This is a genomic window from Corallococcus sp. AS-1-12 (assembly GCF_020036995.1).
Classification (GTDB): domain Bacteria; phylum Myxococcota; class Myxococcia; order Myxococcales; family Myxococcaceae; genus Corallococcus.
The window spans coordinates 57,672-115,342 of record NZ_JAIQDD010000020.1; the positions used below are offsets into that span (position 1 = coordinate 57,672).

At 71.8% G+C, this 57,671-nt stretch carries 29 protein-coding genes and 1 pseudogene (2 of these 30 cut by a window edge); 8 read left to right on the top strand and 22 right to left on the bottom strand.

Annotation, left to right across the window (positions count from 1 at the left end):
* The 7 genes from K8556_RS26645 to K8556_RS26675 all read right to left on the bottom strand — a co-directional run.
* Positions 1-1,293 carry the 5' portion of a penicillin acylase family protein gene (locus K8556_RS26645; protein WP_223742914.1) on the bottom strand. The gene continues 1,143 nt to the left of window position 1, outside the view, so 1,293 of the gene's 2,436 nt are visible here — the first part of the coding sequence; it begins with the start codon at positions 1,291-1,293; its stop codon lies beyond the left edge, outside the window.
* Positions 1,290-2,693, bottom strand: coding sequence for an MFS transporter (locus tag K8556_RS26650; protein WP_223742915.1), 1,404 nt, complete (start codon positions 2,691-2,693; stop codon positions 1,290-1,292). The genes K8556_RS26645 and K8556_RS26650 overlap by 4 nt, the downstream gene beginning before the upstream one ends.
* A 93-nt stretch (positions 2,694-2,786) precedes the next feature.
* The gene (locus K8556_RS26655) at positions 2,787-7,367 is read right to left on the bottom strand and encodes a type I polyketide synthase (protein ID WP_223742916.1); all 4,581 of its coding nucleotides are present in this window, start codon (positions 7,365-7,367) and stop codon (positions 2,787-2,789) included.
* Positions 7,360-10,683, bottom strand: a complete 3,324-nt coding sequence (locus K8556_RS26660) for a non-ribosomal peptide synthetase (protein WP_223742917.1) — start codon at positions 10,681-10,683, stop codon at positions 7,360-7,362. The genes K8556_RS26655 and K8556_RS26660 overlap by 8 nt, the downstream gene beginning before the upstream one ends.
* 2 nt (positions 10,684-10,685) lie before the next feature.
* Complete coding sequence (locus K8556_RS26665; RefSeq protein ID WP_223742918.1) at positions 10,686-16,646, bottom strand: type I polyketide synthase; 5,961 nt, start codon at positions 16,644-16,646, stop codon at positions 10,686-10,688.
* Positions 16,647-16,685: 39 nt separating this feature from the next.
* Positions 16,686-21,344 (bottom strand): type I polyketide synthase, encoded by a 4,659-nt coding sequence (locus K8556_RS26670; RefSeq protein WP_223742919.1) that lies wholly within the window; start codon positions 21,342-21,344, stop codon positions 16,686-16,688.
* A gap of 42 nt (positions 21,345-21,386) precedes the next feature.
* Positions 21,387-26,759, bottom strand: a complete 5,373-nt coding sequence (locus tag K8556_RS26675; protein ID WP_223742920.1) for a non-ribosomal peptide synthetase — start codon at positions 26,757-26,759, stop codon at positions 21,387-21,389.
* A 721-nt stretch (positions 26,760-27,480) separates the two neighbouring features.
* On the opposite strand from K8556_RS26675, the gene K8556_RS26680 reads away from it, so the two are divergent.
* The 3 genes from K8556_RS26680 to K8556_RS26690 all read left to right on the top strand — a co-directional run bounded on the left by K8556_RS26680 (position 27,481) and on the right by K8556_RS26690 (position 29,070).
* Entirely contained in the window at positions 27,481-28,053 is a 573-nt protein-coding gene (locus K8556_RS26680; protein ID WP_223742921.1) for a hypothetical protein, read from the top strand.
* Between the two features lie 94 nt (positions 28,054-28,147).
* Positions 28,148-28,867, top strand: coding sequence for a YcnI family protein (locus tag K8556_RS26685; RefSeq protein ID WP_223742922.1), 720 nt, complete (start codon positions 28,148-28,150; stop codon positions 28,865-28,867).
* 23 nt (positions 28,868-28,890) lie between these two features.
* Positions 28,891-29,070, top strand: a complete 180-nt coding sequence (locus K8556_RS26690) for a hypothetical protein (protein ID WP_223742923.1) — start codon at positions 28,891-28,893, stop codon at positions 29,068-29,070.
* 6 nt (positions 29,071-29,076) lie between these two features.
* Here K8556_RS26690 and K8556_RS26695 read toward each other — a convergent pair whose 3' ends face one another.
* The 6 genes and pseudogenes from K8556_RS26695 to xdhC all read right to left on the bottom strand — a co-directional run bounded on the left by K8556_RS26695 (position 29,077) and on the right by xdhC (position 38,080).
* Positions 29,077-30,036 carry a hypothetical protein gene (locus K8556_RS26695; RefSeq protein ID WP_370639970.1) on the bottom strand — a complete coding sequence of 320 codons (960 nt, stop codon included), beginning with the start codon at positions 30,034-30,036 and terminating at the stop codon, positions 29,077-29,079.
* 703 nt (positions 30,037-30,739) lie between these two features.
* A pseudogene (locus K8556_RS39870) lies at positions 30,740-31,252 on the bottom strand (hypothetical protein); the annotation flags it as partial.
* Between the two features lie 70 nt (positions 31,253-31,322).
* Entirely contained in the window at positions 31,323-32,471 is a 1,149-nt protein-coding gene (locus K8556_RS26705) for a methanobactin export MATE transporter MbnM (RefSeq protein ID WP_223742925.1), read from the bottom strand.
* A gap of 16 nt (positions 32,472-32,487) precedes the next feature.
* Positions 32,488-33,345 (bottom strand): MbnP family copper-binding protein, encoded by an 858-nt coding sequence (locus K8556_RS26710; protein ID WP_223742926.1) that lies wholly within the window; start codon positions 33,343-33,345, stop codon positions 32,488-32,490.
* A gap of 86 nt (positions 33,346-33,431) precedes the next feature.
* The gene (gene xdhB, locus K8556_RS26715; protein ID WP_223742927.1) at positions 33,432-37,265 is read right to left on the bottom strand and encodes a xanthine dehydrogenase molybdopterin binding subunit; all 3,834 of its coding nucleotides are present in this window, start codon (positions 37,263-37,265) and stop codon (positions 33,432-33,434) included.
* The gene (gene xdhC / locus K8556_RS26720) at positions 37,262-38,080 is read right to left on the bottom strand and encodes a xanthine dehydrogenase accessory protein XdhC (protein WP_223742928.1); all 819 of its coding nucleotides are present in this window, start codon (positions 38,078-38,080) and stop codon (positions 37,262-37,264) included. The genes xdhB and xdhC overlap by 4 nt, the downstream gene beginning before the upstream one ends.
* 155 nt (positions 38,081-38,235) lie before the next feature.
* Between xdhC and K8556_RS26725 the strand changes: the two genes are divergently transcribed.
* On the top strand, positions 38,236-38,679 hold the full coding sequence (locus tag K8556_RS26725) for a DUF2383 domain-containing protein (RefSeq protein ID WP_206791443.1): 444 nt from the start codon (positions 38,236-38,238) through the stop codon (positions 38,677-38,679).
* A 168-nt stretch (positions 38,680-38,847) separates the two neighbouring features.
* The gene (locus K8556_RS26730) at positions 38,848-39,687 is read left to right on the top strand and encodes a hypothetical protein (protein ID WP_223742929.1); all 840 of its coding nucleotides are present in this window, start codon (positions 38,848-38,850) and stop codon (positions 39,685-39,687) included.
* A gap of 12 nt (positions 39,688-39,699) precedes the next feature.
* Here K8556_RS26730 and K8556_RS26735 read toward each other — a convergent pair whose 3' ends face one another.
* From K8556_RS26735 to K8556_RS39540, 3 genes are all read right to left on the bottom strand, one after another.
* Positions 39,700-40,794 carry a hypothetical protein gene (locus K8556_RS26735; protein ID WP_223742930.1) on the bottom strand — a complete coding sequence of 365 codons (1,095 nt, stop codon included), beginning with the start codon at positions 40,792-40,794 and terminating at the stop codon, positions 39,700-39,702.
* An 11-nt stretch (positions 40,795-40,805) separates the two neighbouring features.
* Complete coding sequence (locus tag K8556_RS26740; RefSeq protein ID WP_223742931.1) at positions 40,806-41,363, bottom strand: DUF2378 family protein; 558 nt, start codon at positions 41,361-41,363, stop codon at positions 40,806-40,808.
* 129 nt (positions 41,364-41,492) lie between these two features.
* Complete coding sequence (locus tag K8556_RS39540) at positions 41,493-43,382, bottom strand: M4 family metallopeptidase (RefSeq protein WP_304504004.1); 1,890 nt, start codon at positions 43,380-43,382, stop codon at positions 41,493-41,495.
* Positions 43,383-43,641: 259 nt separating this feature from the next.
* Here K8556_RS39540 and purL point away from each other — a divergent pair, with 259 nt between their 5' ends.
* Entirely contained in the window at positions 43,642-47,538 is a 3,897-nt protein-coding gene (gene purL, locus K8556_RS26755; RefSeq protein WP_223742932.1) for a phosphoribosylformylglycinamidine synthase, read from the top strand.
* 15 nt (positions 47,539-47,553) lie between these two features.
* Here the strand turns inward: purL and K8556_RS26760 are convergent, their stop codons facing one another.
* The 3 genes from K8556_RS26760 to msrB all read right to left on the bottom strand — a co-directional run bounded on the left by K8556_RS26760 (position 47,554) and on the right by msrB (position 51,697).
* Positions 47,554-49,443: a glycosyl hydrolase family 18 protein gene (locus K8556_RS26760; RefSeq protein WP_223742933.1), complete on the bottom strand. Its 1,890-nt coding sequence runs from the start codon at positions 49,441-49,443 to the stop codon at positions 47,554-47,556.
* A gap of 136 nt (positions 49,444-49,579) precedes the next feature.
* A complete protein-coding gene (locus K8556_RS26765; RefSeq protein ID WP_223742934.1) occupies positions 49,580-51,226 on the bottom strand; it encodes a glycoside hydrolase family 18 protein in 1,647 nt (548 codons plus the stop codon).
* Between the two features lie 48 nt (positions 51,227-51,274).
* Positions 51,275-51,697, bottom strand: a complete 423-nt coding sequence (gene msrB, locus K8556_RS26770; protein ID WP_223742935.1) for a peptide-methionine (R)-S-oxide reductase MsrB — start codon at positions 51,695-51,697, stop codon at positions 51,275-51,277.
* Between the two features lie 215 nt (positions 51,698-51,912).
* Between msrB and K8556_RS26775 the strand changes: the two genes are divergently transcribed.
* Positions 51,913-52,332 (top strand): CBS domain-containing protein, encoded by a 420-nt coding sequence (locus tag K8556_RS26775; protein ID WP_223742936.1) that lies wholly within the window; start codon positions 51,913-51,915, stop codon positions 52,330-52,332.
* A gap of 73 nt (positions 52,333-52,405) precedes the next feature.
* Here the strand turns inward: K8556_RS26775 and thrS are convergent, their stop codons facing one another.
* Both thrS and K8556_RS26785 read right to left on the bottom strand, forming a co-directional pair.
* Complete coding sequence (gene thrS, locus K8556_RS26780) at positions 52,406-53,608, bottom strand: threonine--tRNA ligase (RefSeq protein ID WP_223742937.1); 1,203 nt, start codon at positions 53,606-53,608, stop codon at positions 52,406-52,408.
* A 255-nt stretch (positions 53,609-53,863) separates the two neighbouring features.
* On the bottom strand, positions 53,864-55,711 hold the full coding sequence (locus tag K8556_RS26785) for an OPT/YSL family transporter (protein ID WP_223742938.1): 1,848 nt from the start codon (positions 55,709-55,711) through the stop codon (positions 53,864-53,866).
* A 127-nt stretch (positions 55,712-55,838) separates the two neighbouring features.
* On the opposite strand from K8556_RS26785, the gene K8556_RS26790 reads away from it, so the two are divergent.
* Positions 55,839-57,431, top strand: a complete 1,593-nt coding sequence (locus K8556_RS26790; RefSeq protein ID WP_223742939.1) for an MBL fold metallo-hydrolase — start codon at positions 55,839-55,841, stop codon at positions 57,429-57,431.
* On the opposite strand, the gene K8556_RS26795 is transcribed toward K8556_RS26790, so the two are convergent.
* Positions 57,386-57,671: the final stretch of a PspA/IM30 family protein gene (locus K8556_RS26795; RefSeq protein WP_223742940.1), read on the bottom strand. 752 nt of this gene lie beyond the right edge of the window; 286 of the gene's 1,038 nt are visible here — the last part of the coding sequence; its start codon lies off the right edge, out of view; the stop codon is at positions 57,386-57,388. The genes K8556_RS26790 and K8556_RS26795 overlap by 46 nt on opposite strands.

A 57,671-nucleotide genomic window follows, 5' to 3' on the forward strand; every position in this document is an offset into this window, starting at 1 on the left:
CCCCTCCCAGCACTTCATGGCGGCGCGGAAGGACTCCCAGTCCGTGGCCAGGTTGAGCTTCAGCACGGCGTTGATGAGCGGCTGGCATTCGCGGTGCGCCCACCGGAGCGCCAGGGGCTCGCTGTCCTTCAGCTCCTCCGCCATGACGGCGTTCATCAGCGGGCCGTGGCGGGTGCTCTTCACCTCCAGCACCACGGGGGCGCCGCCCTTGACGGGGATCTCCTCGCGGCGCACCTCCAGGTCGTGCCAGACGTCCTGGTAGAGGTACTTCTTCGGCGCCTTCGGGTCGTCCAGCTTCTCGATGTAGAAGTCCTGGGTGTCCGGCCCCAGGTTGGACATGCCCCAGGCCACCTTCCCGTTGTGGCCGACGATCAGCATGGGCACGCCGGGCAGGGAGAAGCCCACGTGCTGGAAGCGGCCGGCGTGCAGGCCGTTCTCGTACCAGGTGGACGGCATGCTCAGGGGGATGTGCACGTCGTTGGCGAGCAGCGGCTGGCCGCTCTTCGTGCGCTGGCCGTGCACCACCCAGTTGTTGCTGCCGGAGACGATGTTGGGGTCGCCCATCACCGCGTCCACGCTGTCCAGGCCGGACATCGCCTTCACGTCCTTCAGGCCCGGCAGGCGCGCCTCCCTGGGGACGATGAGGGGCGTCTCCGGCGCGTTCTGCGGCAGGAGCGCGTTGGCCACCTCCTCACCCACCGCCGCCACCAGCCGCGCGCGGAAGAGCTCGATGCGGTGGTTGCCGCCCAGCATCATCGCCAGCAGGTTGCCGCGCGCGAGCGAGTCCACGGGCGTCCAGGGCGTGGGCGTCGTGGCCATCACGGTGAACTCGTAGGGCAGCGGCTCCGCGGCGATGCGCGCGTTGACGCCCGCGCTGTAGGCCTCCAGGACGGCGCGTGCCTCCGGATCCACCTGCTCCCAGGACTTCTCCGCCATGTGGCGCAGGCCCAGGGTGCGGAAGAACTGATCCGCGGGCACGCCCATGGGGCCCAGCAGGGTCGCGAGCCGGCCGTCCACCAGCCGGCGGCTCATCTCCAACTGCCACAGCCGGTCCTGCCCGTGCACGTAGCCCTGGGCGAAGAAGAGGTCGTGCTCGTCGCTGGCGAAGATGTGGGGCACGCCCCACGTGTCGCGCAGCACCTCCACCTTGCCGTGCAGGCCGGGCAGGGTGAGCGTGCCCTCCTCGCGCGTCCAGCGGCGGCGGGCGAGCCAGGGGCCCACGCCCGGCGTGGCCACGGCCATGGCGGACGGCAACATGCGCAGCATGCGCAGGACCTGGGAGAAGGCACTCATGACGCGGAGGCTCCAGCGGTGGGGGCGTTGGGGGCGGCGGTGTCGTCAGGGGGGGCGGGCGGCGTGTCCGGGAGCGCGTCCGGCAGCTCCTTGTCCAGGTTGCGCAGGCGCGGGTTGAGCCACCCGGCCGCGACGTTCGCGAGCGTCAGCAGGCCCAGGACGATGAAGATGACGGCGATGCCGCGCCCCGGGCCCACGCCCAGCAGGCGGCCCATGCTGCTGGCGAGCGCGCCCCCCTCGCGCATGGCCGGCTCGAAGAGGTCGTCCGCGAGCGGCCCCGCGATGAGGCTCGCGAGCGGCGACACGCACAGGATGATCATCCGCTTCACGGCGGCGGCGCGGCCCTGGAGGTCCGCGGGAATCTTGCGCTGCCAGATGGACTGGATGCCCGCCATCACCGGCGGCATGGTGAACAGGTAGAGCGCGGCGGCGGCGGCGACCAGCGGCACGCTGGGCGCGGGCGCGGCCATGAAGAGCACCACGCCCGAAAACGCATGGAAGCCGAGGATGCCGTACAGCGGGTTCTTGGGGCCGCCCCACACGCCCATGCCGATGCCGCCCAGCAGCGCGCCCACGCCCGCGATGGACGCGATGCGGCCCAGCGTGGAGATGTCCGTGAAGGCGAGCACCAGGGGGGTGATCAACAGCACCACCAGGTCCATGCACAGCACGGCCACGCCGGTGAAGGCCATCAGGGACAGCAGCCCCTTGCGCGCGCTGATGAAGCTCCAGCCCTGCTTCATCTCCGCGAGCAGCGACCCCTTGCCCTGCTGGCCCGCCTCGGAGGCGGTGGGCCTGGGGAAGCGGACCATCAGCAGGGTGGTGACGGCGATGAGGAAGCTGCAGACGTCCACCGTCAGCACGCCCTTCAGGCCCACGCTGTCGATGAGCGCTCCCGCGATGATGGGGGAGAGGATCTGGCTGGCGCCGCTGGCCACCTCCGCCATGGCGTTGGCGCGGCCCAGGTGCTGCTTGGGCACGATGAGCGTCACCGTGGCGAAGAAGGCCGGCCAGCGGAAGGCGCCGAAGCACGCGCCCAGGGAGACGGGCAGGTAGAAGTGCCAGGTCTCGAGCTTGAACAGCCCCCGCTCGCTGGCCAGCAACATGCTGAAGATGAGCAGCGTGGTGAAGCCGTTGCCCAGGTCCGCCAGCAGCATGGCGCGGCGGCGGTCCCAGCGGTCGATGAGCGTCCCCGCGATGGGGGACAGCACCACCATGGGCGCCAGCGCGAAGAAGGACAGCAGCGCGAACTGCGTGGTGGAGCGCGTGTCCAGGAAGACCTTCGCGCCCACGCCGAAGGACGTGAGGCCGGAGCCGAGGATCGAGATGAGCTGGCCGAACCAGGTGATCCAGAAGACCCGCATGGGCTGGGTGATGGTCAGGCGTTGCGCGATGCTCATTCCACGTCTCTTTCTCCTGGGGGGCAGGAGGGTCAAGGGCCCGCGCACCGTACTACGGAAGTGCGCGCGGGCCCGGCGTTCCAAAGGGGGATTTCAGCCCTGCTCCAGCTCCGCGAGCATGGCCTCCAGCGCTTCGGGGTCGAGCTGACTGGCGCTCGCCTCCACGATGGCCACCGTCATGACCTCCACGGTGGGGGACTCGAACAGGGCGCGCATGGACAGCTCGACCTGGAAGGCCTCGCGGATGCGCGACAGCAACTGCACGCCCAGGAGCGAGTGGCCGCCCAGCTCGAAGAAGTTGTCGGTGATGCCCACCGACTCCACGCCCAGCAGGTCCTGCCAGAGCGCGGCGACCTTCTCCTCGGTCTCGTCGCGCGGGGCGACGAAGGCGTTGGCCAGCGGGGGGCGCGGGTGCTTGCCGCTGGCGCTCGTGCTCGCGCGGGCGGTGGAGGCACCGTCGCGCGCCACCTGACGCCGCGCCTCCAGCGACCCGAGCGACGCGAGGAAGCGTCCACCGGTGGGCTGGGTGATCAGCGCGCGCAGGAGGCGGAAGCCCTCGGCGGGCGGGATGACGGCGTCGGGGCGGAAGCCCTCGCCCACGCCCCACACGTCCCAGTCCACGGTGTACCAGCGGGTCCCTCCCAGCCGGGCCTGCCGGACCGCCAGCGCGTCCATGCCGGCGTGCGCCGCCGCGACCGCGCTGACCGCCATGCCGCCCAGCACCACGGTGAGGGAGGACTGCACCACGACGAAGTCCGGCTGCCGCGACGCCAGCGCCTCCGCCAGGTGCATGAGGCCCCCGAAGCGGCCGGACAGCAGCGGCGCGGTGGCCTCCGGCGTGGCCTCGGCCACGGAGATGCGGGTGGCCATGCCGCCGTCACCGGCCGCGTAGAAGACGCCGTCGATGCGGCCGAACTTCGCCTCCGCGACCTGGAGCGCCTTGTCGAGCTGACCCGGAACGCCCGCGTCCGCGCGCAGCGCCAGGACCTGCGCGCCCGCCATCTCCAGCGCGCGCATGCGCTCGATGGCCCTGGACGTCGCGTCCTGCGCGTCATGGCCCGCGCGCCACGCGTCCCATTCACCCGGGGCGGGGAGCGTGCGGCGGGACAGCAGCACGAGCTTCGGCTTCACCGCCTGCGTGAGCTGCTCCGCGAGCGCGAGCCCCACGCGGCCCAGGCCACCGACGATGACGTAGACCCCGCCGTCCTTGAGCCCGGCCTGCGAGGAGCCACCGGCCGTATCTCCGTGCGGCTCCGCCGTGCCCGCGCTCGCGGGGACCGGGACGTCGATGGGCTCGAACGCCTCGACGTGGCGGTACGGGCCGCGCAGCGCGACCACCGGGTCCTTGCCGGTGGCCAGCTCCGTCACCAGCCGCTCCAGCCACGGCCCGGACGCGGACTCGTCCGGCGCGGGCCAGGTGACGTCGACGGCGCGCACGGTGAGGCCGGGGTACTCCTGTGACAGCACGCGGCTGGTGCCGACCGCGGCCGCCTGCCAGGGCAGCAGCGGCTCCTCGCCCGTGACGTCCTGGGCGCCGGTGGTCACCACGTCCAGCGACACGGGCGTCTTCGCCGCGCCCGGGCCCACGGCCTTCGCCAGCGCGAGCAGCCCGTGGAACGACGTCGCGAGCCCCGACTCCAGGTCTCGCGGCTCCTTCACCAGCGGCCACAGGTACGCGACGTGCGCGGGCGTCCAGTCCTCACCGCGCAGGCGCTCCAGGTGTGCTCCCACGGCATCCGGAGACGCGGGGTCCACCGCGAAGCGCTTCGTCACCGGATCCGGCGCGCCCTGGCCCGCGACGAGCGACACCACGTCCGCGCCCGCCTGACGCAGCCGCTCCGACACGCGCGCGGCCACCGGCGTGTCCGCCTCCAGCACCAGCCAGCGCTGGCCGGAGAGCGACGGAACCTGCGGCGAGGCGCGCGTGCGCGGCCACGCAGGGACGGTCAGCTCCACGCCCTGCGCCGTGGCGGGCCGTGGGGACGCGGCGCGAGGCAGCGCGGGCGGCGGACCCTTGAGCAGGTCGTAGCGCTCGCGCTGGAAGGGGTAGGCGGGCAGGGGGATGCGGCGGCGGGCCTCGCCCTTGTAGACGCGGCCGGCAATCGCCTTCGCGCCCGCGAGCCACAGCTTCGCGAACGCGTCCGCGGCGTGCGTGAGCGCGTCCTGCTGGGCGTCGCGCGGCGCGGGCAGCGTCGTGAGGATGGCCGGGAAGGTGCCTTCCTGCGCGTTGCGGCGCACCAGCGTGGCCAGCGCGTTGCCGGGGCCGACCTCCAGGAAGACGTGCTCGGGGTCGTTCAGCAGCAGCGCGGCCGAGTCCTGGAAGCGCACGGCGTCGCGCAGGTGACGCGCCCAGTACGCCGGGCTCACCGCGTCCTCGCGCGTCACCCAGGTGCCGGTGACGTTGGACAGGTAGAGGTCCTTGGGCTCCTTGCGCGCGACCTTCGCCACCGCCTGGCGGAACTCCTCCACGATGGGGTCCATCATGTGGGAGTGGAACGCGTGCGACGTGTGCAGCCGCGACACCTCCACCTTCTGCGCCTCCAGCTTCGCCTGGAGCGCGTCCACCGCGTCCGTGGGGCCCGCCACGACGGTGAAGCCCGGCGCGTTCACGGCCGCCACGGAGATGCGCGCGTCCATCAGCGGCGCCAGCGCCTCCGGCGTCATCCGTACGGAAAGCATGGAGCCTGCCGGCAGCGACTGCATCAGCCGGCCGCGCGTGGCCACCAGCGCCAGCGCGTCGTCCAGGCTGAACACGCCCGACAGGCACGCGGCCACGTACTCGCCGATGCTGTGGCCCACCATCGCCTGCGGCGTCACGCCCCAGGACGCCCACAGCTTCGCGAGCGCGTACTCGATGACGAACAGCGCGGGCTGCGTGAGGGACGTCTGCTTGAGCTGCTCCGTCGCCTTCTCACGCCCGTCCGCGGGCGGGTAGAGCACCGTGCGCAGGTCCAGGCCCAGGTGCGGCTTGAGCTTCTCCGCGCACGCGTCCACCTCCGCGCGGAAGGCGGGCTCCTGCTCGTAGAGGCCCCGGCCCATGTCCACGTACTGCGAGCCCTGGCCGGAGAAGAGGAACACCACCGGCCGGCGCGTGTTGGTGCCGGAGCCGCCCAGCAGCCGCCGCGCATCCCGCAGCGCCGCCTTCGCGTCCGCCACGTCCTTCACCACCACCGCGCGGCGGTGCTCGTGCACGTGGCGGCCCACCTGGAGCGTGTAGGCCACGTCCGCCAGGGACACGGCCGGGTTCGCGTCCAGGTGCGCGGCCAGCCGCTCCGTCGCCGCGTCCAGCGCCGCTGGCGTGCGGGCGGACAGGGGCAGCACGTGCCACGCTCGCTTGGACGGCGCGGGGGCGCCCGCCTTCGGGGCCTCCTCCAGGATGACGTGCGTGTTGGTGCCGCCGATGCCGAAGGCGCTCACGCCCGCGCGGCGCGGCCCGTTGGGGGACGTCCACGGCCGGGGCTGCGAGGGCACGAAGAAGGGGCCCGCGTCGAAGTCGATGACGGGGTTGGGCTTCTCGAAGTGGGGGCTCGCGGGGATCTCGCCGTGCTCCATGGCGAGCACCGTCTTCACCACGCCCGCGATGCCGGCCGCCGCGTCCAGGTGGCCGATGGCCGCCTTGAGCGAGCCCAGCGCCACGCGCTTCTGGCCCGTCTCCGTGCCACCGAAGGCCTGGTTGAGCGCGGCCACTTCAATCGGGTCGCCCAGCGGGGTGCCCGTCGCGTGCGCCTCCACGTACTGGATGTCCTCCGGCGTGACGCCGGAGATGGCGAGCGCCTCCGCGATGACCGCGGCCTGGCCCTCCACGCTGGGCGCGGTGAAGCCCACCTTGCCCGCGCCGTCGTTGTTCACCGCCGTGCCCAGCAGCACGCCGTGGATGGTGTCGCCGTCCTTCAGCGCGTCCGACAGGCGCTTGAGCACCACCACCGCCGCGCCCGCGCCGCGCACGGTGCCGTTGGCCTTCGCGTCGAACGCGCGGCAGTAGCCGTCCGGCGAGAAGATCATCCCCTCCTGGTAGAGGTAGCCCGCCGTCTGCGGGAAGGACACGGACGAGCCGCCCGCGAGCGCCATGTCGCTCTCGCCGGACAAGAGGCTCTGGCACGCCAGGTGGAGCGCCACCAGCGAGCTGGAGCACGCCGTCTGCACCGTCGCTGAGGGCCCGCGCAGGCCCAGCCGGTGCGACACGCGCGTGGCCACGTAGTCCTTGTCGTTGGCCAGCATCACGCCGAACGAGCCGGCCGCGTCCATCAGGTCAGGCTGCCGCATCAGCGCGCGCAGCAGGTACGAGCTCAGGCTCACGCTGGCGTAGACGGCCACCGCGCCCTTGAAGCGGCCCGGGTCGTAGCCCGCGTTGTCCAGCGACTCCCACGCGCACTCCATGAAGATGCGCTGCTGGGGGTCCATCAGCTCCGCCTCGCGCGGGCTGTAGCCGAAGAGGCCCGCGTCGAACTCCGTCGCGCCCTCCAGCACGTAGCTGGAGCGCACCCACTGCGGGTGGGCGCGCAGGGCCTGGGGCACGCCCGCGTCGTCCAGCTCCGCGTCCGTGGGCACGCGGCGCGCGTCACCACCACGGCGGAGCAGCTCCCAGAAGGCCTCCAACGTCCGCGCACCCGGGAAGCGGCCCGACAGGCCGACGATCGCGATGCGCTCCTCGCCACCACCCACTGCGTCACTCATCCGCGTCTCCATCCGTTTCCACCCGACCGCGCGAGGCCACCGCGCGGCGGTTGACCGTGCGTCGCGCCTCGGCACGGCTGCGGCCCGCCTGCGCCGCGTCCTCCGAGGGCGTGTCCTCCCGGCGCGACAGCCGCGCCGCCAGTGCCCGCACGGTGGGGTACTGGAAGAGGTCCGTGAGCGCCAGCGTCACGCCCAGCTCCGCCGTCAGCCGGCGGTGGAGCTGGAGGGCGAGCAGCGAGTTGCCACCCAGCTCGAAGAAGGGGTCGTCCAGGCCCACCCGCTCCACGTGGAGCAGGTCCTTCCACGCCTGGGCGATCTGCTGCTCGATGGCCGTCCCCGGTGCCACGAAGGGCCGCGACGGATCCGCGCCACCGGCCTCCGGCGCGGGCAGCGCCTTGCGGTCCGCCTTGCCGTTGGGACTGAGCGGCATGCGCTCCAGCACCACGACGTTGGACGGCACCATGTACTCGGGCAGCCGCTCCAGCAGGTACGCGCGCAGCGCCGCGCCCTCGGGCTTCGCGTCCTTGCCGGTGACGTAGGCCACCAGCCGCTTCTGGCCCGGCCGGTCCTCGCGCGCGAGCACCACCGCCTGGCGCACCGTGGGGTGCTTCTCCAGCGAGGATTCAATCTCGCCCAGCTCGATGCGCAGGCCGCGGATCTTCACCTGGAAGTCCGCGCGGCCCAGGTACTCGATCTCACCGTCCGGCAGCCACCGCGCCACGTCGCCCGTGCGGTACATGCGCGCGCCCGGCACCGCCGCGTACGGATCCGGGATGAAGCGCTCGGCCGTCAGCGAGGGCCGCGCCAGGTAGCCGCGCCCCACCTGCACGCCGCCGATGTACAGCTCGCCCGCCGCGCCCTGGGGCACCGGCTGGAGCTCCGCGTCCAGGATGCGAACTTGCGTGTTGTCCACCGGCCGGCCAATGGGCACGGAGCGGCGGCCGTCATTGGCCTTGCACGCGTGGAACGTCACGTCCACCGCGGCCTCGGTGGGGCCGTAGAGGTTGTGCAGCCCCGCGCCGGGCAGCGTGCGCAGGCACAGCTCCTTCAGCTCCAGCGGCAGCGCCTCACCGCTGCACACCACGCGCTTCAGCGACGTGCACTCCGCCACGCCCGGCTCGTCCAGGAAGGCCTGGAGCATGGAGGGCACGAAGTGCAGCGTGGTGACGGACGCGGAGGCAATCAGCGCCTTCAGGTAGCCCGGGTCCTGGTGCCCGCCGGGCTTCGCGACCACCAGCTTCGCGCCCGTCATCAGCGGCCAGAAGAACTCCCAGACGGACACGTCGAAGCTGAACGGCGTCTTCTGGAGCACCACGTCCTGCGGCGTGAGCCGGTAGGCGGACTGCATCCACAACAGGCGGTTCACCACCGGGCCGTGAGCGTTCATCGCGCCCTTGGGGCGGCCCGTGCTGCCGGACGTGAAGATGATGTACGCCAGCGAGTCCGGCGTGGCCGTGGGCGCGGGCGCGGTGGTGGGCTCGCGGGCAATCTCCTCCCAGCCCGTGTCCAGCTTCACCACCTTCGCGTCCGACGCCGGCAGCCGCGCCAGCAGCCGCTCCTGCACCAGCAGCACCGGCGGACGCGCGTCCTCCAGCATCCAGCCCAGGCGCTCCTGCGGGTAGCCCGGGTCCAGCGGCACGTACGCGCCGCCCGCCTTCAGCGTGCCCAACAGGCCCACCACCATCTCCAGCGAGCGCTCCACGCACAGGCCGACGCGGACCTCCGGCCCCACGCCGTGCCTGCGCAGCGCGTGCGCCAGTTGGTTCGCGCGGGCGTCCAGCTCGCGGTAGGTGAGGCGGCTGCCCTCGAACTCCAGGGCGACGGCGTCCGGCGTGCGCGCCACCTGCGCCTCGATGAGCGACGTGAGCGTCGCGTCCTTCGGGTGCGTGACGGCGGTGTCGTTCCAGTCCTTCAGCACGCGCTGCCGCTCGGCGTCGGGCAGCAGCGGCAGGCGGGAGATGGGCACGTCCGGCTGCGCGACGATGCCTTCCAGCAGCGTCAGGTAGTGGCCCAGGAGGCGCTCCGCCGTGGAGCGCTCGAAGAGGTCGGTGCTGTACTCGGCGGTGACGCGCAGGCCCTGCGGCAGGTCCACCAGCAGCAGCGACAGGTCGTACTTCGTCGTGCCGGTGTCCACCGGCTTCGCCTCCATCACCACGCCCGGGGCCTCCAGGGCCGGCATGGGCGCGTTCTGCAGGACGAACATCACCTGGAAGATGGGCGAGTGGCTGAGGTGCCGCTCCGGCTTGAGCGCGTCCACCAGCCGCTCGAAGGGGATGTCCTGGTGCGCGTACGCGTCCAGCGTGGACTCGTGCACGCGGCTCAGCAGCTCCTTGAACGTGGGCTTGCCGGACAGGTCCGAGCGCAGCGCCAGCATGTTCACGAACAGGCCGATGAGCCCTTCCACCTCCGCGCGCGGACGGCCCGCGATGGGCGTGCCCACCACGATGTCGTCCTGGCCGGTGTAGCGGGACAAGAGGACGTTGAAGGCGGACAGCAGCGTGACGAAGAGCGTGCGGCCCTCGCGCTGGCCCAGCGCCTTGAGCGCCTGGGTGAGGGCGGGGGACAGGTGCATCACCTGCCGCTCGCCCTTGGAGCTCATCAGCGCCGGGCGTGGCTTGTCCTGCGGCAGCTCCAGCAGCGCGTTCGGGTTGAGGCGGTTCTTCCAGTAGGTGAGCTGGCGCTCCAGCTCCGCGCCCTGGAGCCACTCCTTCTGCCACACCGCCCAGTCCGCGTACTGCAGCGGCAGGGGCTTGAGCGGCGAGGGCTGGCCCTCCAGGCACGCGCGGTACAGCACCGCCAGCTCGTGCACGAGCACGCCCATGGACCAGCCGTCGGAGACGATGTGGTGCTGATCCATCAGCAGCACCTGCTCACCGTTGCCCAGCAGCATCAGCACCGCGCGCAACAGCGGCCCCTGCTCCAGGCTGAACGGCTGCTGCGCCAGCGTCACCACGCGCCGCTGGGCTTCGGCGTCGCGCTCGGTCACCGGCAGCCCCTGGAGGTCCATCACCTCCAGCGGCACCTCGCCCGTGGAGGCGATGACCTGCACGGCGCCGCCCTCGCGCTCCTGGAAGGTGGTGCGCAGCGTGTCGTGCCGCTCCACCAGCAGGGCCAGGGCGCGGCGCAGCGCGTCCGTGTCCACGGTGCCCGTCAGGCGCACCGCGGTGGGCATGTGGAAGGCCGCGCTGCCGGGGCTCCACTTGTCCAGGAACCACATCCGCTCCTGCGCGAAGGACAGGGGCGCCTGCTTGGAGGCAGGGCGCGACTTGTCCTTCAGGAGCTGCGCCAGGCGTGCTCGCTTCTCTTCGGGCGTCATGTTCAGGCCGCGTCCTCGCTGCTGCTGCTGCCACCACCGTCACCGCCGCCCGCGTCTTCCAGCACCGCGAGCAGCTCGGCCACCTGTTCGTCGGACAGTTGGTCCATGTTCTCCAGCAGCTTCTCCGCCTCCGCCGCGGTCACCTTCTGCTTCGCGGCGGGCGTGGCCACCGGCTGCGCGGTCACCAGGGGCTGCGCGGGCGTGGCGCCCTCCACGGAGTAGCCCAGCCGGTCGATGACCGCGTGGGTGGAGGCGTCGAAGGGGCGGGGCCACTTGATGCGCTTCCACGACTCGCCCATCTTCTTCTCGATGCCCTGGTGCTGGAGGATGTTGGGGTCCCCCAGGCCGCCCATCATGCGGTCCTTCTTGCCGTCATACGGCTGCACCATGCGCTCGTCGAACTCGAGCCCCAGGAAGTGGGCCACGCCGGTCATCACCTTCGTGGGGTCCGCGACCAGGTCCTCGTAGCGCACCCAGTGGCAGCGGTCCTTCCCGATGCCGTCGAAGAAGCGGAGCAGGTTCCGGTTGGACAGCGCCCACACCGTCTCCGCCACCACGTAGGGGTCCACGTCCGCGTCGCCGAAGAGGCCGGCGGCGAAGAGGCGGTCGAAGCGCATCCGGAGGATGGACTCCATCACCGGGAGCGGGTGGCGGTAGAGGTAGATGTACTTGTTGCCCTCGAACATCCGCTCCGCGCGCTCCAGCGTCTCCACGTCCATGGCGTACGTGGGCGTCTTGTCCACGAGCAGCCGGGGCGAGGACTTCTCCTGGAGGCGGCGGTAGACGTCCTGCGCGGACACGTCGTCCGCCACCAGCCGGTCCACCAGCGCGGCGCCGGCGGGCGAGTCCAGCTTCTCCAGCTCCATGAGCGCCCACTGCAGGCCGCCCGTGGTCCACTCCATCTCGGAGCCGAAGCCGATGTTCTCACGCCACTCGCGCATGCTCTCGAAGAAGAGCAGGTTCACTTCCGGCGGGCAGAACAGCCGAGGGTGTCCCGCGAGCATCACGCGGAACAGCGTGGAGCCCGCGCGCGGGCTGGAGTGCACGAACACCATGGGCGGGTTCTTCTTCGCCGTGTTGGTGCGCTGCACGCCGGACGTCTGGGCCCGGTAGGGCTTCAGCGGGTACGCGGACAGCGGCTTGTTCTCCGCGAAGCGCTGCGGGTCCTGGAGCCGGTCCATCTCCACCAGCAGGTACTTGGACAGCTCCGGGATGGAGGGGTGCGCCTGCACCTCGTGCGGGTAGAGCTGGAACTTGAAGTCCTGCCGCAGGTCGTACTCCAGCTCCGCGCCCAGCGCGTGCAGGTCGTAGCCCTTGAGGCTGCCGTCGGCGGGCAGCTTGTCCAACGGGATGCGCAGGCCCTCGGAGATGTGGTGGCGCAGGTACTCGGTGAGCAGGGCGGGGCGCTCGGTGGGGAACGCGGTGCGCAGGCGCTCCGCGATGGGCTTCTCCGTGGAGGCCGCGCGCTTGCCCAGCTCCTGCTCCACGCGCCCGGCGACGCCCGCGACGGTGGGCGTCTCGAAGAGGCCGCGCAGCGACAGGTCCACCTTCAGCACCGCGTGGATGTGGTTGCGAAGCTGCGTGGCCAGCAGCGAGTGGCCGCCCAGCTCGAAGAAGTTGTCGTGGATGCCGATGCCGTCGATGCCCAGCACCTGCTCCCAGATGCCCGCGACGGTCTTCTCCAGCTCCGTGCGAGGCGCGGCGTACGGCGTGAGGATGGACGGCCGCGCGTGCTTGTTGCCCTTCGCCGCGTCCTTCCTGCCCTTCTCCGCCTTCGCGGCCCGAGGCCCCTGACGGCGGCGCGCGGCCAGGTCCCCCGTGGAGACCGCGAGCCGGCCGCTCTCGCCGTGCGACAGCGCGCGGCGCAGCGCCTCCAGCCCTTCCGCGGGCTGGATGGCGAACTGGGCCAGCGTGGGGGACAGCTCCGCCATGGCCTGCGCGTCCGCGAACTGCCACGCGTCCCAGTCCACGCTCAGCCACGGGTAGGCGAAGCCCTCCGTGCGCGCTTCGGCGAAGGCGTCCATGAAGGCGCTGGCGGAGGCCTGCGCCACCTGTCCCAGGCCACCCAGCACGGACGACAGAGAGGACACCAGGAGGCAGAACGCGGGGCCCTCCTTCGGGAGCACCTCCGCCAGCACGCGCACGCCGTGCACCTGCGGGCGGAAGTGCCAGGCGCACTCGTCCGGGCCCGTCTCCGCGATGGTGCCCAGCGTGGCGCCCTGCATGCCGCCCGCTGCGTGGATGACGCCGTCGATGCGGCCGAAGCGCGCCACCGCCGTGTCCACCACGCCGCGCATGGACTCCGCGTCGGTGAGGGACGCCGGCAGCACCAGCATCTCCACGCCCGTGCGCTCCAGGGCGAGCGCGCGCTGGATGCGGCGGGACACCGCGTCCTCCACGCCGTGCTTCTCCACCCACGCCGTCCACTGGCCGCGGCTGGGGAAGTCCGCCGTCTCCACCAGCGTCAGCTTCGCGTGGTGCACCGTGGCCAGCTCGGACGCCAGCGCGTGGCCGATGCCGGTGAGGCCGTCCGTGATGAGGTACGCGCCGCCGTCGCGCAGCACCTCCGCGCCGGCCGCCTCCAGGCGCACGGGCTCGAAGGTCTGCACCCAGCGCTGGCGTCCCCGCAGGGCCACCACCGCGTCACGCGGCTCGGCGCCCAGCTCCGCCGCCAGCCGGTCCGCCACCGCGCCCGCGTCGCCGGGCACCACGTCCACGAAGCGGCAGGCGAGGTTCGGGTACTCCTGTGGCAGCACGCGCGTGGGGCCCACCAGCAGGGCCTGCTCCGGGAGCTGCGCGTCCGCCTGCTCCACGCGGGCGGAGCGGCTGGTCACCACGGACCAGGTGAGCGGCTCCAGGTGGCCCATCTCGCTCAAGGCGCGCGCGAGGAACAACTGGCTGTGGAAGCCCAGGTCCAGTGACGCCGGCTCACGCGACAGGCTCCACAGGTGCACCACGTTGGAGAACGCGCGGCCCTGCTTCCTCAGCGCCTCCAGCACCGCGCAGAAGTCCTCGCGGCGCGCCGGGTCCACCGTGAAGGTGCCGTCCGGGCGCTGCTCGAAGCGCGCGCCGGGCACGACGCGGAAGACGTCCCCGCCCAGCTTCGGCGCCAGGGCCTCCGCCACGCCGGTGTCGTCCGCGAACACCAGCCAGCCCGCGCCCGCCGAGGCCTTCGCCCTGGGCAGCGGGGCCAGCTTCCACGACGGCGCGTAGAACCAGTCCGCCACGTCCGAGCGCTTCGCCAGCGACGCGGGCGCGTCCGTCCGGGCCCCGCCGCCCAGCGGCTTCGCGTCGATCCAGTAGCGCTCGCGCTGGAAGGGGTAGGTGGGCAGCGGCACGCGGCGGCGCTGCTCGTGGGCCGCGAAGCCCTTCCAGTCCACCGTCACGCCGTTGAGCCACAGCCGGCCCAGCGCGCCCAGGAGCACCTGGAGGTCCGGCGCCTGCTCGCGCGGGTGACGCGTGGAGGAGATGACGACGCGCGCGTCCGCGCCCGGCTGCTGCTTCGCCAGCGTGGCGAGCACCGTGCCGGGGCCCACCTCCAGCAGGGCCGCCTGCGGCCACTTGCGGCACAGCTCCTGGAGGCCCGCGGAGAAGCGCACGCCCTGGCGCAGGTGGGTGGCCCAGTAGCCCGGGTCCGTCGCCTGCGCGGCCTCAATCCAGGTGCCCGTCACGTTGGACAGGAAGGGCAGGGTGGGCGCGGAGAGCTTCACCTGGCGCACGCGCTCGGTGAAGGGCGCGAGGATGGGGTCCATCATCGCGGAGTGGAACGCGTGCGACGTGTGCAGCCGCGACACCTCCACGCCCTGCGCCTCCAGCTTCGCCTGGAGCGCGTCCACCGCGTCGGTGGGACCCGCCACGACGGTGAAGCCCGGCGCGTTCACCGCCGCCACGCTGACGTTCGCGGGGAGCAGCGGCTTGAGCGCGGACTCCTCCAGCTTCGCGGACAGCATGGCGCCCGCGGGCAGCCCCTGCATCAGCTTGCCGCGCGCGGCCACCAGCGCCAGCGCGTCGTCCAGGCTGAAGACGCCCGCGAGGCACGCGGCCACGTACTCACCGATGCTGTGCCCCAGCATCGCGGAGGGCGTCACGCCCCAGGCCATCCACAGCTTCGCCAGCGCGTACTCCACCGCGAAGAGCGCGGGCTGCGTCAGCTCCGTGCGCGTCAGCGCCTGCGTCGCGGCCTCCGCCTTGGAGGCCTCCGGGAAGAGGACCGTGCGCAGGTCCAGCCCCAGGTGCGGCGTCAGCTTGTCCGCGCATGCGTCCAGGTGCCGCTTGAAGGCCGGCTCGGACGCGTACAGGTCGCGCGCCATGCCCACGTACTGCGAGCCCTGCCCGGGGAACAGGAAGGCCACCGGCCGCTCATGCACGTCCGGCGCGTGCGTCCACTGGCGGGGGCCGTCCTCCACCTCCAGCGCGGCCAGCGCGTCCTCGCGGTCGCGGCACACCAGCACGCGCCGCTTCGCCATGGCCTGACGGCCCGTTTGGAGCGTGAAGGCCACGTCCGCCAGCGCCTGCGCGGGGTGCGCCTTCAGGTGCGCGGCCAGGTTCTTCGTCGCCGCGTCCAGCGCCGCGTCGCTCTTCGCGGACAGCACCAGCAACTGCGCGGGGCGGGACGCGCCGGACGGCGGAAGGGCCGGGGCCTCCTCCAGCACGATGTGCGCGTTGGTGCCGCCCACGCCGAAGGAGCTCACGCCCGCGCGGCGCGGGTGCTTGGGGTTCGCCTGCCAGTCGGTGAGCTTCGTGTTGACGAAGAACGGACCGCCCGCGAATGGGATCTCCGGGTTCACCTCCGTCACGTGGAGGCTGGGCGGAATCTGCCGGTGCTCCAGCGTCATGACCGCCTTGATGAGGCTGGACACGCCGGCCGCGTTGGCCAGGTGGCCGATGTTGCTCTTGAGCGAGCCCACCGGAATCCTGGGCGGGCTCGCCTTCGCCGCCGCCGAGCGGAACTTGAACGCCTTGTTGAGCGCGCGCACCTCGATGGGGTCGCCCATCTTCGTGCCGGTGCCGTGCGCCTCCAGGTAGCCGATGGTCTCCGGCGCCACGCCCGCCGCGCCCAGGGCCTCGGTGATGACGGTGGCCTGACCCTCCACGCTGGGGGCGGTGAAGCCCACCTTCAGCGCGCCGTCGTTGTTGATGGCGCTGCCCTTGATGATGGCGTGGATGTGGTCGCCGTCTTCAATGGCGTCCGCCAGCCGCTTGAGCACCACCACGCCCACGCCGCTGCCGAACACCGTGCCCTCCGCCTTCGCGTCGAACGCGCGGCAGTGGCCGTCCGGGGACACGATGCCGCCCGGCACGAAGGGGTAGCCCTCCGGGTGCTTCACGTGCACGGACACGCCGCCGGCCAGGGCCAGGTCGCACTCTTCATTCAAGAGGCTCTGGCAGGCCGCGTGCGTGGCCACGAGCGACGTGGAGCACGCGCTGGTGATGGAGTAGCTGGGGCCGCGCAGGTTGAGCTTGTACGCGACGCGGGTGGCCAGGAAGTCGCCGCCGTTGTTCACGTCCACCTGCACCTGGTCCATGCCGCTCAACTGGTCGAAGTTGGGGACCAGGTGGAACACCAGGTACGTGTTGGTGGCCGCGCCCGCGAACACGCCGATGGAGCCGTCGAAGCCCTCCGGCGTGTGGCCCGCCTTCTCCAGCGCCTCCCACGCGCACTCCAGGAAGACGCGGTGCTGCGGGTCCATCAGCTCCGCCTCGCGGGGCGTGAAGCCGAAGAAGCCCGCGTCGAACAGCTCCATGCCGGCCAATGCGGCGCTGGCCTTCACGTGGCGCGGGTCCTTGCGCAGGACGGGGTCCACGCCCAGCTTCTCCAGCTCCGCGTCGGGGACGGGCTGGATGGACTCCACGCCGTCGCGCAGGTTCTTCCAGAAGGAGTCCAGGTCGGGGGCGCCGGGGAAACGTCCGGCCATGCCGACGATGGCGATGGCCTGCGCGTCGATGTTCGATTCAGCGGACATGGGGTGTGCTCGGGCTTCGAAAGGTGGGGGAGGGGACGGCTACTCCTCGTCGGAGGCGCTGTCGCCCCGGCGGTTCGCGCGGCGCGCGCGGCGGCGCTCCCCGCGGCTGAGCGCCTCGGTCTCCTCGGGCGCGGCTTCCGTGTCCTCGCTGCCGCTGGCGGCCTTGAGCAGCTTCGCCAGCGCCCCCACGGTGGGGCCTTCGTAGAGGGTGACGGCCGGCAGCGCGACGCCGAACTGCTCGCGCACGCGGGCAATCAGCTTCACGCCGACGAGCGAGTTGCCACCCAGCTCGAAGAAGTTGTCGTGCACGCCGACCTGGTCGATGCCCAGCGTCGTCTGCCAGAGGCGGGCGATCTTCTCCTCCAGCTCGTCGCGAGGCGGTACGTAGGCGTTCTGGAGCGCCGGCCGGGGCGTGGTGCCCAGGGCGGAGCCCACGTCCTGCTTCGCCTCCGCCTTCTCCTGCGCGGCGGCCGGCTGGGCCCACTTGCGCGCGCGGGCGCGCAGGTTGCTCGTGGACACGGCCACGTGGGACACGGCGCCCAACTGGAAGAGCTGCTCGAAGGCGTCCTCGCCCTCGGAGGCCGTGATGGCCAGCGCGCCGAACGGGCTCTGCGCGCCGCCCGCGCGGGACTCGTACTGCCACGCGTCCCAGCCCACGCTCATCCACGGCACCGGCGACGTCTGCGCCTGCTTCGTGGCGAACGCGTCCATGAACGACGTGGCCGCCGAGTACGACGCCAGCCCCAGGCCGCCCAGCACCGCCGCCAGCGACGACGACAGCACGCAGAAGTCCAGCGAGCGTCCGCGCACGGCCTCCTCCAGCGCGTACAGCCCGCGCACGCGGCCGTGGAAGGTGTCGCGCACGTCCTCGGGGCGGGTGTCCGGGATGGCGCGGAAGAGCGCCTGCCCCACGTCACCCGCCGCGAACACCACGCCGTGCAGCGCGCCGAAGTGGGTCAGCGCCGCGTCCACCGCTTCCTTCACCTGGACCTTGTTGGCGGCGTCCACGGACACGGTGTGCACCTGGGCGCCCAGCGCCTCCAGCTCGCGCACCTGACGGATGCGGCGGGAGACGGCGTCATCCTCGCCGTGGGCGGACAGGTGCGCGTCCCACTGTGCGCGCTCCGGCAGCGCCGTGCGGCCCGCGAGCACCAGCTTCGCCTTCGCGCGCTTCGCCAGCGACTTCGCGTGGGAGAAGCCCAGCGTGCCGAAGCCGCCGATGAGCAGGTACACGCCCCCGTCGCGCAGCGGCAGTTGGGCCGTGCGAGGCGCGTCCGCGGGCACGTGCTCGAAGTGCTGCACCCAGCGGGCGCCGCCCCGGTACGCGATGACGGTCTCCAGCTTGGACGGCGTGGCGGCCTCGGACAGCAGGGCCTCCACCAGCGCCGTCTCCCGCCAGCTTCCGGACGGGGGCAGGCGCACGTCCACGGCCTTCGCGGACAGGTGGCCGTACTCCTGGGGAATCACGCGCACCGGGCCCAGCACCGTGGCCAGCTCCGGGTTGGGCGCCTCGTCGCCCAGCGCCTGCATGCGGTTCGTCACCGCGACCAGCGACACGGGACGCGTGCCGGGCTGACGGCCCAGGGCCTGCGCCAGGGACAACAGCCCCAGGAAGCCCTTGCCCAGCGCGGCCTCGAAGTCCGCCTCGCCGTGCGCGTCACCCAGGCCCAGCGTGCCCAGGTGCAGCACGTGGTCCGGGGCGCGGCCCTGCGCGGTGAGCGCCTCCAGCACCGTGGCCTCGCCGCCCAGCGCGAGCGACCAGTGGTGCTCGTCGTGCTTCGCGGTGACGGCGGCCGGGGTGATGCGCACCACGTCCTGGCCGGCCTCGCCCAGCTTCAGCGCGAGCCGCGCGCCCAGGCCCTCGTTGGAGTCGTCCGGGAGCAGCAGCCACCAGGTGGCCTTCTTCTCGCTCCAGGCGCCCTGCGGCGAGGGCAGCGCGCGCTGCCACGACGGCAGGTAGAACCAGCGCGCCACGGGCTGCTTCTGGTCCGCGGACGCCCACTCGGAGCGCTCGCCGTCGGCGGCGGTCTCCTTGCGCGGGTCCACCCAGTGGCGCTGGCGCTCGAAGGGGGACGTGGGCAGCGCGATGCGGCGGCGCTTCTCACCGCCCCGGAACGCGTCCCAGTCCGCCTCCACGCCCTCCAGCCACAGCCGGCCCAGCGTGGCCAGCACGTGGTCCAGGTCCGCGACCTGCTCCTTGGGGTGGCGCAGCGAGTTGATCAGCGCGTGCTTCGCGCCCTTGTCCGGGTGCTGCCGCGCCAGGGTGACGAGCGTGTTGCCCGGGCCGACCTCCAGCAGGATGGCGTCGGACTCCTTGAGCAGCTCGCCCACGCCGTCCGCGAAGCGCACCGCGCCGCGCAGGTGCTTCGCCCAGTAGTCGGGGCTCGTGGCCTGCTCGGCCGTCACCCAGGTGCCGGTGACGTTGGACAGGTAGGGCTTCGTCGGCGCCTTCCGGGCCACCTTGCGGACCGCCTCGCGGAAGGCGTCCAGGATGGGGTCCATCATCGCGGAGTGGAACGCGTGCGACGTGTGCAGCCGCGAGGACGCCAGGCCCTGGAGCTTCAGCGTCTCCACGAACGCGTCGATGAGCGGCGTGGGACCGGCGACCACGCAGGTGGCCGGGCTGTTCACCGCCGCCACGGACAGGCCCTCCGGCAGCATGGGCGTGACGTGCTCCTCCGGCAGGGACACCGCGAGCATGGAGCCCGAGGGCAGCGACTGCATCAGCCGGCCGCGCGCGGCCACCAGCGCCAGCGCGTCGTCCAGGCTGAAGACGCCCGCGAGGCACGCCGCCACGTACTCCCCGATGCTGTGGCCCACCATCGCGTGCGGCGTCACGCCCCACGACTCCCAGAGCTTCGCCAGCGCGTACTCGATGACGAACAGCGCGGGCTGGGTGAGGCCCGTCTGCTTGAGGCGCTCGGACGCCAGCTCACGCGACTCCGCGGCCGGGTAGAGGACCGTGCGCAGGTCCAGGCCCAGGTGCGGCTTGAGCTTCTCCGCGCAGGTGTCCACCTGGGCGCGGAAGGCGCCTTCCGTCTCGTACAGCTCGCGGCCCATGTCCACGTACTGCGAGCCCTGCCCGGAGAACATGAACATCACCGGACGGCCGCTGTTCTCCGCGGTGCCGCTGAACACGCGGCCCGGGGTGCGCTCCGCCAGCGCGGAGGCCAGCTCCGCCGTGGTGCGAGCCACCACCGCGCGGCGCTTGCCGAAGCGCTTGCGGCCCACCTGGAGCGTGTACGCCACGTCCGCCAGGTCCACGTTCGGGTTCTCGCGCAGGTGCGCGGCCAGCCGGTCCGTGGCGACCTCCAGCGAGGCTTCCGTGCGCGCGGACAGCAGCACCACCTGCGCGGGCAGGCGGGCCTTGTCGGTGGCGGGCAGCTCCGGCGCCTCCTCCAGGATGGCGTGTGCGTTGGTGCCGCCCATGCCCAGCGACGTGACGCCCGCGCGGCGCGGCGTCTCCCCGCGCGGGAAGTCGCGCAGCTCCGTGTTCACGTAGAACGGGCTGTTGGGGAAGTCGCACGCCGGGTTGGGCGTCTTGAAGTTGAGGCTGGGGGGAATGACCTTGTGGTGCAGCGTGAGGGCCGCCTTGATGAAGCCCACCGCGCCCGCCGCCGAGTCCAGGTGGCCGATGTTGCTCTTCACCGAGCCCAGCGCGCAGAAGTTCTTCTTGTCCGTGCCCTGGCGGAAGGCCTGCGTGAGCGCCGCGACTTCAATCGGATCACCGACCTTGGTGGCCGTGCCGTGCGCCTCCACGTAGCCGATGGAGTCCGGCTCCACGCCCGCGACGGCCTGCGCCAGCGCGATGACCTCCGCCTGGCCCGCGACGGCGGGGGCCATGTAGCTGACCTTCTGCGAGCCGTCGTTGTTCACCGCCGAGCCGCGCACCACCGCGTAGACGGTGTCGCCGTCCTTGAGCGCGTCCGACAGGCGCTTGAGCGCGACCACCGCCGCGCCGTGGCCCGCGACGAAGCCCGCGGCCTCCTCGTCGAAGGTGTGGCAGTGGCCGTCCGGCGCCGTGGTGCCACCCTCGTGGTACAGGTAGCCCGCCTTCTCCGGGAAGTGGATGGACACACCACCGGCCAGGGCCATGTCGCACTCGAACGACAAGAGGCTCTGGCAGGCGTAGTGGATGCACGTGAGCGACGTGGAGGACGAGGACTGGACCGTGACGGCCGGCCCCTTCAGGTCCATGCGGTACGCCACTTCCGTGGTGAGGCTGTCCTTGTCGTTGCCGATGGACGCCTGGAGGCTCTCCACGCCCGCGACGTGCGCCAGGTGCGAGTACAGGTTGGAGAGCAGGTACGTGTTCATGCTCATGCCGCCGAACACGCCCACGCGGCCGGGCTGGCGCTCCGGGCTGTAGCCGGCGCTCTCCATGGCCTCCCACGCGCACTCCAGGAAGACGCGGTGCTGCGGGTCCATCAGCGCGGCCTCGCGGGGGTTCATCCCGAAGAAGGCCGCGTCGAACTGGTCCGTATCGCCCAGCGTGCCGCGGGCCTTCACGTAGTTGGGCGCGCGGACCATCGCGGGGTCGGCGCCCTCCGCGATGAGCTCCTCATCGGTGAAGAACGTGATGCTCTCCACGCCGCCGGTGAGGTTCTTCCAGAACTCGGAGATGGTCTTCGCACCGGGCATGCGGCCGCCCAGGCCGATGACCGCGATGCCGTCCACTTCGGGAGTCTCAGTGCTCATGAAGCCGTCCTTCGAAATCTGGGGGGGTCTGAAAGTCGTTGGTTACTTGCCACGGCCGCGCGCCTGCTGACGCCGCGCCTGGGCGGCCCGGCGGCGCTCCGCCTCGTCCTTGATCTTCTGGGAGGCCGCGCCCGAGTCCTCGCCCTTGTTCGCCAGGTGCTGGGCCAGCGCGCTCACCGTGGTGAACTTGAACATGTCCACCAGCGCCAGGTCCGCGCCCAGCTCTTCCCGCAGCCGCCGGTGGGCCTGGGCGATGAGCAGCGAGTTGCCACCCAGCTCGAAGAAGTTGTCGTTGAGGCCCACGCGCTCCACCTTCAGCACCGCCGCCCAGATGGCCGCCACGCTGCGCTCCACGGCGCTCTGCGGCTGGGCGTAGGCGACGCCGGAGGCGAGGCGCGCCCCTTCCGGCGCGGGCAGCGCCTTCGCGTCCACCTTGCCGTTGGGTGACAGCGGCAGCGCGGACAGCGGCACGTACGCGGACGGCAGCATGTACGGCGGCAGCCCCTCCGCGAGGAACGTGTTCAGGTCCGAGTGCGTGGGCGCGGGCTCGCCCAGGACCACGTACGCCACCAGGCGCTTGTCGCCGGGCGAGTCCTCGCGCGCCATCAGGAACGCGTCCTTCACGGCCGGGTGGCGGCGCACGGCGGCCTCCACCTCACCCAGCTCGATGCGGAAGCCGCGGATCTTCACCTGATCATCCGCGCGGGACAGGAACGTGAGCACGCCATCCGGCAGCCAGCGCGCGCGGTCGCCCGTGCGGTACAGGCGCTGTCCGGCGTGGAACGGGTCGGCCACGAAGCGCTCCGTGGTCAGCTCCGGCCGCTTCCAGTACCCGCGCGCCACGCCCAGGCCGCCCACGTACATCTCACCGGGGACGCCCACGGGCAGCAGGTTCTTCTCCGCGTCCAGCACGTACACGTCCGTGTTGATGACGGGCCGGCCAATGGGCACCCACGCGTGGCCCCGCAGGTCCTCCACCGCCATGCGGTGGTAGGTGGAGCACACGGTGGTCTCCGTGAGGCCGTAGCCGTTCACCACCGGCACCGTGGCGAGCAGCTTCTCCACGTCGCTGGCCACCAGCGCCTCGCCGCCGGAGAGCACCAGCTTGAGCGGCGGCAGTTGCTCCAGGCGCGCGTTGAGCCCGGCGATGACCGCGGGCACCGTGCTCACGATGGTGACGGTGTGGCGGGTGATGAGCTGGAACAGCTTCTCCTGGTCGAGGATCTCATCCTCGGTGGGCAGCACCAGCGCGCCGCCCGTGCACAGGAGCGGGAGGATCTCGCCCACGAAGCTGGCGGAGGCCACCGACGTGAGCGGCAGCATCCGGTCCGTGGCCCCAGGCGCGTAGGACTCCACGAACGAGCGCACGAGGTTCGCGAGGCCCCCGTGCTCCAGCATCACGCCCTTGGGCTGACCGGTGGAGCCGGAGGTGTAGACGAGGCACGCCAGGTCCCCGGCCGCCACCGTCGCGGCGGGCGCGGAGGACAGCGCGCCGTCCAGCGGCTGGTCCACGAACAGCGTGCGCGCGGACATGCCCGAGGGCAGCGTGCGCTGGAGCCAGGACTGGGTGATGAGCACCGGCGCCTGCGTGTCGCCCAGGATGAAGGCCACGCGCTCGGACGGGTACGCCGGGTCGATGGGCACGTACGCCGCGCCCGCGGCCATCACCGCCAGCACGGACACCAGCGTCTCCACCGAGCGCTCCAGGCAGATGCCCACGATGTCGCCCGGCTTCACGCCCGCGCCGCGCAGCCACGCGGCGAGCTGCCCCGCGCGAGCGTCCAGCTCACGGTAGGTGAGCTGCGAGTCCTTGAAGAGGACCGCGACGTTGTCCGGCGTGCGCGCCACCTGCGCCGCGAAGAGCGCGGGCAGCATGTCCGCCTGCGTGAGCGGCACGCGCGGACCCTTCCAGGTCTCCAGGAGCTGCTGCTGTTCGGCCTGCGTGAGCAGCGGCAGCCCCGCGAGCGCGCGGCCCGGCTGCGCGGCGATGCCGGACAGCAGCGTGGCCAGGTGCCCGGCCATGCGCTCGATGGTGTCGGCCTCGAAGAGGTCGGTGTTGTACTCGAAGGAGGCCACCAGCTCGCCGTCCGCCTCGCCCATGGTGAGGGTGAGGTCGAACTGCGCGCCGCCGTGCGACAGCAGCAGCGACTCGATGGGCAGGCCCGCCACGGTGGACTTCGCGCCCGGGATGTCCAGGGCGAAGGGCGTGAGGCCGCGCTCGTCCAGCTTGGAGGCGCGCTGGTAGACGAACATCACCTGGAACAGCGGCGAGCGGCTCTGGTCACGCACCGGCTGCAGCCGGTCCACCAGCGCGCTGAAGGGGTAGTCCTGGTGCTCCAGCGCGCCCAGCATCGTCTGGCGCGTCTGGGCCAGGTAGTCCGTGAAGGACAGGGTGGGCGACGGGCGCGTGCGCACCACCAGCGGGTTGACGAAGTAGCCGGTGATGCCCGCCAGCTCCGCGCGTCCACGGCCCGCGCTCACCACGCCCAGCGTGAAGTCCTGCTGGCCGGTGTAGCGGTGCAAGAGCACCTGGAACGCCGTCTGGAGCACCATGTTCGGCGTGGCGCCATGGTCGCGCGCCAGCGTCTTCACCGCGCTCGCGACGTCAGCGTTCAGCCGGGTGGTGTGGACGCGGCCGTTGAAGGTCTGCGCCGGGGGACGCGGGTGGTCCGTGGGCAGGTCCAGCACCGGCAGCGTGCCGGACAACTGCTCGCGCCAGTACTTCTCCAGCGCCTGGCCGCGAGCACCGGTGAGCATCTCCGACTGCCAGCGCGCGTAGTCCGCGTAGGTGCGCGCGGGCTGGGCCAGCGTGGGGCGCTTGCCCAGCTTGAGCGCCGGGTAGAGCGCGTCCAGCTCCTCCGCCATCACCGCCAGCGACCAGAAGTCGGTGACGATGTGGTGCATGCAGATGAGCAGCGCGTGGTCCTCCGCGGACCGCGACACCAGCCGCACGCGCAGGAGCGGACCCTTCTCCAGGTCGAACGGGCGGCGGGCCTCGGCGGACAGGGCCTCCGCGACCTGCGCGTCGCTCCAGCCCTTCGCGTCGGTGACGACGAAGTCCAGCCGCGGCTCCGCGTGCACGCGCTGCACGGGGCCGGTGGCCGCCATGACGAACGTGGTGCGCAGGGCGGGGTGGCGGGCCACCAGCGCCTCGAAGGCGCCCTTCAGCGCGTTCGCGTCCAGCCCCGCGCGCACGCGCACCGCGACGGGCACGTGGTAGGCGGCGCTCTCCGGCGCGAGCTGGTGCATGAACCACAGCGCCTGCTGTCCGCCGGACAGGGGCGCGTCACCGGTGGCGGACGAGGCGGCCACCGCGCTCGAGGCCTGCTGGGACGGCGGCGCCGACATCAGCGTCACCACGACCTCCGCCAGCTTCGCCAGCGACACGCCCTGGAGCACGTCCGACAGCGGCAGGTCGATGCCCAGCCCCGCGTCCACCGCGCTCTTGAAGTCCACCGCCATCAGCGAGTCCACGCCGTAGGCGTGCAGCGGCTTCTGCGCGTCCACCTGCGCCGTGGGCAGCCGCAGCACCTGCGCGGCCTGCTCCTGGAGGAACACCGCCACCATGGCCCTGCGCGCGGTGGCGTCCGTCACCACCGCCAGCATCTTCTGGAGCATGCTGGTGTCCGGGCCCACGGGCGCGGGCGCGGCGGCTTCCGGGGCGGCGGTCTTCACGGCCGCGGGCGCCGGGGCGGGCGCGGCGGCGAGGATGCTCTTGTGCAGCGCCTCCAGCGTGTCCGCGACGTACTCCGCGCGGGTCGCGAAGCGCTGGATCTTGCCGCTGGACGTCTTCGGGATGGCGCCCGGCCCCAGCAGCACCACGCCCTGGGCCTGCAGGTCGTGCCCGGCCGCGACGGCCTGCCGGATGCCCTGCGCCAGCGCGTCCAGGTCCACGCCGTCGCGCTCCACCGCGCGGCGGTCCACCTCCGTCACGACGACCAGGCGCTCCTCGTCGTCCTGCTCGATGGAGAACGCCGCCGTGCAGCCGGGGCGGATGGCGGGGTGGGCGGACTCCACCGTGCGCTCGATGTCCTGCGGGTAGTGGTTGCGCCCGCGGATGATGATCAGGTCCTTCAGGCGGCCGGTGACGAACAGCTCGCCGTCCGCGAGGAAGCCCAGGTCGCCCGTGCGCAGGAACGGCGTCGGGTCCCCCGTGCCGGCCAGCGGCTGCTGGAAGGTCGTCCGCGTCTGCTCCTCGCGGCCCCAGTAGCCCTGCGCGATGCTGGGCCCGGCGACGCGAATTTCACCCACCTGGCCCGCCGGCAGCGGCGCGCCCGTCTCCGGATGCGCGATGACCAGGCGCTGATCCGTGAGGTTGCGGCCGGAGCCCACCAGCGTCTGGGCGCCGGGGCTCGCGGCCTCCTTCGCCACCACGCGGTTGTCCTTCAGCGCGCCCGCGTCCACGGTGCGCTGCACCGGCAGCTCGCGCTTGTCACCGCCGGAGGCGATGAGCGTCCCTTCCGCGAGGCCGTAGCACGGGTAGATGGCCTCCGAGCGGAACCCCTGCGGACCGAACGCCTCCGCGAAGCGCCGGAGCGTGTCCGGCATGATGGGCTCCGCGCCGTTGAAGGCCAGGTCCCACTGGCTCAGGTCCAGCTTCGCGCGCTCCTCCGGCGTGCTCTTGCGCACGCACAGGTCGAAGGCGAAGTTGGGCCCGCCGCTGGTGGTGGCCTTGTAGCGGGAGATGGCCTCCAGCCAGCGCATGGGGCGCTTGAGGAAGTCCACCGGCGAGAACAGCGTCACCGGGAAGCCGCCGTACAGGGGCTGCAGGATGCCGCCGATGAGGCCCATGTCGTGGTACGGCGGCAGCCAGATGACGCCCTGGCTGTGCGTGGAGTGACCGAAGCACTCGTGGATCAGCTTCGAGTTGTGCAGCAGGTTGCCGTGCGTCAGCACCACGCCCTTGGGCGACGACGTGGAGCCGGACGTGTACTGGAGGAACACCCGCGTGTCCGTGGCCACGCCGGGGTCCTTCCACCCTTCGGCGACCTCCGCGTCCAGCGTGTCCGTGGCGATCCAGTGCAGCTCCCGCAGCTCCGGCGCCTGCTCGAAGAGCATCTCCCCCATGCCGTAGATGAAGTCGGTGGTGAGGGCGATGGTGGCCTGCGCGTCCTGGCTGATGGCCAGCAGGCGCGGCAGCGTGCGCGCCAGGCGCATGGGGTCCGGCGGATAGATGGGGACCGCGATCACGCCCGCGTACAGACAGCCGAAGAACCCGGCGATGTAGTCCAGGCCGGGCGGGTACAACAGCAGCGCCCGTTGGCCCTGGGCGCCGCGCGCCTGGAGCGCCGCCGCGATGGCCCGGGCCTTCTGATCCAGCTCCGCGTACGTCAGGTGCGCTTCGTCCGTCTCCCCGTCCAGCAGGAACGTAAAGCCGCGCCGGTCACCCTGGGTGGTCGCGCGGACGCGCAGCAATTCAACCAGGGTGGAAAACGCAAGGTCGGGGACCGGGGAAGAACCGGGCGGGGTTCCAGTGGGCATTGACGCGACTCCTGGGAGGCGGGGGTGTTCCGTGCGCGGGGGGCACGGAGACGCGGATTCAGGGGCCGGGGGGGTGCTGTCTCCCGGCGAGACAGGGTTTCAAGAGGTCAGTCGCAATCAGCACCCGCCGTGAAGGGGCGTTGTCTCGCGCATGTATCGTCTGACGCGCGCGCGAGCAATCCCCCCCACCCACATTGGCGCCATGCTGGAAATCGGGCACCGCGGGGAGCGCGTGAAGCAGGGGCGGGGCTGGGTGCGAATTTCATGAGGACGGAATTCGGAGAGCGTCTGGGCCGCGACTCACTTCATCTCGCGAATGGGGGAACATTCAAACGACCCCCAAGGTCGGAAACCCGGGGACCTCCCCTGTTCGCGGGATAGTGCGCGAGGTGTCCGTGTAAACGTGACACATCGGATCATGCGACGGGAACACGCGGAGTGTACGGGTCCGCCTCCGCGCGAGTGTGTCCGCCGCAGCGACACCCCGCAGTGGCCCTGTGTGTGTCTGTGAATTGCCAGTGAAAATAGGATTCCTTGGATTCGTCTGGAGAGTGTTTCCGGAGGATACGGGGCGGGTCCGACACGGCGCCTGCGCGCTTGTGCCGCAGGGGGGGCCGGTGGCGCGCGTGGTAGAGGCGGCCCGGGAGCGTGAGACATGCCGGGACCGGCGGTGCGTGACGTGACGCGGTGGACGTGGAAGGCGCTGGTCCTGTGCGGCGCGCTGGGCTGTTCCGCGGAGCCGGAGCTGGCGGCGGTGGTGGACGTGGACGCGGGCGTGGAGCCGGGGCCCGCGCCGACGACGTGCGCGAGCGGAAGCGTCTGGACCGAGGCGACGGGCGGCACCGGGGCCACCATGGCGCCGGGCTACGCCTGCCGGAGCTGTCACCTGCGGGACGCGCCCTCCGTGGCGTACTACTTCATGGGCACGGTGTTCCCGTCGCTCCACGAAGCGGACGGGTGTGATGCCCGGCTGGCGGAGCCGTCGAAGGTGAGGGTGGAGATATTGGATGCGGACGGCCAGGTGCGGCTCACGCTGGTGCCGAACTCCGCGGGCAACTTCATGTCCACGACGCGCCAGCCGCCCTTCCCGCTGCCGTACCGGGCGCGGCTGGTGGGGCCGGATGGCACGTCGCGGATGATGGCCACGCCGCAGAACAGCGGGGACTGCAATGGCTGTCACACCGAGCAGGGCACCCAGAGCGCACCGGGGCGCATCGCGCTGCCGTGAGGAGGCCCCTTGCGGGCGCTGCGACAAATGACCGCAGCGGCCGTGTCACGGAGGGCTGATATCCGGGATGCTCCTTTCTTCCCGGAGTCACCCGATGAAGTCTTGGCTGGGGCCGTTGTGTGTTGTCGCGGGTTCGCTGGTGTCCTCGTCCGCCTTCGCGCACGCGGCGGTGTCGGGGGCCACGCCTCCGTATGCCGGGGGGACCTTCGAGGCGGACATCACGGTGAGCCACGGCTGTGACGGCGCGGACACGTCCAGGATGCGGGTCCAGATTCCGGAAGGCGTCACGAACGTGCGCCCGGTGGACTCCGTGTTCGGCACGGCCGAGGTGGAGAAGGACGCCAGCGGCAACGTGACGGCGGTGACGTGGACGCGGCCCACGGGCAACGTGAAGGCGGCGGACACGCACTTCTTCCACCTGGGGCTGCGCATGAAGCTGCCCGCGAAGCCGTTCACCACGCTGTTCTTCCCCACGACGCAGACGTGCAGCACGCAGGGCGGCGCGCAGACGGTGGTGGAGTGGACGAGCACGGCGGGAGGCGAGCACGGCCATGGCGGGGACGCGGGCACGGGGGCTTCGGAGAACCCGGCGCCGTCGCTCTACCTGCTGCCCTCGCGGCTGCCGGGCTGGAACCAGTACACGGTGGAGGAGCACGTGCATGACCTGACCGTGTTCAAGGACGCCCTCATCGTGTGGTCCGACACGAAGGCGTACAGCTTCAACCCCGTCACGCAGGCGCTCATCGAGAAGGAGCCCGGCGTCACCGCGCTCACGGAGATCCATCCGGGCACGGTCATCTGGGTGAAGTACTAGGCCCGCACTGGGGGACAGCGACCATGCGCCATTGGCTCTTCGTGTTGTGCGTCGGCGTTCTCGCCGGCTGTTCGGACAAGCCTTCGCCGCCGCCCGCGGGGCAGGGTGACGCGGGCACGCCCTCCGGCGTGGAGCGGCCCGGGGCGTTGGAGCGTCCGCCGCTGGAGCGGTTGCCGGACGACCTCAAGCCTCCTGCCCGGTAGTAGCGGTCAGCGGGACCGGTGGCGCTCCGCGACGCGGTAGAGCTGGGTGAGGGAGTGGTCCAGCAACGCCTGGGTGGAGCGCATGTAGCGGTGGGCGCGGACGAAGGGCAGCCACACGCGGTCACCGACGCGGACCTGTGCTTCCATCCACTGTTTGCGGGGGAGCCACTGGCCGCCCAGGTGTTTGACCAACACTTCGCCCAGGTAGGCGCCCACGGCGGGGACCGCGGTGGCGTCGATGTTGTGGCGCTCGAAGATGTCCGGGAAGGTCTGCTTCCAGAAGTGGAAGTCGATGTCCGTCAGGGATTCGGGGGACAGCTTGAAGACGGAGGGCACCGGCGTGTGGAGCAGCGCCACGAGGCGCTCCGCGAAGTACGCGTACTGGTCGAGGGCGGCCTTCGGCTCGGCCACGTCCGGAGGCAGGGCGGCGTCCACTGGGAGCCACTCGTCCGGCTCTGGAGGGACGTAGGCGTTGAGTTCGGCGATGCGCCGCTGCCGCTGGGCCAGGGAGCTGTATTCGGGCAGGCGCGCGAGGAGTGCGGCGATGTCCGGCGCGAAGCGGGGTTCGACGGGGGCGAGGATCGCGCTCCGTTCACGGAGGGTGGCCATCGCCGTGTCGAAGTCCAGGTCGGGCCGGAGGTGGACCCACGCGCGGGCCTGGGCGACGCGCGCCGCTTCGCTGGCGAAGTCCGCTGCCGTGGGCCAGGTGACGAGGAGGACGGAGCCGTCGGGGAGTTCTTCGACGCGGTGGGCGGGCGTGGAGCGCATGCGCTCGCGGCCGACGGTGTCCACGAGCTTCGCGCTGAAGACGTTGAGCCAGCAGACTTCATAGACCTTGTCGAAGCCGTCCTGATAGGCCGTTTCCCGGTCTCGGCCGAAGAGAGGGAAGTCCGCCAGTTCCCTGTCCGCCACGCTATGTGCCGACGCGTGGGTGACGGGGTAGTGGATGGCCCAGGTGCGGACCATCTCCACGAGTCCCTTGCAACTCGATTCCTGTGCGAAGAGTTCAACCGGCGCGACCGTGAGAGAAAGATTCAGGCTGGGTCGTAGCGGCGGGAGTCGAAGCCGGAGCGACATGTCCAGGTCGGCCCCCCTAGTGCGGTAGAGGCCCACGGACGTACTTCTTTCCTGGCGCGATTCAGTCAATCCCTTGGCCACTGCCTCGCGTGTGTACTTGCGGCGTCGTACTCCCTTGACGATGTCTGGCATCCACTCGCCAGCGCCTGATTCAAGTGCTTCAAGAAACGGCGCGAGTTCCTGTTCGAGGGCGCCGGTGGTGTTACAGGCTCCATCAAACGAAAGGCGCAGGAAGTCGTCCGTCATCTGCCTGGGGATGCCATCCATCGTCATTGGATTTGGACCTCCACCCCCGGGCTCTCTTCCAGCAGGGTCGCAAAGGTTCTTTCCAGGTTGACCCTGCCCCCAGGCTTGAGGTCGCCCCCTTCGTAGATGAGGTGCACCCTGCGAATTCGTGCCGGCCCTTCCAGCCCAGGTCTGCGGATGTTCACGGTCTCGCCGTAATAGCGAAGAGCCGCACGCGCGTCCGCTCTCATTTGGGCCGTCACTGAGTCCTCATTGAGCAAGCGCAGGTCGCGGCTCTTGAAGCTGATGGTCTCCATGCGTGGCGGTTGCCCTGAAGGCGGCCTTGTTTCGATGACTCCGCCAGCACCCCAAGCTGCTTGTCGCGGGCCAGTTGCTGGACCAGCTCGCGCAGTTCGTCGTCGAAGCTGGTGTGCAGGATGAAGAGCGCGAACACCTCCGTGCGCGGCAGGCCGTACTTCTCGACCGCGGTGAGCAAGAAGGCCGCGCGCTTGCGCTGGAGGACTCCGGAGGCCTTCGCGTCCAACGGACCCAGCGTCCCCAGCCGGACGGCATCCCAATCCAGCAGGGACTCCACCAGCCAGGCCATGTCCACGCCGCGCTGCATGGCCACGAAGGCCGCGGGCGAGGCACAGGCCAGGAAGGGCGCGAGGCGCTGCTCGCTTCGGTCCAGGTCGGGCCAGCCCCGCGGAAGGGGCCGACCGCCACAGGTCCATTTCCTGCCGTCACCCGACTCAGCGGAAACCTTCCGGGCCTCTCCTGCCCACGGCCGCCATGCGGAGGACCGTGCCGCCGGAGTGCCGTAGCTCCAGGTCCCGCCATGGGACGGCGTGGATGCACAGCCCGCGATGAGCAGGGCCATGCAGGCCAGCACTGCCCACCGCCGCACGGGGAATCGCCATGGCCGGGTCACGGCCGATGACGATACCGGCTCACGGCACGGTGGCGGGGTCCGCGAAGCGCGGGTCGGTCAGGAACGCCGTGTCCGTGAGCGACTCCAGGAACGCGATGACGTCCGCCTTCTCCTCGGGCGTCAGCTCGAAGCCGCGCACGAAGGCGCTCTGCAGGGGGCTCGGCTGTCCGCCGTTCGCCGCCCGGGCCCGGCCTCCCGCCGCGTAGTGGTCCAGCACGTCGGAGAGCGTCTCCAGGCTGCCGTCGTGCATGTACGGCCCGGTGACGGCCACGTTGCGCAGGGAGGGCGCGCGGAAGCGCCCCATGTCCTCCGGCCGGAGCGTGATTTCGTAGAGGCCCGTGTCGCTGGCGGGATACGCGCCCCGGCCGTCCTCGTTGTAGAGCCCCGTGTTGTGGTACGGCAGCACCGGCTCCGGCGTCGACTCGTGCACGGTCGCGTCCTGGAAGTTGAAGCCGGAGTGGCAGTGGTCGCACTCCAGGCGCTCGGACAGGAAGAGCTGCAGGCCCCGCTTCGCCGCGGGACTCAGCGCGTCCACCTCCTTGCCGTACAGGTAGCGGTCATACGGAGACGTGCCGGAGATGAGCGACCGCTCGAACGCGGACAGCGCCCGCGTCAGCGTGGCCAGCGACACCGGCGTGGCCTCCTGGGGGAACGCCTCCGCGAAGCGGGCTGTCAGCTCCGGATCCGCGCGCAGCCGCTCCAGCAGGACCTCCTGTTGGTCCGCGAAGCCCAGCTCCACTGGCTCCCGGCCGAACAGCGGCACCAGCGCCTGGGCCTCCAGCGTGGTGAGCGCGGAGTTGGCCCAGGTGAGGCTGGTCGCGTATGCCACGTTCGCCAGCCCCTGCCCGTTGCGGCGGTGCGCCTGCCCCGTGCTGCCCACCGCGTGAACGCGCCCGTCCGTGAAGGCCCGCGCCTGTTCGTGACACGAAGCGCAGGACTGCGTGCCGTTCAAGGACAGGCGCTTGTCGTAGAAGAGGCGCCGGCCCAACTGGACCTTCGCCTCCGACATGGGGTTGTCCTCCGGCACGCGCGGCTTTGGGAAGCCCGCGGGCAGCTTCCAGTCGTAGGGCGCGGGCTCCTCGGCCGGTCCGGAGGATTCGCCGCAGCCCGCGGCCAGCCACGCCACCGCCGCCAGCGCCTTCCACGCCTGTCCTTGTCGTCGTGCCACGTCGGACGTCCTCCTGCTACTCGGCCCGGATGAAGGACTGCGCGGCGGGGTCCGCCGACTGGCCGCCGAACGCCAGCCCCATGCGCTGGAAGAGCGGACCGCAGTCCGCGTCGTTGGGGGACGACATGCAGCCCGCGGCCGTGCTGGGCGCGTTCACGTCCAGGTTGGAGCCCGCGAAGAGCGTGCCCAGGTCCATCACCACCTTGTTCTTCGTCACGTCGAAGCCGTCCAGGTGGAACTCCGGCCGGTTGTTGTTCGCGCACCCGGCGGTGCCCTGCGTCTGGCCTTCCGGCGGCGGCGCGCAGGCCGTGCTGCCCAGGTGTAGGACGTGCTGGGGGATGCCCCGCGTGCGGCCCTCGATGTGCGCGAAGATGAAGCCGCCCTGCCAGCTCCAGTGCAGGCTCGTGTCGCCCATGGGCGCGCCGAGCGTCGTGGGGTCGCCGTGGTTCAGCTCCTCCGGCACGCCCACCGTGAAGCGCAGGCCCGTGTAGTCCCCCTGGGGCGCCGTGCCCCGGAGGGACGCGTTCATGCCCGCCGTGCCCTGCGTGCACAGCCCGTCCTGGTTCGCGAAGTCCAGCAGCGCCACGCCCGAGTGCTGCCACGTCCCGTCCTCGGTCAGCGTCACGGGCACCTCCTGCCCGTCCCGCGTCACCAGCCGCACGCCGTGGACGAACACGCGGAAGTCCATGGGCTCGTACGTCGTGCCCGTCGTGCCGACGTTCGTGTACGTCTTTCCGCACGCGAAGGACTCCGTGCCCACACGGGCGACGACGGGGAGGTCCACCGTCAGGACCTCGGGTTCATCCTCTCCACAGCCGAGCGCGCCCATCAGGGCCAGCGGCAGGAGGAGGCGGGAGCGGAGCATGGAGCGCATGAGGGTCATCCTTGGAAGGTGCCCCCGTCTAACGCACTGGCGGCAAAAGCTTGCCGTGGCATGTTGCCGCACCCGCGCCGCCCGCCTCAGGCCACCTCGCGCGTCTCGTCCGGCACGGGGAGCCCCGCGCCCCTCGCCTTGCGCCGCTGGATGGCCAGGAAGAGGGCCTCGTGCGTGGCGGGCGAGGGCAGGTCCACGTCGCCCCCCGGCGCTCCGAAGGCGGCCACCGCGTCGCGCAGCGCCTCGCGCACGGACAGGGCCAGCATCAGCGGCGGCTCGCCCACGGCCTTGCTGCCGTGGATGGTGCCCTGCTGCCCGGCGCGCTCCATGAGCGTCACGCGCAGGTCGATGGGCGCGTCGCTGAACGCGGGCACCGCGTAGGTGCTGGCGGAGTGCGTGAGCAGCCGCCCGTTCGCGTCCCACTTCAGCTCCTCGCCGGTGAGCCACCCCATGCCCTGCACGAAGCCGCCCTCCACCTGTCCCCGGTCCACGCCGGGGTTGAGCGAATCCCCCACGTCCTCCAGCAGGTCCGAGCGCAGCACGCGCTTCATGCCCGTGTCGCCGTCCACCTCCACCTCGCTCACCGCCGCGCCATAGGCGAAGTAGAGGAACGGCTTGCCCCGGCCCACGGCCCGGTCGTAGCCGATGCCCGGCGTGCGGTAGTAGCCCGTGACGGACAGGCCCACGCGGTCGCGGTAGGCCTCCTCCACCACCGCCGCGAAGGGCAGCCCCTGGTCCGGCCGCGACGCCGCCGCGATGCGCCCGTCCTCGAACACCAGCGCGTCCGGCGACACCGCCTGCCCGTGCAACTGCACCAGCATGCGCGCGGCCACCGGGGCCAGCCGCTCGCGCACCTGGATGCAGGCCTCGCGCACCGCCGCGCCGTTGAGGTCCGAGCCGCTGGAGGCCGCCGTCGCGGACGTGTTGGGCACCTTGTCCGTGGCCGTCTGCGCCACGCGCACCAGGTCCGCGGGCAGGCCCAGCTCGCGCATGGCCACGCCTTGAATCTTGGTGTGCAGCCCCTGGCCCATCTCCGTGCCGCCGTGCGACAGCAGCACGGAGCCGTCGCGGTACACGTGCACCAGCGCGCCCGCCTGGTTGAGGAAGGTGGCGGTGAAGGAGATGCCGAACTTCATCGGCGTGATGGCCAGGCCGCGCTTGATGCGGGGGCTGGACGCGTTGAAGGCCTCCACCTGCGCGCGGCGCTTCGCGAAGTCGGACGACTCCAGCAGGTCGTTCCACAGCTTCGGCAGCCGGTTGTCCTCCAGCTCCTGGCCGTAGTGCGTGGTGTTGGTGTCGCCCACGCCGTCGTAGAGGTTGCGCTGGCGCACGGCCTCCGGGGCCAGGCCCAGGGTGCTCGCGATGCGCGCCAGGATGTCCTCCATCACCAGCATGCCCTGCGGCCCGCCGAAGCCGCGGAAGGCCGTGTTGGAGACCAGGTGCGTCTTCGCCACGCGGCCGGTGTAGCGCACCGCCGGCACGTAGTAGCCGTTGTCCAGGTGGAAGAGGGCGCGGTCGGTGATGGACTCGGACAGGTCCAGGGACCAGCCGCCGTTGGACGTGAGGTCCGCCTTGAGCGCGAGCAGCCGGCCCGTGGCGTCGAAGCCCACTTCCCACGCCGCGTGGAACGGGTGGCGCTTGCCGGTGACGACCATGTCCACGTCCCGGTCCAGCATCCACTTCACCGGCCGGCCCGTGAGCACCGCCGCCAGCGCCACCAGCGCCGCGGGCGCGTTGCCTTGCGTCTCCTTGCCGCCGAAGCCGCCGCCCATGCGCGGCGCCTTCACCACCACGCGGCTGCGCGGCACGTGCAGCACGTGCGAGATGATGGCCTGCACCTCCGACGGGTGCTGCGTGGAGGACGTCACGGTGACGTCGCCGTCCTCGCCCACCTCCGCGAAGGCCGCGTGCGTCTCCAGGTAGAAGTGCTCCTGGCCGCCCATCGTCAGCTCGCCGGCCAGCCGGTTCGGACTGGAGGCGAGCGCGCTGTCCACGTCGCCCCGGCGGATGACGTGCGGGTCGGTGTGGAAGCTCTGCTGCTTCAGGGCCTCGGCCAGCGTGAGCACCGCGGGCAGGGGCTCGTAGTCCACCACCACCTGGCGGGCGCCCTCGCGGCAGGCCTCGGGCGTCTCGCCGACGACGAGCGCCACCACCTGCGCGTGGAAGAGCACCTCGTCCTTCGCGAGCAGCGGCTCGTCATGGCGGATGGGGCCCGTGTCGTTCATGCCCGGGATGTCCTCCGCGAGCAGCACCTTCACCACGCCGGGCACCTTCAGCGCGGCGCTGGCGTCGCGGCGGAGGATGCGCGCGTGCGCGTGCGGCGACAGCACCGGCCACACCGTCAGCATGGGCCTGCGCTGCGCGAGGTCGTCCACGTACTGCGCGCTGCCCGTCACGTGGCCCAGCGCGCTCTCATGGCGCAGCTCGCGGCCCGCGTCCGCGGTGGCGGAGGGAGCGCCCACGGTGAAGCGGGGGCGCCCGTCCAGCGCGGGGCTGCGCTCGCCGGACGCGAACTTCTCCAGGAGCGACACCACCAGCCCGCGCCGGTACTCCGCGCTGCCGCGCAGGTCGGTGAGGGGCGTGAACTCGCGCTCCAGCGTGGCGCGCACGCGGGCCACGGCCTCCGCGTTCCACGGGTGGCCCACGAGCAGTCCTTCCGTCTGCTTCGCCCGCGCGGGCGTGGCCGCGACGCCGCCGTAGCCCAGCCGCGCGGTGCGCACGAGGCCCCGCGCGTCCGTCTCGATGCAGAAGCCCGCCGCCACGATGCTGATGTCCAGCTCGCGGCGCTTGGACACCTTGAAGCTGTCCGAGTGCCGGGTGAGGCCGCTGTCCTTCGCCGGGGCGTGGGGGATGACGACGAAGCGGACCACCTCGTCCGGCTGGAGCGCCGTCTTGCGGTAGGCGAGGAAGAAGTCCGACAGCGCCACCGTCCGCTCGCCGCGCACGGACGCGAGCACCAGCCGGGCGTCCAGCGCGAGCAGCACCGGCGCGGTGTCGCCAATGGGCGAGGCCGTCACCAGGTTGCCCGCGAGCGTGGCGCGGTGGCGGATCTGCCGCGAGGCGAAGACGTTGAGCATCTTCGCCAGCTCCGGCACTTCGTGGCCCAGCGCGTCCTCCACGTCCACCAGCGACGCGGCGCCGCCCACGTACCAGCCGTCCTCCTCGCGGCGGATGGCGCGCAGGGCCTCCACGCCCTCGGTGGAGATGAGGAACGGGTAGCGGCGCGACTTCTTGGTGATGTCCACGCCCAGCTCGGTGGCGCCGGCCACGAGCATCGCCTCCGGGTGCAGGGCGCGCAGCGCGAGCAGGTCCTCCCAGGTGGTGGGGCGCAGGAACAGGCCGTCGCGGGCCTCGTAGAGCAGGGGCGGGGTGGGGGAGGGCGGCCCCTCCAGCGAGACACCGGGGAGGCCGGGGCCCGCGCCCTTCGCGTCGCGGGTGGCGAGCGCGTCGACCATCGCGTCGCGGATGGGGCGGTAGCCGGTACAGCGGCAGATGTTGCCGCAGAGCTGATCCGCGATGGCCTCCGGCGAGCCCGCGTCCTTGCGACAGTACGCCTCCACCATGGAGACGACGAAGCCCGGCGTGCAGAAGCCGCACTGCGAGCCGTAATGCTTCACCATCGCCTGCTGCACGGGGTGGGGCGCGGCGCGGCTGCCCACGCCCTCCACGGTGACGAGCTCACGCCCGGCCACCATGGGCAGCAGCGCGATGCAGCTATTGAACGCGCGCAGCGTCTTCTGGCCGCTCACGTCCCGGTCCACCATGGCCACGGTGCACGCGCCGCAGTCGCCCTCGGCGCAGCCTTGCTTGGTGCCCGTCAGGCCGCGCGCGCGCAGGTAATCCAGCAGGGTGGTGTTGGGCGACGCGCCGTCGACCTGGACCGTCTGGCCGTTGAGCCGGAACTCGAAGGGGGTGCTCATTCCCCCGAGGATAGCAGGGGCGCGGGCGCTGGCTGAGCGCCTGCTTCCTGGGCCAGCCCATGGTGGAGCTGGAGCAGCCCGGCCGCGATGCTCACGGCCACCTCCTGCGGTGACTTTCCCCCGGTAGGCAGCCCCATGGGGCACTGGACGCGGCCCACCTGCCCGGCGGGCATGCCTTTCGCCTCCAGCCGCTGCCGGAAGCGGGCCCACTTGGTGTCACTGCCGATGAGCCCGATGTAGCGGGCGGGCTTCTGGACGGCGAAGGCGATGATGTCCTGATCCACGTCGTGGCGGTGCGTCATCACCGCCACGTAGGTGCGCTGCGCGTCCCAGACCGCGCGAGAGGCGAAGTCGTCCCATGCCTCCTCGTGACGCACCACGCCCGAGGGCACCAGCGGGGACTGGACCCACTCCGGGCGCTCGTCCACCAGATGCACGCGAAAGGGGGTGCCCTCCAGGATGCGGCACAGCGCCTGGCCCACGTGGCCGGCGCCGAAGAGGTAGAGCTGGGGCCCGTGGTTGACGGGCTCGACGAAGACGTCCACGACACCTCCACAGCACTGCCCCAGCTTCGCGCCCAGCGGATAGCGGAGCGTGCGCGCCTCGCCCCGGGCCAGACACGCGCGGGCGTCCTGTAGCACCAACTGCTCCAGGTGGCCGCCGCCGATGGTGCCGTGGAAGGTACCGTCCGCGCGCACCAGCAGCTTCGCGCCAGGGGGCGCGGGCGTGCTGCCCTTGCACTCCGTCACCGTGACGACGGCGAACGGCGTGTCCTCCCGTGCCCACTCCGCGAGTTGGTGAACCCAGTTCCACATGCCGCGGGGCAGTCTGCCACGGCCGCCGCCCTGGTGGCGCCCCGTTGGACGTCTGCCCTGGGAACAGGGAAGCGAGCGCCTGTTGCCGGGCCGGTGAGGCACACCACCTTTTGCGCCAGACGTTTTCAACCCATCCGAATCAAGGAGATGACGTCATGGCCAATGCCGCCGCTGAACTCGAGACGCTGAACTCCTTCCTGCGGGGTGAGATCTCCGCCGTGGAGACCTACCGGCTCGCCTCGAAGCACATCGAGACCGAGGTCGCCAAGACGGAGGTGGAGGCCTGCCTCCACGACCACGAGAAGCGCGTGGAGGCCCTCAAGGAACGCATCGAGAAGCTGGGCGGGAAGCCCGCCGAGGGCTCCGGTCCCTGGGGCGTCTTCGCCAAGGTCGTCCAGGCCGGCGCGGACCTGCTGGGCGAGAAGCGCGCCATCGACGCGCTGGAGGAGGGCGAGGACCACGGCCTGAAGGACTACAACCGGGACGTGGACAAGCTGCACGGCGAGGCGCGCACCTTCGTGCGCCAGCAGTTGCTGCCCTCGCAGAAGCAGACGCACGCGCGGCTCAGCGCCCTGAAGAAGAATCCCACCCTGCACTGAGGGTAGGGGTTGCGCATTGCCGGACATCCCAAGGTGCCCATCCTGGATGTGGGGAGGGGCGCCTTGTGGTGCATCACACGTCCCCGCATCCAGGCCTGGAGGCTTTCAAGGGGCGTGCGATAGTTGGAAGGAGGGGACTTCCACCGGCGAGCGAGGGCGAAGAAGCACATGGGGCGCGAGCACACGGTGCCGGGGCCGCACGGGCCCGGGGCCGTCACCGACAGCGAGGACACGGGGACACCGGCTCCCCGCCCGCCCGACGTGCGCGCCGATGCCGACGCGCCGCCCTCCATTCCCTCCCCGACGACCGCCGACACCAGCTACGCCGCGGGCGCCCTGGGCACCGGCGTGGAGGTGCTCTTCACCACCTCCGAGCGCGCCCTGCAGTGGGCCTGGCGCGTGCTCCAGCTCGCGCGCGGCGTGGTGGAGGCCACGCCCCGGGGCGACGCGTTCATCCGCGAGGCCCGCGCGTCCGTGGTGGACTTCCTGGACCACATCCCGCCGCACGTGCGCCGCAGCGTCGAGGAGGTGCTCGTCTTCTGCAACCTGTGGCAGGCCGTGGGCGTGCGCCTGCGCCGCCGGGGCGGCTTCCCCGCGGGGGATGACACCGCCTGGCGCCAGCTCTGCGAGGACGTGGAGCTGCTCCAGCGCGCCGCCCAGGCCCGGCTGGGCACCGCCGCGGCCCTGGAGCAGGGGCTGCTCAAGGACCTGGGCCACCTGCGCGCGCTGGCCCTGTCCTGCGGCGACAGCGCCAATGAGGTCACCGTGGGCATGGAGGTGTTCACCCGCTGCATCGCGGAGCTGATGGCCGTGGCCAGCGCCATGCGCCGCGCGTGGGAGGCCGCCGCCCACGAGCTGGCCGAGTCCGCCGCGTGGCTGCGCGCGGGCGACCCGGCCTTCAGCGCGTGGCTGGCGGAGCACCTGGTCGCCGCCGAGCCCGCGTGGGAGCGCACCCAGAAGATCGCCCGCTGGCTGCGCGACGTGGGCGCCTTCGCGGGCCAGCCCTGAAGCCCGGCCCTCTCAGGGCTCGATGAGGATGCGGTGCCGGTGCAGCTCCAGGAGGATGTCCGGATCCAGGTCCGCCTGCTTGTGGTCGCGCAGGTGCTGGCGCACCGCCTCCACGGGCTTCTGGCTGGTGAACTCCACCAGCAGCGCGTAGGCCTCACCCGGCAGCGCCACCGCGTCGTATTCGCTGTACGAGCCCAGCGCCACGCTGCCGTCCGGCAGCCACTTCACCGTCGCGTCCGGGTTGAAGCGCAGCACGCGCGGCAGCGTGGGCGCGGTGGCCTGGGTGTGCAGCTTCTCCAGCACCTTCAACTCGATGGTGCCGTCCAGGCCCAGCATCCGCTCCAGGTCGTCCCGGGACACGGCGCGCACGGCGTCGAAGCAGGCGCGGTAGAAGTCCTTCTCCATCCCGGCGTAGCCCTTCCAGAGCGCGGCGTACACCTTCGCCGGGGGCGCCGCGTCGTCCAGGTCCTCCACGGACAGCGGGGCGGTGGCCACCTCCGCCTTGTCGCGGCCGTCCAGGAGGAACTCCGGCATCAACTGGAGCAGCGCGTGGCGCGACAACTGGAACTCCGCCAGCGTCAGGTACGTCTTCAGCGACATCCAGAAGCGCTGACCGTCCCGGCCCGCCACGTACTTGCAGAAGAACGTGGAGCAGACGGACTCGCGGTACGCCCAGATGGTGCAGCCGCCGGTCTCCAGCGCGTAGTACGGGCAGCGCAGCGACGACGCGCGGCCGAAGAACTGGTGCGCGTTCTTGTACAGGTGGTTGAACTTCGCCGGCGGCTTCACCCACTGCGGGCTCACGCCGATGCGGCTGTCGATCTTCGCCTCGATGCGCCGGCGCCCCTCCGCCATCTGGGGCGAGTCATCCGACAGGAGCGCGCCCACGAGGTAGTTGGGCAGCCGCGGCTGGTACGTGCAGCACTTGGTGTCCGGCCGGAACAGGTGCTCCGCCCCGTCCACGGACTCCACCGTGGCCTGCGCGGAGGCGCGGCTCATGGCGCAGTTGGAGCAGGTGGCCTTCGTCTCCGTTGGCGCGTCCTTGCGGAAGAAGGCCGGCAGGAGGTCCTGGTAGAGGGCGGGCAGCGTCGAGAGGATGGAAGACATGAAGGCGGGGGTCAGGCGGACCGGTCGGCCCACTCCAGGTGATAGGTGGCGGATTCGGGCGAGTGGCGGGTGCGGTGCAGGGTGAAGCCCTGGACCCCCACGCGCAACATCCCTTCCTCCAGCACGCCGTCCACGAAGCCCTCCAGGGGCTCCGGTTCGTTGAACCAGAGGTCCGCCTGGGTGGGGCCCAGCACGGTGAGCCGCGTCTCCGTGTAGTTGTTGCCGCTGCGGAAGTTGTGCTGCATCCGCTCCAGCGAGCGCATGGGGCCCACCACGCGCGCCAGCGTGAGGACGGCGCCGCCCACCAGCGTCTGCGCGTAGCCCTCCACCATCCGCCGGCCCATCAGGCGCCGGCCCTGCTCCACGGGCTGGTCCGGGTGGAGCGTGCGCGCCGTGTCCTCCAGGCAGTCCACCCAGACGGCCAGGGGGTAGGCGGCGAGCAGCGGGGCGTGGAGGTTCAGCCCCCGCGCGCGCAGCCGGTCCACCAGCTCGGGCGTCAGGGAGGGGGCGAGCACCTTGCGGTACAGGCTGTCCACGCTGCTGCTGAAGATGACGCGCTCGTCCCTCATGGCCCTCTGCCCTCGCCGGGACCCCCAGCGGCCCCGGGCGCGCATTCTTCGCCCAGGGCCCGGGAGGAGGCCAGCCCCCATGTGTCCACCCTCACACCGGGTGCGCGGCGAGGGGAAGCGCCGGGTGCGTCAGTAGTGCACCGACAGGCTCACGCCGCTGTAGGCCGAGTAGCCCCGGAGCAATATCCACTGCCGGCCGGCCGTGGTCTGCGCCGCCAGGTTGCACGTCTCGTTGTTGCCTCCCAGGTAGGGGCGGCAGTTGTAGGCCGTCGTGGTGGGCGCGGCGCCGAAGCGCGTGTAGAGGTCCACGTCCCCGGTGCCGCTGGAGGTGCTCACCGTGGAGGCCGTGTTCGCCGGCACGTCGAAGCAGAAGTACTGCTGCGAGTTGGCCGCGCCGGACAGCAGCGACACCGTGGTGTTGTTGGGCAGCAGGGTGCACGTGGGCGGAGGCGTCACCGCGCCCACGCCCACCGCTTCCCACGCCGCGTCCACCGCGTCCTGGGTGGCGGTGGAGTAGCCCAGGGTCTGCGCCGCCTGCCGCGTCGCCGTCTTGGCCGCGGCCAGCGTGGTGGTGGCGGTGAAGAGGTTGGCGTTGGCGTAATAGAAGATGCGGGCCGCGGCCTGCACGCCAATGCCCGTCACGTTCACCGTCGTCTTGCCGCGCGGGTGCGTGCCGCCGGTGGCCAGCAGCTTGAAGGCCAGGTTGGGCACGCCGGAGCCGTAGTGGACGACCGTGGTGCTCGTCACATCCGGCGCATAGTCCAGCGAAACGCCGTCCGCCGCGGGGTCGTTCATGTAGCGCAGCGCGTCCCCGGGCGTGCTCGGAGTCCAGGCCGTCTCGCCCAGTTGCCAGACGGACGCGGCGGTGCTCCACGTGCCCAGGGCCCAACTGGTGCAGGTGGCGGCGAAGATGTCCGACAGGGACTCGTTCAACGCGCCGGACTGGCCGCTGTAGACGAGGTTGGACGTCATCTGCGTGACGGCGTGCGTGAACTCGTGCACGACGATGTCCGGGTCCGCGCATGGCGGTCCGACCTGGGGCAGGCTGCCGTCTCCGCACACCAGCTTCGCGCCGTCGAAGTACGCGTTCGCGTAGTTGGTGCCGTAGTGCACCTGCGCCAGCAACTGGCCGCCCGTGCCGTTGTACGAGTCGCGCCCGAAGTTCTGCTGGAAGCAGTCGTAGAAGAGGCCAAGGTTGTCGTACGTCGTGTCGATGCCCGCGTCGCCGGTGGCCAACTGGCCCTCCATCCGGCACCAGCCGTTGGTGGCGCCCCCCACGGAGCACACCTTGCGGTTGCGCGCGGCGTGGAGCTCCGGCGCGCGCAGCACCTCCCGGCCGTCCTCCGCGCTCACGTAGACGCGGTCGCGCAGCGGCATGCCGTCCTCGTGCTGGCCGGACACCACCACCTCGAAGGCGCGGACCAGGGCCGCCTCCGGCGCCGGGCGCACGAACACCTCCCGCACGGACTCCGCGAGGCCGCCCGAGGTCGCCGCCAGCGCCGCCTCACTCGCGGCCTCCGCGCTGATGCGGGCCGGGGCCGGCAGGGGCTCCCCGTCGCGCGCGGTGCCGTTCACCGCGTACACGTCGCCCCGCGCGTCCAGGTGGACGAGGAGCTCCTCGTTCACCACGGGCAGGCCGCCCTTGGTCTGCGCGTAGCGCAGGTGCGTGTGGCCCAGCCCGTCCCGCTGGATGCGCTGGGGCACCACGTCCTTCGCCGTCAGCCGGAAGGCGGGCAGCACGCGCAGCAGGGTGGGCTCCAGGAGCGCGTGCGCCTGCCAGGCGCTGGCTCCCGGGATGGGCCGGCCCGTCGCGCCCAGCGCACCCTGGATGAACTGGGGCACGCCGTCCGCGTGGACCCCGCGCACCTCCGCGCCGGGCAGCGCGGACAGCGCGGACTGAAGGTCGCCCAGACGGGCCCCGGTCGCGGGAGAGGGTGCCTCCGCGTCGGGCCCCCCCGCACCACACGCGGACAACGTGAACGTCAGGCCGGCAAGGAACCAGCGGGTGTTGCGCTTCATGGACATGCCCCCAGTGTGACGAGACCCAGCTTCAAAGCCTGGCGAGCAAAGCATGGAGCGCTGACTGGGAGGTGAATCCTGGAATGACTGGGAGTGCTGGGAAGGAGGTCGAGGACGGAGGGGCGCCCACGTCGGCGGTGGTTCACCCACCTGGGTGCTGTGCGGGCGTCCTGGCACGAACTCCGGACGTTGTGACGCGAGGCGCGGTGATAAGGACGGCCCCGCTGTTACCTCCCGTCACCCGTTCGCAAGGACCTTCATGCTCACGCTGCGCGGGGCTCCGGCCCTCTCCGAATTCAGGCTCGCCAAGCTGCTCGCCCGTTGCCGGGAGCGGGTGCCTACGGTGGCCACCCTCTACTCGGAGTTCGTGCACTTCGTGGACGCGTCCGCGCCGCTGACGCAGGACGAGTCGGAGCGGCTGGGGCGCCTGCTGGAGTACGGCCCGCATGCGGCGAAGCGCGAGCGCACGGGCACGCTGCTGCTGGTGGTGCCGCGTCCGGGCACGGTGTCGCCCTGGGCCTCCAAGGCGACGGACATCGCGCACCACTGCGGCCTCACCCAGGTGCGCCGCATGGAGCGCGGCATCGCGTTCTTCCTCACCGGCCCCGGCGGCCGGGAGCTGGACGCGAGCGAGGCGGAGGGCGTGCAGGCGGTGCTGCACGACCGGATGACGCAGGCGGTGCTGCCCCGGCTGGAGGACGCGGAGGTGCTGTTCCGCGCGGACTCGCCCCGGCCGCTCACGCGGGTGGACGTGCTGGGCGGAGGCCGCGCGGCGCTGGCGAGGGCCAACGGCGAGCTGGGCCTGGCGCTGGCGGAGGACGAGATCGACTACCTGGTGGCGCGCTTCACGGAGCTCAAGCGCAACCCCACCGACGTGGAGTTGATGATGTTCGCGCAGGCGAACAGCGAGCACTGCCGCCATAAAATCTTCAACGCGTCCTGGACGGTGGATGGACAGCCGCGCGAGCGCTCGCTGTTCCAGGCCATCAAGAACACCTACGCCCAGAGCCCGGGCGGCGTGCTGTCCGCGTACAAGGACAACGCCGCCGTCATCGAGGGCTTCGAGGTGGAGCGCTTCTTCCCGCAGGGCGAGGGGCGCGAGTGGGGCACCGTGCGCGAGCCGGCCCACATCATGATGAAGGTGGAGACGCACAACCATCCCACCGCCATCTCGCCGTACCCGGGCGCGGCCACGGGCGCGGGCGGTGAGATCCGCGACGAGGGCGCCACCGGGCGCGGCGCGAAGCCCAAGGCGGGGCTCACCGGCTTCTCCGTCAGCCACCTGCGCCTGCCGGACTTCGCGCGGCCGTGGGAGGCGCCCTACGGCAAGCCGGACCGCATCGTGTCTGCGCTGGACATCATGGTGGACGGCCCGCTGGGCGGCGCCGCGTTCAACAACGAGTTCGGCCGGCCCAACCTCACCGGCTACTTCCGCAGCTTCGAGCAGCAGGTGCCCACGCCCGAGGGCGTGGAGGTGCGCGGCTACCACAAGCCCATCATGCTGGCGGGCGGCCTGGGCAACATCCGCGCGGACCACGTGAAGAAGGCCCCGCTGCGCGCGGGCGACAAGCTCATCGTGCTGGGCGGCCCGGCGATGCTCATCGGCCTGGGCGGCGGCGCGGCGTCGTCCATGGCGCAGGGCGCGAGCGCGGCGGACCTGGATTTCGCCTCCGTGCAGCGGGACAACGCGGAGATGGAGCGCCGCTGCCAGGAGGTCATCGACCAGTGCTGGATGCTGGGCGAGAAGAACCCCGTGCGCTCCATCCACGACGTGGGCGCGGGCGGCCTGTCCAACGCGCTGCCGGAGCTGGCGCACGACAACGACCTGGGCGGCCGGCTGGAGCTGCGCGAGGTGCCCAACGACGAGCCGGGCATGTCCCCGGTGGAAATCTGGTGCAACGAGGCGCAGGAGCGCTACGTGCTGGGCGTGGCGCCGGAGGACCTGCCGCGCTTCGCCGCGCTGTGCGAGCGCGAGCGCGCCCCCTTCGCCGTGCTGGGCGAGGCCACGGCGGAGCAGGTGCTCACGCTCACGGACCGCGAGCTGGGGGACACGCCCATCGCGCTGCCCATGGACGTCCTCTTCGGCAAGGCGCCGCGCATGCACCGCGAGGGCACGTCGCGCCCCCTGAGGCACGCGCCGCTGAGCCTCCCGTCCGACCTGAAGGCCGTGGCGCACGCGGTGCTGTCGCACCCGACGGTGGCGGACAAGTCGTTCCTCATCACCATTGGCGACCGCTCCGTGGGCGGCCACACCGCGCGCGACCAGATGGTGGGCCCGTGGCAGGTGCCGGTGGCGGACTGCGCGGTGACGCTGTCCTCGCTGATGTCCAACACGGGCGAGGCCATGGCGCTCGGCGAGCGCACGCCGGTGGCGCTGGTGGACGCGGCGGCCTCCGCGCGCATGGCGGTGGGCGAGGCGCTCACCAACCTGGCGGCGGCGCGCATCCAGACGCTGTCGGACGTGAAGCTGTCCGCGAACTGGATGGCGGCGGCGGGCAGCCCCGGCGAGGACGCGAACCTCTACGCGGCCGTGCACGCGGTGGGCATGGAGCTGTGCCCCGCGCTGGGCATCGCCATCCCGGTGGGCAAGGACTCCATGTCCATGCGCACGCAGTGGCAGGAGGACGGCCAGAAGAAGGCGGTGACGGCGCCCCTGTCGCTCATCATCACCGCGTTCGCGCCGGTGCTGGACGCGCGCGTCACGCTGACGCCGCAGCCGGTGGACGTGGCGGGGGACACCCGCCTGCTGCTGCTGGACGTGGCGCAGGGCCGGCAGCGGCTGGGCGCGTCCGTGCTGGCGCAGGTGCACCAGCAGGTGGGGCCGGAGTGCCCGGACGTGGATGACGCGGCGGCGCTGAAGGGCTTCTTCGCGGCGGTGCAGGAGCTGCAAGCGGCGGGCGTGCTGCTCGCGTACCACGACCGCTCCGACGGCGGCCTCTGGGCCACGCTCGCGGAGATGGCCTTCGCGGGCCACTGCGGGCTGGACGTGGACCTGGCGAGCCTGGGCGGCGACGCGGTGGCGGCCCTCTTCAACGAGGAGCTGGGCGCGGTGGTGCAGGTGCGCGCCGCCGACGTGGCGCGCGTGCGGGAGGTCCTCGCCCGCCACGGCCTGGGCGCGCACGTCCACGAGCTGGGGCGCCCCACGGCCCAGCAGGTGGTGCGCGTGCGGCACGGCGCGCGGGAGCTGCTCGCGGAGGAGACGGTGGCGCTCAAGCGCACCTGGTCCCGCGTGAGCTACGAAATCCAGAAGCTGCGTGACAACCCCACCTGCGCGGAGGAGGAGTACGCCGCGAAGTGCGACGCGCAGGACCCGGGCCTGTCGCCCCGGCTCACGTTCGCCCCCGCCGTGGACGTGGCGGCGCCGTACATCGCGAAGGGGGCGCGGCCTCGCGTGGCGGTGCTGCGCGAGCAGGGCGTCAACAGCCAGCAGGAGATGGCGGCGGCGTTCACCCGCGCGGGCTTCACCGCGGTGGACGTGCACATGAGCGACCTGGTGTCGGGCCGCGTGTCGCTGAAGGACTTCCACGGCGTGATGGCGTGCGGCGGCTTCAGCTACGGCGACGTGCTGGGCGCGGGCGGCGGGTGGGCCAAGTCCATCCTCTTCAACCCGCGCACGCGCGACGCCTTCTCGGAGTTCTTCGCGCGGCCGGACAGCTTCGGCCTGGGCGCGTGCAACGGCTGCCAGATGTTCGCGCAGCTTCGCGAGCTCATCCCCGGCGCGGACGGCTGGCCGCGCTTCGTGCGCAACGCGTCCGAGCAGTTCGAGGCCCGCCTGGGCACCGTTGAGATCGCGCCGTCGCCGTCGCTCTTCTACAAGGGCATGGAGGGCAGCCGGATGCTCATCGTCGTGTCGCACGGCGAGGGCCGGGCGGAGTTCGCCCACGCGGAGGCCGCCGCGCGCTTCGACGCCTCCGGGCTGGTGACGACGCGCTGGGTGGACAACCGGGGCCAGGTGGCGGCGAGGTACCCGGCCAACCCCAACGGCTCGCCGCACGGCATCGCCGGCGTCACCACGAAGGACGGGCGCTTCACCATCACCATGCCGCACCCGGAGCGCGTGCACCGCACCGTGCAGCACTCCTGGCACCCGGCGGAGTGGGGCGAGGACGGCCCCTGGATGCGCATGTTCCGCAACGCCCGCGTCACCCTGGGCTGACGCGGGCGCCGCGCGTCATTGCAGGAGGGCGCCCTTCACCGCGTCCAGCAACGGGTTGGCGCCGGTCTCCGGATCGGTGCAGCCCTGGTTGATGGTCCAGATGATGGCGCCGCCGTAGCCCTGCTGCTTCACGAAGGCTCCCTTGGCGGCGATGGCCTGCGGGCCGTCATAGGAGATCCACCGCACCGTGCCGTCCTCGATGGGCGTGTTCGGCGGGAAGGTGAGGTACTCGGCCTGCGCCGCGTCATCCCAGTGGTGGGTCCCCAACACCGACCACGCGAGGATGTTCTTGTACGTGAACGAGTTGTCCCCGCCCACGTAGTCGGACCAGTCCGTGAAGGGCTGGTAGGGCCCGGTGATGTTGCGCCAGCCCATGCCGTAGAAGGGGATGCCGATGCCCAGCTTCGCCTTGGGGATGCCGGCCGCCGCCCACAGCGCCAGGCTGGACTCGATGGAGGTGGGGTGCTGCCCCGACTCGCCCCGGAGCGCGGACGTGTACCAGGACACCCAGCCGTCCCAGGGGCCCACCATGGAGTAGGACATGACGTTCACCTGGTCCAGGTACAGCGCGAGCTCCGCGTACCAGGGGGCGGCGTCCTCGGGGAAGTTGGTGTTGATCCAGTGGATGGGGAAGGTGAGGAGCAGGCCCGGCCGCGCGGCGCGCAGGGTCTGCACCAGGGCCAGCAGGTGGAGCCGGTCCTCCAACTCCACGGGCTCCCAGTTCAGGTCCAGGCCGTCGTAGCCGAAGTCGTCCACGGCCTTCAGCAGCGCCTGGACGAACTTCGCGCGGTTCGCGTCCGACGCGGCCCCCACCCACCCCTCGTGCTCACCGGAGCCGCCCACCATGATGAGCGCCTTGCGGCCCGCCGCGTGGGCGCGCTGCGCCAGCAGCCGTGCGATGGCCGGGCCGTTGTCATTGTCGAACTGGGTGTTGAGCGTGCCGTCAGGCCGGGGCGTGGCGCGGCCCACGAGGATGTGCGTGAGCGCGCTGAAGTCCACCTTCTCCGGCGGGTACTCATCCGCGTTCCAGCCCGTGTAATAGCCGGACACCCACTTGCCGGAGCCGCCTCCAATGGCATGCACCCACGCGGTCGCCCGCGCGAACTTCGTGGGGTCCGCCCGGCTGCGCGCCACCACGCCGTAGGTGCCCTGCGTGGTGGGGGCGGTATAGACGCCCCCGGAGGTGATGGTGCCCGAGCCCGTCTGGGGGTCCAGCTCCCACGTCACCGACGTGTCCGTGCTGCCCGTCACCGTGGCCTGGAAGGTGTACGAAGCGCCGGGAGCCAGCTCCACCTGCGTCGGGCTCACCGTGACGACCACCTGCGGGGGGGTGGTCCCCGAGGACTCCACGCGGAGGTCATCGAAGTAGAGCGTCGGCAGCGGCTTGCCGAGGGTCTCCTGGAGCCAGAGGCCCTTGATGCGGGACGTTCCCGCCGGCAGCAGCTTCGCCAGCGGCACATGGCAGGTCACCCACTTCCGGGCCTGGATGCGCCCGCCTTCGCAGTAGTCGCCGAGCAGCAGGCCCGCGTGTTGCGTTGTGTTCGCGACAGCACGCACGCGCACGGTCGCGCCTTCGCCAAACTCACCGCCATGGACCTTCAGCGTGAAGGTGTCGGACGCCGTCACGTCCAGGCCCGGGTGGGAGAACGAGAGCGCCTCGGAGGGCTCCATCGTCACCGAGATGGCGAAGCTGCCGGAGAACACCGGCGCGGTCGCGCTCAGCGAGTGCTTCGCCGTGGAGGTGTCCTTCCACGGCGCCGTCAACCGGTCCTGGTAGATCCATGCGACGGCGTTGGGGGTCCTGGGGCGGGCCTGCTCCTCGAGCGCTTGGGCACCCGCTTCCGAGCGGGTGAGCAGGATGAGCGTCAGCGCGACAAGGAACCACGTCCTTGCTTCTCTTTGCATGTCACTCTCTTCATGAGGAGCGCGAGCAGACAGTGCTCGCACACCGCGCCGCGTGGGGGCGGTGCCAGGACATAGAAAAGAGCGGCCTTCTCTCGCATCCGCCACCGGTACTACCTGGAGGTGGAGTGCAGGACGTCTACGGGAGGAACGCGGCCTTCACCGCGTCCAGCAACGGGTTGGCGCCCGTCACCGGGTCGACGCAGCCCTGGTTGAGGGTCCAGAGGATGGTGCCGCCGTAGCCCTCCTGCTTCACGAAGGCGCCCTTGGCGGCGATGGCCTGCGGGCTGTCGTAGGAGATCCACGTCACCGTGCCGTCCTCCACGAGCTTGTCCGGAGCGAACGTCACGTAGCTGGCCTGGGCCTTCTCGTCCCACTGGTACTTCCCCTGCTTCGAATAGCGGAGGATCTTCTTGTAGGTGAACGAGTTGTCCCCGCCCACGTAGTCGGACCAGTTCGTGAACGGCTGGTAGGGCCCGGTGATGTGGCGCCACGCGAGGCCGTAGAAGGGGATGCCGATGCCCAGCTTCGCCTTGGGGATGCCGGCCTTCACCCACAGGGCCAGGCTGGACTCGATGGACGTGGGGTGCAGCCCCTGTTCGCCCTTCAGCGCGGACGTGTGCCAGGACTTCCAGCCGTCCCACGCGCCAATCATCTCGTAGGACATCAGGTTCATCTGATCGAAGTACGTGGCCAGCTCCGCGAACCAGGGGTCGGCGTCGGTGGGGAAGTTGGTGTTGATCCAGTGGAGGGGGAAGGTGAGGAGCAGCTTCGGCCGCGCCTCGCGCAGCGCCTTCACCAGGGCCAGCAGCTTCGGCCGGTCCTCCTTCTCCACGGGCTCCCAGTCCAGGTCCAGCCCGTCGTAGCCGAAGTCGTCCACGGCCTTCAGCAGCGCGCGGACGAACCTCGCGCGGTTCGCGTCGGACGCGGCGCCCACCCAGCCGTCGTGCTCACCGGAGCCGCCCACCATGATGAGCGCCTTGCGGCCCGCCGCATGCGCGCGCTTCGACAGCGTGCGGGCGATCTCCGGCCCCCGGTCGTTGTCGAACTTCGTGCTCAGCGTGCCGTCCGCCTTCGGGGTGACGCGGCCCACGAGGATGTGCGTGAGCGCGCTGAAGTCCACCTTCTCCGGCGGATAGTCATCCGCGTTCCAGCCCGTGTAATAGCCGGACACCCACTTGCCCCCTTGTCGCGGGACGGCGGGCGTCTCCCGCGTGACGGTCACCGGCCGGAGGCCCTGCTCGATGCCGACGTCGTCGAAGAAGAGCGGCGGCAGCGTCTTGCCGCTGTCCTCCTGGAGCCACAGGCCGGTGATGCGCGTCCGGCCCTCGGGCAGCAGCTTCGCCAGGGGCACGCGGCAGGTCGTCCACTTCCTGGCGGGGATGGCGCCGCCCTCGCAGGTGGGGCCCAGGGGCACGCCCACGGGCTGCTCGGAGCCGATGACGACGCGCGCGCGAACCGCCGCGTTCGCGCCGTCCTTCCCGCCGTTCACCTTCAGCACCAGCGTGTCCTCCGGTGACACGTCGAAGCCCGGGTGGCCGAAGTACAGCGCCTCCCAGGGCCCCAGCGTCACGGAGATGGCGTGGCGGCCCGAGGCCCCCGCCACGGCGGCGCTCATCGCGTGCGCCCCGGCCCACGTCAGGTCCTCCCAGGGCGGGGCCAGCCGGTCCTGATACAGCCACGTCACCTGGGGCGGCGCCGCCTTCACGGGGGGCGCCCCCTGGGAGACCCCGCCCAGCCACAGCGCGGTGAGCAGCATCCAGGGGCCGGCCGGAGGTCGTCGCATGGCCGCCATCCTCGCAGAGGGAGGGGAGGCCCGTCCTGCTTCAGGCGCTCAGGCCCGGACCAGCTCGATGGGGCTGCCTTCCGGGACGTGCTTCATGGCCACGGAGTTCATGCAGTAGCGCAGCCCCGTGGGCGGCGGGCCGTCCGGGAACACGTGGCCCAGGTGGCCGTCGCAGCGCGCGCAGCGGACCTCGGTGCGGATCATCCCGTGCGACACGTCGCGGATCTCCGTGACGGAGTCCTCCGACAGCGTCTGGGTGAAGGACGGCCAGCCGGTGCCGGACTCGAACTTCGTCCCGGACTTGAACAGCGGGTTGTTGCAGCCCGCGCACACGTACGTGCCCGGCGTCTTGGTGCCGAGGAAGCAGCCCGTCCCCGGGTACTCGGTGCCGTGCTGACGCAGCACCTGGAACTCCTCGGGGGTGAGGCGCTTGCGCCACTCGTCGTTGGAAAGAATGAGCTTGTCCGCCATGGGTCCTCCTCCACGTTTCGGGCCTCGGGCCCGGAGCACGGCCTTGGATGCACCGGGGGCCATTGCGTCGCACCCTATCCCAGGCAGGCCGCCGGGCGGCCGGCCGCCTTGTCCTGTACCGCACGGCATGGCGGGCCTTGCGGGCCAGGGCTTGGAGCGCCGTCCGTCGGTTGTACTCCTCCTGGACGCGGTGCGCGCCACGAGGAGGACTGCCGATGCGGATCTCGGAGCTGATGCAGAGGGACGTGAAGACCATCGACGCGGATGAGTGCCTGCGCTCCGCCGCCGAGCGGCTGGACACCGCCAGCCTGGGCGCGCTGCCCGTCACCGAGCACGGCCGGGTGGTGGGCCTGCTCACCGACTCCGAACTCTTCCTCTGCTCCACCGTCCACGGCCATGACCCGGACGTCACCACCGTGCGCGAGGCGATGACGGCCCCGCTCGTCACCTGTCCGGAGGACGCGCCGCTGGAGGCCGGGGAGCGCCTGATGGAGCAGCACCACCTCAACCGCCTGGTGGTCGTGGACGCGGAACACCACGCGGTGGGGCTGCTCCGCCTGGACGACGTCGCCTCCGAGTCCCTCACGCTGCTGCGGCCCGGTGAGCCGCTGGAGCACCTGAGCCTCTACTCCTGAGCGCACGAAGAGGCCCGGCGCCCCCTTCGCATGCGGGAAGGGCGCACCGGGCCGGTGCCTCCGGTGAGGGGGCTCAGCCCGCCACGGCCGGCTGGCACGCGGCGGACAGCCACGCCACGGCCTCATCCCAGGGCAGGTCGCGCTGGGAGCCGTCGCGCTGGCGCAGGCGGACGCCCTGGGACTCCACCTCGCGGCCACCCACCACCGCGAGGAACGGCACGCCGTCCTCGTGCGAGCCCAGGACCTTCTTCGACAGGGACTCGTCCCGCACGTCCGCCCGCGCGCGGCAGCCGGCCAGCCGCAGCCGCGCCGCCAGGCTCTCCGCGTACGCGGCGGCCCCCGCTCCCACGGAGGCCACCACCACCTGCTCGGGCGCGAGCCACGCCGGTAGCGCGCCCCCGTGGTGCTCCAGCAGCACGCCGATGAAGCGCTCCAGGCTTCCGAACAGCGCGCGGTGAAGCATCACCGGGCGCAGGCGCTCTCCGGACGCGCCGACGTAGTGCAGGTCGAAGCGCTCCGGCAGCACCAGGTCCAGTTGGATCGTCCCGCACTGCCACGCGCGGCCCAGCCGGTCCTTCAGCACGAACTCCAGCTTGGGCCCGTAGAAGGCGCCCTCGCCGGGCTGGTCCTCGTACTGGAGGCCCGCCTGCCTCGCCGCGGACTGGAGCCACGCCTCCGCCTGGTCCCACAGCGCGTCAGCGCCGGCGCGCATCGCCGGACGGCTGGAGAAGGCCACCTGCACGTCGTCGAAGCCGAAGCCCGCGTAGAACGCCTTGAGCGAGCGCACGAAGCGAACCACCTCCGCCTCCACCTGCTCCGCCGCGCAGAAGATGTGGCCGTCGTCCTGCGTGAACTGGCGCAGGCGGAACAGCCCGTGCAACGCGCCGCTGGGCTCGCTGCGGTGCACCAGCCCGAACTCCCCCAGCCGCAGGGGCAGGTCGCGGTGGCTGGGCGCCATGCGCTGCACGAGCTGGATGTGGCCGGGGCAGCTCACCGGCTTCAGGGCCAGGTGCCGGTCGCCCTCCGGCATGCAGAACATGTTCTGGCGGAAGTTGTCCCAGTGGCCGCTCTGCTCCCACAGCGGCTGGGAGCACAACTGCGGCGTACGGACTTCGCGGTAGCCCTCCTCGCGCATGCGCTGGCGGACGTGGTCCTCCAGGAGCCGGAACAGCATCAGTCCTCGCGGGTGCCAGAACACCATGCCCGGCGCCTCCTCCTGCAGGTGGAAGAGGTCCAGGCGCTGGCCCAGCGCGCGGTGGTCGTGTTCATCAAGCATGGTCGTCTCCGTGTGTCGGTCGGGATGCAGCAGCCGGGGCCGGACACGGGGCGTGTGAGGTTTGCACGGTCGCCCCGGCCGGACTCCGGCGGGGCGGGAAACCGTGCGCTCGTCAGTCCACCGACACGCGCACCGCACCCACGCCCGCCGGAGCGGTGGTGGTGGGGGTCGCGGTGGTGGTGATGACGAGGTTCACGCGACAACAAGTGCTCCCGGAGGCACGGAAAGTCAAGCCGTGCTCCGGGACAGGGCGCTTCAGCCCAACAGGGACAGCAGGCCGGCGAGCCCCACGAAGAGATAGAAGAGCGACTCGCCCGCGATGAGGCCCCCGCCCACCAGCGACATGGTGCTCATGTCCTCCGGCAGCACCGCCTCACCGGGCGCGGGCTCCTTGCGGAAGCGCTTGGACACGGTGTTGAAGACGGACGTGAGGACGCCGCCCACGCCGAACCAGATGGCCGCGGGCAGCGCGATGAAGCCGCCGAACGCGAGCGCGTAGGGGCTGGCCAGCACCAGCGAGTCCAGGGTCCAGCCCACGCCGAACCCCGTGCGCGAGCCCTGCACGTAGCGCAGGTACGCGGGGCGGCGGCGCACCACCTTGCGGATGACCTCCAGCGTGAAGCCGATGGACAGGCCCACGAGCAGCGCCGTCACCTTGTGCGCGGACAGCGTGCCCAGGTCGCGGATGGCGCCCACGAACTTGTACGTCATCGCGGAGCTCCACTGGGCCACCTTCACGTCCGGGTGGTCCAACTGGTTGACGGACAGCACCGGGTACGCGCCCATGAAGACGCGCGCCAGCACCACGCACAGCACCGCGCCCATGAAGATGCCCAGCACCTGGTAGCGGAACTGCACCACGCGGTTGGTGCCCAGGCGCCACCCGGTGGAGCGGTCCTGCTGCATGTCGCAGCCCACCGACGTGGAGACGAGCAGGATGGAGGACGCCATCAGCCCCACCAGCGGATCCTTCAGGCCCAGCAGCGACATCAGCAGCACCGACACCACGAAGGCGCTGGAGATGGGGTTGTTGTCGCTGATGCCGTAGGCGATGCCGTTGATGAGCACGAACAAGAGCGACAGCACGAGCCCGAAGAGGATGAAGCCCGGGGGCTGGTGCAGCACCTGCGTGGCCACCACGACGACGGCCGCGCCCCAGCCCACCACCCAGGCGATGAGCCGGGGCACGTTGACCTTCTTCCACGCGGGCTCGGTGTCCGCGGGGGCCTGCGCGCGCCCCCGGATGCGGTCCACCGCCTGCACCGCGAGCAGCGACAGGTCCACCAGCGCCGCGCCGCAGATCATCGCCAGCGAGATGAGGAAGCCGATCTTCCGGTACGGATCCCCCGGCCCCAGCCACCCGATGCTCGTCAGGAAGGGCGTGAGGGCGTAGCCGATGAGGCCCATGAGCATGGCGGGCACGGTGATGCGGCTGCCCACCACCATGCCGGCGCCCACCGTGGAGCTGCTCACGCCCAGCGCGGCGACCGCGGCCACCTTCTCCGTGAGCCACGCGGCCAGGATGCCCAGGCCGGTGCCGCCGCCCAGCTTCGCGATGGAGGCCTTGAGCAGGCGCTTGTCCGTGAGCGCCCGCAGGATGTTGGCCACCGCGTAGCCGGACGGGTAGTCCAACTGGAGCCGGTCCACGAGCAGCGGCGTGTAGAGCATGCCCACGCCCACGCCGAACATGCCCACGCACCCCACGAAGAGCATCAACTGCCACGCGGGCGGCTGGGGCATGCCCAGCCACACCATGGACTGGATGAGGACGGACATGGCGCACAGCGAGGCCACGGACGCGGCCATCGTCTGCATGTAGTTGGCGCCGTGCTTGCCCTCCGCGCCGTAGCCGTAGGTGACGACGCTGCCCAGGATGCCGGACAGCACCTGGCTGGCGACGAAGAAGCCCAGGCTGAAGTTCATGTACGACGCGGCCACGCCGCCCAGGGGGCCCAGGAAGAAGATGGCCACCGACGCGAGCAGCAGGTGGTACTTCCACGTGCCGACCGCGGGGAGGAAGCGGAAGCGCGGCGCGACTGCGTCGGGCACGGAGGACAGGGGGACGGAAGGCTCCGGCGGGAGCGGCTCGGCGGGGTGGGCCATGGGTGCGGGGGAGGGTACCGGCCTCCCTGGGCCGCCCACAACCCGCACGGGCGCGGGCGGCCCGGCGGCCGGTCGCAAGAAGCGCAACCCCTTGCGAAGGCCCGGGCGCCATGCGACGTCGCACGCCATGCGATTCACCCTGCACCGCGGCGTCAGCCTGGCCGTCCTCGCCTCCGCCCGCACGGAGGCCGACCACCACGAGGACCTGGGGTGCAGCATCCAGGGGCCCACCGCGCGCCCCGTGCGCCGCGCGCAGGTGCCGCTGAAGCGCCACATCGCCGCGCTGGGCCGCGAGGGCGCGCTGCGCGAAGCGGACGCGCTCATCCGCTGGCTGGAGGACACGCCCCGCTACGCCGCGCTCTGCCAGGGCACGAAGCGGCGCATGGGCCGGCGCGTGCTGCGCGAGGACGTGCTCTTCCCGGATCCGCTGCGCCACCGCCCGCGCGTGCTGCACCTGCGCCAGGGCTCGCTGGGCCTGGACGTGCCGGTGCGCGCGAAGGACTGGCCCATGGTGGCGGACCTGTTCGCGGCGCTCGCCCGCGGCGCGACCCGGGAGGAGCTGCGCGCGCTGGCCACCGCGCCCGTCGTGGGCGAGCTGCTCGGAGACCTGTCCCAGGCCGGCTGGCTCGTGCGCCACACGGGGCCGGTGGACGTGCCGGGACCGGGGGCGCTCTTCGTGGGGCACAACACGGTGCTGGTGTCGGGGCGGCAATCGCGCGTGCTGGTGGACCCCTACTTCCGTCCCACGGGCGAGGCGGACCTGCCCGGCTATGGCGCGCTGCAGGCGGGGGACCTGGGCCGGGTGGACGCGGTGGTCATCACGCATTCGCACGGGGACCACTTCCACCTGGGCTCGCTGCTGCCCCTGCCGCGCGACACGCGCATCTTCGTGCCGGCGGTGGCGCGCGAGAGCCTCTTCTCCACGGACTGCGCGCTGCGGCTGACGCAGTTGGGCTTCACGCGCGTGGAGCCCCTCCGCTGGGGAGAGACGCGGCAGGTGGGCGACGTGACGGTGCACGCGCTGCCCTTCCACGGCGAGCAGCCCACCGACGGCGAGGGGCCCCACCCGGACCTCTACAACGAGGGCAACACGTGGCTCGTGCGCTCGCAGGACTTCTCCGCCGCCTTCTTCGCGGACGCGGGCCATGACGTGCGGGGGGACATGGCCGCGGTGTGCCGCCGCGTGCGCAAGCAGCAGGGGCCGGTGGACGTGCTCTTCTGCGGCGTGCGCGGCTTCCGGCTGCCGCCCATCTTCTTCGGCTTCACCACGCTGGATGCCTTCCTCGTCAACGTGCCGCGCGACGCGCTCACCACGCCGCAGCGCCTGATGGCGGGCCCGGAGGAGGCGCTGCGCTACGGCGCGCTGCTGGGCGCGCGCTACGTGGTGCCCTGCGCGGACGGCGGCGCCCCCTGGTACTGGCGCGAGGGCATGGGCCCGCGCTACGCCGGCTATCCAGGCGAGCCCGTCGAGGGCGCGAGCAACATGGACGAGAACCCGGACGCGGACCCCTATCCGGAGCGGCTGGCCGAGGTGCGCAAGGCCCGGGGCGAGGGGCCCGAGGCGCTCCTGCTGCGGCCCGGCGAGGCCCTGCGCTGGCGGGGCGCGCGCAAGCCGGAGGTGCTGAGCACGCCGGGCTTCGAGTGGCCCTTCGGGCACTGGCGCGACGCCGCGCCTCAGCCGCGCAGCACGTCGCGGGCACGCCAGAGGGAGACGAGGTAGAGCGCGGCCAGCGCGGCGAGGCACGCGAGGCCCACGTTCACGTTCCAGTGGATGACGCGGCTGATGTTCCAGCCGTACACGTCCACCAGGGCGCTGGGGTCGCTGAGGCCCGCGCCCTCGACGCGGCCGAAGGGGATGCGGTCCACGTGGGTGCGGGCCGCCCACCACATCTCGAAGCTGTCCATGAGCGCCGCCGCGCCGATGACGACGAACCCCCAGCGCAGTTGGTGCCGGTGGAGG

Excerpts from the sequence above, each read along its gene's own strand:
- K8556_RS26710 (WP_223742926.1), bottom strand. The coding sequence starts at position 33,345 with ATGCGCTCCATGCTCCGCTCCCGCCTCCTCCTGCCGCTGGCCCTGATG.
- K8556_RS26660 (WP_223742917.1), bottom strand. The coding sequence starts at position 10,683 with ATGACGCCCGAAGAGAAGCGAGCACGCCTGGCGCAGCTCCTGAAGGAC.
- K8556_RS26695 (WP_370639970.1), bottom strand. The coding sequence starts at position 30,036 with ATGGTCCGCACCTGGGCCATCCACTACCCCGTCACCCACGCGTCGGCA.
- K8556_RS26685 (WP_223742922.1), top strand. The coding sequence starts at position 28,148 with ATGAAGTCTTGGCTGGGGCCGTTGTGTGTTGTCGCGGGTTCGCTGGTG.
- K8556_RS26655 (WP_223742916.1), bottom strand. The coding sequence starts at position 7,367 with ATGAGTGACGCAGTGGGTGGTGGCGAGGAGCGCATCGCGATCGTCGGC.
- purL (WP_223742932.1), top strand. The coding sequence starts at position 43,642 with ATGCTCACGCTGCGCGGGGCTCCGGCCCTCTCCGAATTCAGGCTCGCC.
- K8556_RS26650 (WP_223742915.1), bottom strand. The coding sequence starts at position 2,693 with ATGAGCATCGCGCAACGCCTGACCATCACCCAGCCCATGCGGGTCTTC.
- K8556_RS26680 (WP_223742921.1), top strand. The coding sequence starts at position 27,481 with ATGCCGGGACCGGCGGTGCGTGACGTGACGCGGTGGACGTGGAAGGCG.
- msrB (WP_223742935.1), bottom strand. The coding sequence starts at position 51,697 with ATGGCGGACAAGCTCATTCTTTCCAACGACGAGTGGCGCAAGCGCCTC.
- xdhC (WP_223742928.1), bottom strand. The coding sequence starts at position 38,080 with ATGTGGAACTGGGTTCACCAACTCGCGGAGTGGGCACGGGAGGACACG.
- K8556_RS26725 (WP_206791443.1), top strand. The coding sequence starts at position 38,236 with ATGGCCAATGCCGCCGCTGAACTCGAGACGCTGAACTCCTTCCTGCGG.
- K8556_RS26785 (WP_223742938.1), bottom strand. The coding sequence starts at position 55,711 with ATGGCCCACCCCGCCGAGCCGCTCCCGCCGGAGCCTTCCGTCCCCCTG.
- xdhB (WP_223742927.1), bottom strand. The coding sequence starts at position 37,265 with ATGAGCACCCCCTTCGAGTTCCGGCTCAACGGCCAGACGGTCCAGGTC.
- K8556_RS26670 (WP_223742919.1), bottom strand. The coding sequence starts at position 21,344 with ATGAGCACTGAGACTCCCGAAGTGGACGGCATCGCGGTCATCGGCCTG.
- thrS (WP_223742937.1), bottom strand. The coding sequence starts at position 53,608 with ATGCTTGATGAACACGACCACCGCGCGCTGGGCCAGCGCCTGGACCTC.
- K8556_RS39540 (WP_304504004.1), bottom strand. The coding sequence starts at position 43,382 with ATGAAGCGCAACACCCGCTGGTTCCTTGCCGGCCTGACGTTCACGTTG.
- K8556_RS26735 (WP_223742930.1), bottom strand. The coding sequence starts at position 40,794 with ATGTCTTCCATCCTCTCGACGCTGCCCGCCCTCTACCAGGACCTCCTG.
- K8556_RS26690 (WP_223742923.1), top strand. The coding sequence starts at position 28,891 with ATGCGCCATTGGCTCTTCGTGTTGTGCGTCGGCGTTCTCGCCGGCTGT.
- K8556_RS26760 (WP_223742933.1), bottom strand. The coding sequence starts at position 49,443 with ATGCAAAGAGAAGCAAGGACGTGGTTCCTTGTCGCGCTGACGCTCATC.
- K8556_RS26665 (WP_223742918.1), bottom strand. The coding sequence starts at position 16,646 with ATGTCCGCTGAATCGAACATCGACGCGCAGGCCATCGCCATCGTCGGC.
- K8556_RS26730 (WP_223742929.1), top strand. The coding sequence starts at position 38,848 with ATGGGGCGCGAGCACACGGTGCCGGGGCCGCACGGGCCCGGGGCCGTC.
- K8556_RS26790 (WP_223742939.1), top strand. The coding sequence starts at position 55,839 with ATGCGATTCACCCTGCACCGCGGCGTCAGCCTGGCCGTCCTCGCCTCC.
- K8556_RS26740 (WP_223742931.1), bottom strand. The coding sequence starts at position 41,363 with ATGAGGGACGAGCGCGTCATCTTCAGCAGCAGCGTGGACAGCCTGTAC.
- K8556_RS26765 (WP_223742934.1), bottom strand. The coding sequence starts at position 51,226 with ATGCGACGACCTCCGGCCGGCCCCTGGATGCTGCTCACCGCGCTGTGG.
- K8556_RS26775 (WP_223742936.1), top strand. The coding sequence starts at position 51,913 with ATGCGGATCTCGGAGCTGATGCAGAGGGACGTGAAGACCATCGACGCG.